Here is a 55,213-nt window from a genome sequence, read left to right as displayed (position 1 = left end):
CGTACCAGAGCCATGAGGCAAAGCCGTGTGAGGCGATGTCGATCAGGATCGCAAGTTCCGCTGCCTCGCTTCGCTTCGCAGGCCTGAGGGTCGCGCCAGCCGTCATCGTCAAAGCCCGAGCATCATCCGCACGACAGGCTCCAATCCTCTGCCGACCGCCCGGGTGTTCTCCGCGTCGAGGTGGACACCGTCGATCGGCGTCGTCCTGGCCACTGATCCGCCGTCGAAGAAGCCGCAGTCGAGCTCGTCGGCGAGATCGCGATAAAGCGGCGCCAGCATTGCGGATTGCTCGACCCCACCCGCGAACATGGCGGCAAAAGCGCTGTTGGCCGTTTCGCAGAGCGGCGGCGGCGAGACGATGAGGATTTCGGGCCCCTCCTCCGTTTCCGTCGGCCAGTCGTGCCTGCGCACCAGATTGACGAGGCGCTCGATACCCTTCACCGCACCGAAAGCGGTGCCGTGAATGATCGGCTTCATATCGTTCGAGCCGAGCATGAGGAGGATGAGATCGATCGGCGCGTGGGTGTGCAGGAGCGTCGGAAGGACACGCGCCCCGTTCCGGTCGCAATCGGCGAGATGGTCGTCATAGGCGGTCGTCCGCCCGTTCAGCCCTTCGGCGACGACATGCACATTCGAACCGAGCGCATTCTGCAGCACGCTCGGCCAGCGGTCCTCCAGCGCATGCCGGCCGGAACCACTTGCATCGTATCCCCAGGTCAGACTGTCACCGTAGCAAAGGACTGTCTTCATCTGCCTACTCGCTTTTCATGGGGAAAGGACCGGCTGGGAAGCCGGTCCGGATCGCATCAGACGAGCATGCCCATCGGGTTTTCGATGTAGCGCTTGAAGGCGGCGAGCAGTTCGGCGCCGAGCGCGCCATCGACGCAGCGATGGTCGGTCGAAAGCGTAACGGTCATCACATTGGCGATGACCATCTCCTTGTTCTTGACGACGACACGGTCCTCGCCGGCGCCGACCGCGAGGATCGTCGCGTGGGGCGGATTGACGACGGCGGCGAAGTCCTTGACGCCCATCATGCCCATATTCGAAACGGCCGTGGTGCCGCCCTGATATTCTTCCGGCTTCAGCTTGCGCTCCTTGGCTCGCTTGCCGAGATCCTTCATCTCGTTGGAGATCGCCGAGAGGCTTTTCAACTCCGCCTGGCGGACGATCGGCGTGATCAGGCCGCCGGGAATGGAAACAGCGACGCCGACGTCCGCGTGCTTGTGCTTGACCATGTTCTGATCGGTCCAGGACACATTCGCATCCGGAACGTCGCGCAATGCCAGAGCAAGCGCCTTGATCACCATGTCATTCACGGAAAGCTTGTAGACCGGCTTACCGTCCTTTTCAGGTGCTGCGGCATTCAGCTGGGCGCGCAGCGCCAGAAGCGCGTCGAGCTCGCAATCGACCGAAACATAGAAATGCGGGATCGTCTGCTTCGATTCGACAAGGCGTTTGGCGATCGTCTTGCGCATGCCGTCATGCGGCACGAGTTCGTAGGAGCCCGGCTCGAAGAGCTTGAGGACGGCATCCTCCGACATGCCCTTTGCGAGCGTCGCCGGGGCCGGAGCTGCTGCCGGCGCGGCGGCGGGCTTGGCTGCGCCGCCGGAAACGGCTGCCTCGACGTCCTTCTTGACGACGCGGCCATGCGGTCCGGAACCGGCGATCGCCGAAAGGTCGATGCCTGCCTCCTTAGCGATGCGGCGGGCCAGCGGCGACGAAAAGATCCGCTTGCCTTCGCCGTCGGCGGCGGGTGCAGGAGAAGCCGGAGCAGCAGCCTGCGGTGCCGGCGCTGCGGCCGGTGCCGTTTCGCCTGTTTCCTGCGGCTTCGGTGCCGGGGCTGCTCCCGCTGCACCGTTGCCGCCCTTGGCGGCAGTCGCGACGTCTTCGCCCTCGCCGGCGAGAACCGCGATCAGCGCATTGACCTTGACGCCTTCAGTGCCGGCGGGAACGACGATCTTGGCGACCGTGCCCTCGTCGACGGCTTCCACTTCCATCGTCGCCTTGTCGGTCTCGATCTCGGCGATCACATCGCCGGACTTGACCTTGTCGCCTTCCTTGACCAGCCATTTGGCCAGATTGCCTTCTTCCATGGTCGGAGAGAGGGCCGGCATGGTGATGTTGATTGGCATCGAACGACCCCCTTTATTTGTAGCAGACGGCTTTCACCGCATCGACGACTTCCGCGACATTCGGCAGAGCAAGCTTTTCAAGGTTGGCCGCATAAGGCATCGGCACGTCCTTGCCGGCGATCGTCAGGATCGGCGCATCGAGATAGTCGAAGGCCTGCTGCATGACGCGGGTGGCGATCTCGGTGCCGACGGAGGATTGAGGATAGCCTTCCTCGACGGTAACCAGGCGGCCGGTCTTCTTGACGGATTCGATGACGGTCGGCAGGTCCATCGGACGGATCGTGCGAAGGTCGATGATCTCGACGTCGATACCCTGCGCCTCGAGTTCCGCCGCGGCCTTGATCGCATAGGTCATGCCGATGCCGAAGGAGACGAGCGTCGCGTCCTTGCCGGCACGATGAATGCGGGCCTTACCGATCGGCAGCACGAAATCGTCGAGCTTCGGAACTTCGAATGACTGGCCGTAAAGGATCTCGTTTTCGAGGAAGATCACCGGGTTCGGATCGCGGATGGCTGCCTTGAGCAGCCCCTTCGCGTCTGCCGCCGTATAGGGCATGACGACCTTCAGGCCCGGAATGTGGCTGTACCAGGCGGCATAGCATTGGGAGTGCTGCGCGGCGACGCGGGCAGCAGCACCGCTCGGCCCGCGGAAGACGATCGGCGCGCCCATCTGGCCGCCGGACATATAGAGCGTCTTGGCGGCCGAGTTGATGATCTGGTCGATCGCCTGCATGGCGAAGTTGAAGGTCATGAACTCGACGATCGGGCGCAGACCCGTCATCGCCGCGCCGACGCCGACGCCGGCAAAGCCATGTTCGGTGATCGGCGTGTCGACCACGCGGCGCGCACCGAATTCCTGCAACAGGCCCTGCGTGACCTTGTAGGCGCCCTGGTATTCGGCGACCTCTTCGCCCATGACGAAGACGTCCTCATTGGCGCGCATCTCTTCGGCCATCGCGTCGCGAAGCGCTTCGCGGACGGTCATCGTCACCATTTCGGTTCCGGCCGGGATTGCCGCGTCGGAAGGAACCGCCTTGGGCTGCGCCGCGACTGGCGCCGCGGAAGCAGCCGGCGCTTCCGCCTCGGCCGGCTTCGGGGCTTCCGCTTTCGGGGCTTCGGCCTTCATGGAATCGATGTCGCTTGCGGCTTCGCCATCCTGCAACAGCACGGCGATCGGCGTGTTCACCTTCACACCCTCGGTGCCGGCTGCAATCAGCAGCTTGCCGATCGTGCCTTCGTCTACCGCTTCCACTTCCATCGTGGCCTTGTCGGTTTCGATTTCCGCGATGACGTCGCCGGAGGACACCTTGTCCCCCTCGTTCTTCAGCCACTTGGAGAGCGTGCCTTCCTCCATAGTCGGGGAAAGGGCAGGCATAAGGATTTCTACAGGCATATTTGTCCCTCCCCGGATCAAAGCAGGATATCGGTGTAGAGCTCGGAGACATCCGGCTCCGGATCAGACTGGGCGAAATCGGCACTGTCCGCCACGATGTCGCGAACCTCCTTGTCGATCTGCTTCAGTTCGTCCTCGGTGGCCCAGCCTTTATCCGTCAGACGGGCCTTCACCTGCTCGATCGGATCATGCTCCGAACGCATCTTCTGCACTTCGTCCTTCGAGCGATACTTCGCCGGATCGGACATCGAATGGCCGCGATAGCGGTAGGTCAGCATTTCGAGGATGATCGGGCCCTTGCCGGAACGGCAATGTTCGACCGCCTCGTCGGCAGCGGCCTTGACGGCGCGGACATCCATGCCGTCGACCTGATAGCCGGGAATGCCGAAGGAAGCGCCGCGCTGGGAGAAATCGGTCTGTGCCGATGCCCGCGACACGGAGGTACCCATGGCATAACGGTTGTTCTCGACGATGTAGATCACCGGCAGCTTCCAGAGAGCGGCCATGTTGAAGCTCTCATAGACCTGACCCTGGTTCGCCGCACCGTCGCCGAAATAGGCGAGGCTTACATTGTCGTTGCCGCGATACCTGTTGGCGAAAGCGAGGCCGGTCCCCAGCGAGACCTGCGCACCGACGATGCCGTGGCCCCCATAGAAGTGCTTCTCCTTGGAGAACATGTGCATCGAGCCGCCTTTCCCCTTGGAAAGGCCTCCACGGCGACCGGTGAGCTCCGCCATCACGCCGCGCGCACTCATGCCGCAGGCGAGCATGTGGCCATGGTCGCGATAGCCGGTGATGACCTGGTCGCCCTCTTTCAGCGCCAGCTGCATTCCGACAACGACGGCTTCCTGGCCGATATAGAGGTGACAGAAACCACCGATGAATCCCATGCCGTAAAGCTGGCCGGCCTTTTCCTCGAAACGCCGGATCAACAGCATTTCGCGGTAGGCCTTGAGATCGTCTTCCTTGGAGAATTCGGCGATCGTGCCGCCGGCAAAATCTTTCTTGGCCGGCTTGGCAGCGGTCTTGCGGCTGGAAACGGACGCGGATTTTCGCGGAGCCATTCGTTCCTCCCAATGGTTAGCCTTTGGCGGCTACCATAGGGAAAGAAAAGCGCGGCAGCAATGCTATATTTGCATGGCTATTATTCGCGTCAACGCATTGATATATAACGCGATTTTTAGATTAACCTATTTCAGGTTAATCCTCGGAATGGTGGAAAATAACGATCTCGTCGCTGCGCGACATGTTGAGCGCGAGGCGAGCCTTCTCATCCAGCATGTCTCTCTCGAGCGAACCGTCGCTCATCAGCTCGACTTCCTTTTCCAGGATTTTTCGCGTCTGAGTGAGCTCGTCCAGCCGTGCCTGCCGCTCGGCAATCTGACGGTCAAACTCCTTCGTCGCCTCCAGACCATAACCGCCATGGATCGAATGATAGCCGAAATAGGAAAGGAAGGCGACCGCCAGCAACGGCACCACCAATCGCCCCAGTCGCCGCTTCTTGTGATGCCGTGTCCACATCGCTCATGCCCTGAATTGAGTTGGCGCGGGCTGCAGGAGATACTGCAAACCATTGTCCCGCGCCCGCTCCAATACGCAGTACGAAGATGAAGACTAGCGTCGATTGATTAACCGACGGTTGACCATAAACAATTTGCGAATGGAAAGAGAACTCGGAGGACGGAGCGGTCGGCTCGCAAGCGGGGCGAAGGAGACTCGTAGCGCCGCCGCTTTTCCCTTCTCGCCGTCAAAGGGCCAGGGCTGCTCCTCTGGCGGGAACAGTTGCTACGGAGAGAAGCCGGCTGGTCAGGCCGCTTGTCGTCTCCCCCACAAGGGGGGAGAACCCGTGGCAGTTTCGGGGCATGCGACGGTCAAACCGTTTATCGTATGCCCCAGGCCAATCGTCCCGCGAGAGGATCAGATGCCCCCGCCTTTCAATCAACCGCGCAACACGGAGCGGCCGGCATATTGCGCCTGCGGGCCGAGCTGCTCTTCGATACGGATCAGCTGGTTGTACTTGGCGAGCCGGTCGGAACGTGCGAGCGAGCCGGTCTTGATCTGACCGCAATTGGTGGCGACCGCGAGGTCGGCAATCGTCGAGTCCTCGGTCTCGCCGGAGCGGTGCGACATCACGGCGGTGTAACGCGCCTTGTGGGCGGTCTCGACCGCGTCGAGCGTTTCCGAAAGCGACCCGATCTGGTTGACCTTGACGAGGATGGAGTTCGCGACGCCCATCTTGATGCCGTCGCGCAGGCGCGCAGAATTGGTGACGAACAGGTCGTCGCCGACGAGCTGGCACTTGTTGCCGACGAGGTCGGTCAAGGATTTCCAGCCGTCCCAATCGTCTTCAGCCATGCCGTCCTCTATCGAGATGATCGGATATTTGCCGGCGAGCTCGGCGAGATACTCGGCCATGGCGCCCGGCTCCAGCGTACGGCCCTCACCCTCGAGGACGTACTTGCCGTCCTTGAAGAATTCGGTCGAAGCGCAGTCGAGAGCGACATACATGTCCTCGCCCGGTTTGTAGCCGGCCTTCTCGATCGACTTCATGATGAAGTCCAGGGCTGCCGGCGCGGAAGCGAGGCCCGGCGCGAAGCCGCCTTCGTCGCCGACATTGGTGTTGTGGCCGTCCGCGGCAAGCTGCTTCTTCAGCGTGTGGAAGACTTCCGAACCCATACGGACGGCGTCCTTCAGGGTCTCGGCGCCGACGGGCATGATCATGAATTCCTGGAAGTCGATCGGATTGTCGGCGTGAGCGCCGCCATTGATGATGTTCATCATCGGAACGGGCAGAAGATGCGCATTCGGGCCGCCGACATAACGATAGAGCGGCAGGCCGGAGGCTTCCGCGGCGGCCTTGGCGACGGCGAGCGAAACGCCGAGAATCGCGTTGGCGCCGAGGCGCGACTTGTTCGGCGTGCCGTCGAGCTCGATCATGGTACGATCGATCTGAATCTGGTTTTCAGCGTCGAGGCCGCCGATCGCTTCGAATATCTCGCCGTTCACCGCATCGACGGCGCGTTCAACGCCCTTGCCGAGGTAACGCGTGCCGCCATCGCGCAGTTCGACGGCTTCATGCGCACCGGTGGAGGCGCCCGAGGGAACCGCCGCGCGACCGAAACTGCCATCCTCGAGATGGACATCGACCTCGACGGTCGGGTTGCCGCGGCTGTCGAGTATCTCTCGGCCGATGATGTCGATGATTGCAGTCATGATCTCTTCCCTTATGGACGATGATAATGGTCGGCCTGTCTTAATTCACGGCCCCGAAATTACAATGGCGCCGGGACCGCAAAATCCGGCCGCCGGCCCGCTTCATGAAAAATTCACGAAGCGGGACGCCGGGGCTCACGCTTTCGCAACGGCGTCGAAGGCCAGCAGCTTTTCAAGCAGCCGCGGCATGTCCTTCAGCGGCACCATGTTCGGACCGTCGGAAGGCGCGTTGTCGGGATCCTCGTGGGTCTCTACGAAGACACCGGCGACACCGACGGCGACGGCCGCGCGCGCCAATGTCTCGACGAACTCACGCTGGCCGCCCGTGGAGCCTCCCTGGCCGCCCGGCTGCTGCACGGAATGGGTCGCATCGAAGACCACCGGAGCGCCGAGTGCCGCCATGATCGGCAGCGAGCGCATGTCGGAGACCAGCGTATTATAGCCGAAGGAAGCGCCGCGCTCGCAGAGAAGCACGTTCGGGTTGCCGCTCTCGGTGAACTTGGCAAGGACGTTCTTCATGTCCCAAGGGGCGAGGAACTGGCCCTTCTTTACGTTGATCGCCCGCCCCGTTTTCGCGGCGGCGACGAGCAGATCCGTCTGCCGTGACAGAAAGGCCGGGATCTGCAGGATGTCGACGATCTCGGCCACGGCAGCGCATTGCTCTTCCGTGTGGATGTCGGTCAGGACCGGAAAGCCGAACTCCCGCTTGAGGTCTGCGAAGACCTCCATCGCCTTGTCGAGCCCGATGCCGCGCTTGCCGGCGAGCGAGGTGCGGTTCGCCTTGTCGAACGAAGATTTATAAACGAGTCCGAGCCCGAGCGATTTGCAGAGTTCGACGAGCTCCCCCGCAATCATGAAGGCGTGTTCGCGGCTCTCCATCTGGCACGGTCCGGCGATCAGTGTCAGCCGTTCCTTCTGCGAGAACACCACCTGGCCGGCACCTTCGCCGACGACGACTCTTGAATTGGTTTCCATCATCATCCTCCAAAGGCGAAGATTACACCCTGCCCCGGCGCTTCCGGAACGATGAGGCGTCCGCCCATTTCTGCGAATTCGATATCGTTCTGCGCAAACAGCGCCCGCGTGGCCTCCAGGTCGCTCACGTGGAAGACCACGGCGCGACCCCGCAAGCCGCGCTCTGCACCCTCGATTGAGCGACCGAAGAATGCCTGCACGCCGGCCGGGGTCAGGACGCTGATTTTGGCACTGCCTGACTGGATGTCCATGCCGAAGGAATGGGCCGAGACCTCGCGCTCGTCCACGGCTTCCTGCAGAAGATACTGGAAATCCGTCGGGTTCTGCTCCGAAAGCACGACCTCGGCAATGCCGAGCACGCCGTTTCCATGGCGGTGAAGCGAGCTGCTGTCGACCGGCAGCGCACGCAGGCGTTGACAGGCAAAAAGGAAAAAGTCCGGCGAACGCAGGTCCGCTGCAAAGGAAAGCCGAAACGAACCGAGCCCTTCGCGCCCGTCGGGCAGCCGCAAAGGCCGTGAGAATTCGAGCATTTCGCCGCCGGAGATGCCGCGGGAGCGGAACCGGATGTGATCTTCGGCAGCGTCCGGCGTCCCGAGCACGACGGCCGACAGACCCTCGGCCCCCTGGCGAAAGCGAAAAGCCTGGTCACGCGCCACGAAGGCGTTGCCTTCAAGCGCGGCTGCCTCGCATTCCTCCCGCGAAGCGACGGCGAGCGGCTCCAGATAGGTGTTATCCGAGAAGAAGACGCAGGCATTCGCGGTGCCGAACGGGTGGCGCGCCTCATCGGCAACCGTGAAGCCGAGCGCCGCCAGGCGCTGCCTCGTCCGCGCGAGATCGGCCACCGGCAGCACGAGATGATCGAGCGGGCGGGCGGTTCGCTTGGATTGGCTCATGGCGGATTCCCTGATGACCGGTTTGCCGCTGTTTGCAACTTTTGACCGCCGATTGCAAGCGCGGCGGCGGGCGCCCGGAACCGTGACCGGAAATGCGAACGGCCGCCTCTTGCAGGCGGCCGCAGAAGTGATTGCCCGTTCGGTGACCCGGCTACACGAGCCGGGACTGTTCGAGCGCTGCCTCGATGAAGCTCGAAAAGAGCGGGTGCGGATCGAGTGGACGCGACTTCAGTTCCGGATGGTACTGAACGCCGATGAACCAGGGATGGTCGGGATACTCGATCGTCTCCGGCAGAACGCCATCCGGGGACATGCCGGAGAAGACCAGGCCGCAGGATTCCAGGCGGCTCTTATAATCTACATTGACCTCGTAGCGGTGGCGATGACGCTCGGAAATATCGGGCGACCCATAGATCGCGGCGATCTTGGTGTCGGGCTTCAAGGCGGCGCGATAGGCGCCGAGGCGCATGGTGCCGCCGAGATCGCCCGCGGCGGACCGCTTCTCGAGTTCATTGCCCTTCACCCACTCGGTCATCAGGCCGACGACCGGCTCCTTGGTCGGGCCGAACTCCGTCGAGGACGCCTTTTCGATACCGGCGAGATTGCGCGCCGCTTCGACGACGGCCATCTGCATGCCGAAGCAGATGCCGAAATAGGGCACCTTACGCTCGCGGGCGAAGCGCGCCGCATTGATCTTGCCTTCCGAGCCGCGTTCGCCGAAGCCGCCCGGAACGAGAATACCGTGGACCTTTTCCAGATAGGGCGCCGGGTCCTCCTTTTCGAAGACCTCGGACTCGATCCACTCGAGCTTGACCTTGACGCGATTGGCGATGCCGCCATGGTAGAGCGCCTCGATCAGCGACTTATAGGCATCCTTCAGGCCGGTATATTTTCCGACGATCGCGATCGTCACCTCGCCTTCCGGGGTGCGGATCCGGTGCGCCACGTCTTCCCAGGCTTCCATGCGCGGCTTCGGCGCCGGCTCTATGCCGAAGGCGGCAAGCACTTCGTTGTCGAGCCCTTCCTTGTGATAGGCGATCGGCACGTCATAGATCGAAGCGACGTCGAGCGCCTGGATGACCGCGGACTGGCGGACATTGCAGAAGAGCGACAGCTTGCGGCGTTCCGCTTCCGGAATTTCGCGGTCGGCGCGCACGAGCAGGATATCCGGGTGAATGCCGAGCGCCTGCAGTTCTTTCACGGAGTGCTGGGTCGGCTTCGTCTTCAGCTCGCCCGCGGCCGGAATGTAGGGCATCAGCGTCAAATGGACATAGACGGCGGTGCCGCGCGGGAGGTCGTTGCCGAGTTGGCGGATCGCCTCCATGAAAGGCATCGCCTCGATATCGCCGACGGTGCCGCCGATTTCGCAGATAACGAAATCGTAGTCCTCATTGCCTTCGGTGACGAAGTTCTTGATTTCATTTGTGACGTGCGGAATCACCTGGACCGTCGCGCCGAGATAGTCGCCACGCCGCTCCTTGTCGATAATGTTCTTGTAGATCCGCCCCGTGGTGATGTTGTCGGTCTTGGTCGCCGAGCGGCCCGTGAAACGCTCGTAGTGCCCGAGATCGAGGTCCGTCTCCGCGCCGTCGTCGGTGACGAACACCTCGCCGTGCTGGGTGGGGCTCATGGTGCCCGGATCGACGTTCAGATAGGGATCGAGCTTGCGCAGCCTCACACGGTAGCCACGCGCCTGCAGCAACGCTCCAAGAGCGGCCGCAGCGATGCCTTTTCCGAGGGAGGAGACCACGCCGCCAGTGATGAATACATATCGCGCCATGGGAGTCACCGGATACCTTTTCACAAACGATTCCGCCACCGAAAAATTCATCTTTCAGAATTTTCCGTGCGGAAGGGCGGATTTCACACAAAACAAAACCGGCGGATGAAGCCATCCGCCGGCAGATCTTCTGATTTGCGGCCTTACTGACCGCTCGGAACTTGCGATCCCGTATTGCCGTTGGCGCCAGCAGCCGGGGCTGCGGGAGCCGGAGCGGCAGGCGCGGCACCTGCCGGGGCCTGAGGCGCGGCAGTACCACCTGCCGGTGCGGCATTGTTGGCGCCGTTGCCGTTGGCCGGAGTCTCGGTGTTTCCGCCGGCCGGTGCGGTCTGACCGCCACCGAGCGAATCGAGAACGCCGCCGCTCGAGCTCGTTCCCGGGATACGGTCGAGAATGTCGGTCGCCTGCGGCTCGTAGCGCGAAAGAATGCCCATCGCCAGCGCCAGGGCGAAGAAAAGGAAGGCCAGAATGGCGGTCGTTCGGGTCAGCGCATTGGCCGTGCCACGCGCAGACATGAAGCCCGAGCCCCCGCCGATCCCGAGACCGCCGCCTTCGGAACGCTGAATGAGAACGACGCCGATCAGGGCGACGACCACCATGAGATAGATGACGAGTAGTATGGTCTGCATCAGCTTCCAGTCCTGCCCTCTGCGGGGCATGCGAATCGAACGGCGCCGGCCTCACCGTGGGGCCGCGTCAAATTTGGCGCCTCTTTATACCAAGCCGCCAGCTATTCCAAGTCCCGCGGCAATCAGGCAGTCAATTCTTCATAGGCCCTGTAGATGGCGAGGAAATCATCCGCTTTCAAGCTCGCGCCGCCGATCAGGGCGCCGTCGACATTGGCAACGCCCATGAGTTCCTTCGCATTCGAGGGCTTGACGGAACCTCCATAGAGGATGCGCATCTTGCCGCCTTCCGCGCCGAAGCGCGAGACGAGCTCGCGGCGCATGAAGGCGTGCGCCTCCTCGACGTCGGACACGGTGGGCGTCAGGCCGGTGCCGATCGCCCACACGGGTTCGTAGGCGATCACCGTGTTTTCGGACGTCGCCTGATCCGGGAGGCTCCCGGCGAGCTGGCGCTTCAGGATGTCGAGCGTCCGGCCGGCCTTGCGCTCCTGTTCCGTCTCACCGACGCAAACGATCGCGACGATATCCGCGCCATGCGCGGCCTCGGCCTTGGCACGCACCAGTGCGTCACCTTCGCCATGATCGGTGCGCCGTTCGGAATGGCCGACGATCACATGAGTGCCGAAACAATCGGCGACCATTTCAGCCGAGACTTCGCCGGTATGGGCTCCCGACTGCTTCTGGTGGCAGTCCTGAGCCCCGATCATCAAAGGGCTGTCGTCGCAAAGCGCGGTCGCAACGTAAAGCAATGTGGCCGGCGGGCAGATCAGGGCGTCCACCCTCGCGGAAAGGTCGCCTTTGACGCCCTCGGCCATTGCCTTGATCTGATCGAGAGACGCGCGGGTTCCATTCATCTTCCAGTTGCCGGCGACGAGCGGGCGGATATCGGGCGTCATGGGGTCTCCTCCAGATCAGGTCTCTTCGTCTCGGCAAGCGGCGTAGCAAATCGCTCGCGTAAAAAAAAGGCACCAGCCGGATTATTCGGTGTCGACTCTCCGAGCACGGCGAATCCTCTCACCCCGTCCAGCGTTGCCGGCGCTCGAGCCAATGGGAAATCGTCCCGGCGAAAGCGAATAAAAACGACGCCGTGGGCGTCTAAGGCGGAGACGTTCTACCGCCGCGTAGACGTACGCACCGGGCGTCGGAGTCTGCCATGCTGCGCAACAGCGACAACGGTTTCGGAACGGTGACGATCGCCCTTCACTGGACGATCGCCGTTCTGATCCTCGGGCTTATCCTCGCCGGCATCGTCATGCGGCGCATCGAGATCGACCCGGCTTTGCAGTTCTCCCTTTACCAGTGGCACAAGTCGTTCGGCTTCACGGCCTTGGGACTGGCTGCGTTCCGGATGCTCTGGTGGCTCGTGGAAACCAGTCCGGCCGCCTCTCCGACCCTTGGCCCGATGGAGCACATGGCCGCGCGCGCCACGCATCTGTCGCTCATCGCGCTCGCACTCCTCGTGCCACTGTCCGGCTGGGCGGTCGTGTCGGTCTCCACGCTGGCGATCCCGAGCTTTTATTTCAACTTGATCGTCATTCCGCATCTGCCGCTCCCGAAATCCGGGGCTTCGGAAGCGTTCTGGGCCTTCGCCCATGCAACGCTCGCCTATGTGACGCTTGGCCTGGTCGCAATCCACGCGGCGGCAGCATTCTATCACCATCTCGGGCGGCGCGACTTGGTGCTCATCCGCATGCTTCGCTCCGGGCCGATGCCGCGCACCGGCAGCACCGTCAACACTTCTGAAAAGGACGACACCGTTGTCGAGAGGAAACGCATATGACCAGCCCAGGCAAGCAGTCCATGGCAGTGGCCCTGCCGCTTTCGCTTCTCGCCCTTGGCCTCGCAGGGACGCCGGTTGAGGGCGCAAAAGCGCCGGCACTTGCGAATGCTGCCGGGAACTACCGCATCGCGAGCTCCTCGAGTATTCAGTTCAGCGTCGGACAAGTGGGTGGCAGCGGCGGCATTGCCGGCAGCTTCACTAAATTCTCGGGCATATTCCGGATCGATGGCGATGACATCGGCCGATCCTCCGTGGAATTCACGCTTTTTCCGGAGAGCGTGAAGTCCACCGAGCGCCGGATCGAAGACTTCCTGCGCTCCAGCGCAGTGCTCGATGCGGCCAACCACAAGACCGTGACCTTCCACTCTACCGGCGTCAGCCAGACCGGCCCGGACACCGCAACGATCGAGGGCGTTCTGACCGCCCGCGGCAAGAGCCGCAAGGAGCGTTTCGACGTGAGGCTCACCGACTGGAACAGACGGTCGATTTCCTTCACGATCCGCGGCAGCATCCGCCGCTCGCCCTACGGCATGACCGTCGGGACGCCCATTTACTCCAATGTCGTGGACTTCGACATGAACATAAGGGGGCAGAAGCGCTAGGTTTGCCCAGGCGCCAAAGCCGTGCGCCGCCAGAAGTCCGAGACCATTGCCGGATCGCGCAGTGCCTCCAGTCTTTCCCAGGCGGGAAATGATGCTTCGAAAACGGCCGGGCTCATGCGGACGTCCTGGGACGGATTGACCGCACCGCCGGCCATAACGGCAATCTCGTCGAGAGCGTCGAGCAGCTTGACTGTGGCCTCGCCTTGATTGGCAAAGTCCATGGTCAGGGTGAAGCCCGGCCTCGCAAAGGAGAGAAGCCCCGGGGAGGCTATGTCACCGAAACGCTGCAGCTTCGTCGCTACGGACGCATGACCGGCACGGCGGGCTGTTTCAAGCAACCGCGCCGTCGTCTCCGGCGCGGTCGCGACGGGATAGACGCTTTGATGCTGGCAGAGGCCACGCCGCCCGTAGAGCCTGCGCCACCCGCCGATCGCGTCGAGAGGGTGAAAGTGGGAAGTCCACGTCTCCGTCGACACGGTCTCGCCACGGTCGCGCTTGCGAAAGCGGTATTCGTTCAGCAGTCTCAGCGTCACGCTGTTGAACAGACTGAAGGGCGGAGAAAAAGGCACGGCGAGCCTCGGCCCCTTCGGGACGTCAGGATATTCGCAAGCGCCGTCGGCGTGATCCGCGGCGAACAGCACGCCCCTCCCCATGCGCCGTCCCGTCGCGAGTTGGTCGAGCCAGGCTACGAAATACTCGTGTTCCTCTTCGGCTCGTTCGGCCAGCGTGAAATACCGATCGAGGCTGTCGAAGCGATGCACGTGCCGCTGGACATGCGGCGACGGCACCTTCATCAGCCGAAGCTCGACGTCGAGGATCAGCCCGGTCAGTCCCAGGCCGCCGATCGTCGCAGCGAAGAGCTCTGCATTCTCCTCGGGCGAGCAGACCAGGCGTTCGCCCGTCGAACGCAGCAGGGTCAGGCGCCGGACGTGATTGCCGAAGGAGCCACGCGCATGGTGATTTCCGCCGTGGACGTCGTTGGCGACGGCGCCGCCGACGGTGACGAGGCCCGTCGCCGGCGTCACGGGAAGAAAAAAGCGGTGCGGGACGGCGCGCGCGAGCAGGTCGGCAAGGATAACGCCGGCCTCGCAGCGAATGGTCCCGCTCCCCGGATCGAAAGACAGGATGCGGTTATGCCTCCTGCTTGCGATAAGGGTCCCAAGTTCATTGCGGCAAACGTCGCCATAGCTCAGGCCATTGCCCACGGGAAGAAACGCCATGGGGCCCACCGAGCTCATGCCGTCCTCGTAGTCATCGGGTGAAACGGTCGGTTGAGAGCGGTTTCCAAACCGCCCTGCGTTCTCGGAATCGTCCATCCTCATTGCCGCCGTCAACTCCACAACCGATCGCGTTAGTCTAGAGCGGGGTGAGGAAAAGTGTGTGCGGTTTTCCGCCCGCATCCCGCTCCAACTTCTTGGAATCGATCACGTTCATGTTTTTAGGTCGACCCGACCTAAAAACATCGTGATCTAGCGGTCGAGAATCCAGTTCAGCGCCTCTCGCCAGTCCGTCATCCTGATCGGCGTTCCATGCGAACCTGTTTCGAACAGGACGAAACGGGCAGGATAGTCCTTCGATCTGAGGCTGCGATAGAACGCGATCTGGGACTCGGCCGGATAAACGCTGTCGCGGCTGCCGTGGCTGAAGAATATCGGCAGCCGCGCCCCGTAGGCGGCACTTTTGCGAAAGTCGGGGTCGGCTGGACCGCCCATGATCATCATGCCGCCAAGGGCCGAGACGGTCGCCTCTTGGCGGGCTATGCCCCAGCAGATGAAGCTTCCCATGGAGGCACAGGAAAGGACCACCGGCCGGCCGCCGGAGCGCTCCGCGGCGAAGCGGATCAGAGCCGAAATATCCCCTATGCCCGCAGCATCGAAGGACCTGACGCTTGGAACATAATAGGTACCGCCATTGACGACAGCCAGATTTTTGAGGCGATTGAAATTGCCTCCGAATGAGAAATCATTGACACCGAGACGTCGGTCGCCGCCGCGACCATGGATGAAGATCACGGTGAATGCGGCGCCGCGATCGGGGCCGACGCGAGTGACGTCAAGCCCCCGCTCTCCCAGAGCGAGCCTCTCGTTCACCTGGACGCTCTTGACACCGAGCGACACGTAAGCGCGCTTCACCCGCCGCTCGGGTATCTGGTCGCGCTCGTTGATGTCGCGGAGCTCCTGGTAATCGACAACGCGGAAGTCGCCGCCATCCGCCTCGTGAAGCAGTTTGCTATAGCGAAACAGCGCATCCCTGTAGGGCTCAAGGGGTTCGGCCCTTGCGGAAACGGCAAGGCTCGCGAAAAGAAGCGCGCCGATCAGATGCCGTACGGAGAAAAGAATTGTGGACATGGACACCCGATCGGCTCCCTCGTTCGGCGCATGCCTTGCCACCGGCGCCTCGGCCAAGCAACACTGGCGCGGCAATTCTGGCTCATTAAAGGGTATTTCTTCCTCCGGGGCATCGAAATTCGCCTTTTGTTCGCTCTTCCGGCGAGACTCTGGCAGAATTCCGGTGATTCGCGCGACAAAGGATGGCGGCCGCGCCGCGGTCTTGCTATGGCCTAGCCGACACTTAGACAGGAACGATCTGAACGCTTCATGGACGACAGCAGCGACCTTTTTTCCGCTATGCCCCAACAGCCGAAGCCGGCGGATGCCGCGCCACGCAAGCCCGCGGCCCCCGTCGCCGGTAACGAAGCGCCGCGCCCCGCACCCAAGACGAGCGACGGGAGCGATTACGACGCTTCGGCAATCGAGGTGCTGGAAGGTCTGGAGCCGGTCCGGCGCCGTCCGGGCATGTATATCGGCGGGACCGACGAAAAGGCGCTGCATCATCTGTTCGCCGAAGTCATCGACAACTCGATGGACGAGGCGGTCGCGGGGCACGCCAACTTCATCGATGTGAGCCTGGACGCCGACGGCTACCTGACGGTGACCGACAACGGCCGCGGCATCCCGGTCGAGAACCACCCGAAATTTCCCGGCAAGTCGACGCTCGAAGTGGTGATGACGGTGCTGCATGCCGGCGGCAAATTCGACGGCAAGGCCTATGAGACCTCCGGCGGCCTGCACGGCGTCGGCGTTTCCGTGGTCAACGCACTGTCGGACGACCTTGAAGTCGAGGTTGCACGCAACCGCCGGCTCTACCGCCAGCGCTTCTCCCGCGGCATCGCGCAGGGCGGCCTCGAAGACCTGGGTGACGTACACAACCGGCGCGGCACCAGGGTCCGCTTCCACCCCGACCCGCAGATCTTCGGACCGCATGCCCGCTTCGAGCCGGCGCGACTTTTCCGAATGGCCCGCTCCAAGGCCTATCTCTTCGGCGGCGTCGAAATCCGCTGGTCCTGCGATCCGGCGCTCCTGCCGGAAGGTTCGGAAATCCCGGACAGGGCCGTGTTTCATTTTCCCGGCGGCCTCAAGGACTATCTGGCCGCCACGCTCGGCAAGGAATTCACCGTCACCCGCGAGATTTTTGCCGGCAAATCGGAAAAGTCTGGCGGCCACGGTTCGCTCGAATGGGCGGTCACCTGGTATGGCGGCGACCAGCAGATCCATTCCTACTGCAACACCATCCCGACACCCGAAGGGGGAACGCACGAGGCGGGCCTGCGCATTGCGCTGACGAAGGGGCTCAAGAACTACGCCGAGCTCACCCAGAACAAGCGCGCTGCGATCGTCACCACGGACGATGTCATGATCTCCGCGGCAGGCATGCTCTCGGTCTTCATTCGCGAGCCGGAATTCGTCGGTCAGACGAAGGACAAGCTGGCAACGGTGGAGGCGCAGCGGATCGTCGAAAACGCGCTTCGCGATCCTTTCGACCATTACCTCGCCGACAATCCGGCAGAGGCGGCCAAGCTTCTCGACTGGGTGGTGGAGCGCGCCGAAGAGCGCGTACGCCGGCGCAAGGAAAAGGAAGTCAGCCGCAAGACGGCGGTCCGCAAGCTGCGCCTGCCGGGCAAGCTCGCGGACTGCGCCCAGAATACGGCGGAAGGTGCCGAACTCTTCATCGTCGAAGGGGACTCGGCCGGCGGATCGGCCAAACAGGCGCGCAACCGCGCCAACCAGGCGATCCTGCCGCTGCGCGGCAAGATTCTCAACGTCGCCAGCGCCGGCCGGGAGAAGCTCGGTGCCAATCAGCAGATCGGCGATCTCGTCCAGGCACTCGGCTGCGGCACGCGCTCGAAGTATCGCGAAGAGGACCTGCGCTACGAGCGCATCATCATCATGACCGACGCCGACGTCGACGGTGCGCACATCGCATCTCTTCTGATCACCTTCTTCTACCAGGAAATGCCGGAGCTGATCCGCGGCGGCCATCTCTATCTCGCCGTGCCGCCGCTCTATCGCCTGAGCCAGGGGTCCAAGACGCTTTATGCCCGCGACGATGCGCATCGCGAAGAGCTGATGCGGACGGAGTTCAATGGCCGTGGCAAAGTCGAACTCGGGCGGTTCAAAGGCCTCGGCGAGATGCTGCCCGCGCAGCTCAAGGAAACCACGATGGACCCGGCCAAGCGGACGCTCCTCAAGGTCGAAATCGACGATGTCGACTTCGAGGGTACCCGCGATGCCGTCGACAGCCTGATGGGAACGAAAGCCGAGGCCCGCTTCCGTTTCATCCAGGAGCGCGCCGTCTTCGCGGACAACCTGGATATCTGAAACGCCTGATCGCCCTCACGCCTCCTGCCGAACCGGTTTTTCCATGAACAGGCTCAGCGGATCCGGCAGATAGGTGCCGAAGGGCGGGCGCTCCACGTAGCCGGATGCCCTGTACAGGCCGATCGCTTCCGGCTGATGGATGCCGGTCTCAAGACGGATCGCCGTCAGACCGAGCTTTGCCGCCTTGGCTTCAAGAGCCGATACGAGCAGCTTGCCAATCTTCAGCCCCCTCGCCTCCGGGTCGACGAACATGCGCTTGATCTCGGCCGTACCGTCGCCTGCTTCGACGAGGCCACAGCAGCCGACGATTTCGCCGTCACGTCGGGCGACGAAAAAGGATACGGTCGGCTGCTCCAACTGAGACAGATCGACCAGATGATTGCTTTCGGCCGGATAGAGCGATGCCGCATAGGCGTCGGACAATTCGAGCAGGCGGATGACGGCCGGCTGGCGCGGCGACTCTTCGGCGATGGTTACGGCGGTCATTTCAGTCTCTCCCCATGCACGATCGTAAGCTGGATGTGAGCTTCCAAAGGACATCCATTCGGTCCCGCCCCGGAAGCGCCCGGTTCCAACGCTCTAACGCCGAAGGACGCCGGGACCAATACGCCAAACGACGCAAGTTCGCAGCTATCACAATCAATCCGCGTAACGGGGAGAAACAATTTGTTTCGGGGCCTGCCGGCCTTTGCCCTTCTTTGGAAAGAATCGGACGGCCATAAACAGGGAGTCGCCATCATCTGAACGGAAGACGTGACCATGAAAGCCGCCCTGATCGTCATGACCATTCTCGGTTGCGACGACAACGTGACCCAATGCCATTACATCTCGACCGTGAACGGCGACTGGCCGTCGATCGTGCAGTGCGACGCGGAATCGCAAAAGGAACTGCCGCGGTTCTCCGACAGGAACTACCCGGTCGTGGTGGCCGTGTGCGAGAGCTCAGGGCCGGGCATGACGGCGGAAACCGAGCCGGTTCCGGAGATGAATGCAACGCTTCCGACCGAGCCGGGCCTGCAGCAAAACACACCCCCAGCGGCGGAAGGCGGAGAACCAACCTTGCCGAGGCGCGCTTTGGCATTGATCAGTGGCGCGGTACCCGACCGGGAGAAACTGAAGGCGATCGTCAGCGCACCGGTCCACTACGTCGAAGACGGCTATTCGTGGGTGGCGCGCCGATTCGGCAATTGAGGTAATCAAGTCCTCTTACGCGGCCTGGCGGGATTGCGACGCGTAGTTGCGCGCCCTCTGCCGCTGCTCGGCAAAAGCCAGCCGCTCCGCCAGTTCGGCGACGACGTGATATGCGCCGCGGCTTCGGCGGCGAAGGCGATTCGAAAGTCTGGCGGCCACGGAGGGCGAGACTCCATCGTGATCCACATCTGCCTCGCATTGGCAGAACAATACGGCCTCCGAAAACACTCCGCTTACTTCACGGCCAAGACCCGCAGTTTCGAGGAGAGCCCTGATCGAGTGGAACCGCCCGCCCGAAAGGATCGATCGGACACGCTTTTCCGGGACTCCGGACAGATCCACGATCGCCGCGGAAAAAAACTCCGTCCTGCCGCTGCAAAGCGCCGTTAACAGCAGAGCCGGCGTCAGGCGGCCGGCTCTGCGGAGACCGGCAACCATCCGCTGCAATTCCTCCCACGCGGAGGCCGAGGAAAGCGTCAGCGCTGCCGCATCGCAAGACTCCCGCACGACACGCTGCGCCCGCTCCTCGCCCACGACGGCGCGTACCAGGTCGGAGGCCGCAAGCGTCGCGCCGACTTTTTCGGCGAGGATCTGACGCGCGTCGCTCGGCAGATCATGACGCTCGAGCAACAGGCCACGGGCGGCCACGCTATCGCCAAGGCGGTCGGCTATTCGCCGCAACGAGCCCGGAGAAAGTCCGGCCCCCGGGTTTTCCAACAGAATGAGCACCTCTTCCTCGCCGCCAATCTCGGCGATCGCAGCCGCAACCGCGCATGAGACGGCGCTGCGGGAGGCGATCATCGCCCGCATCTCCGCGCCGCCCTCCGCCGTCATGTCGACAAGATCGTCGTCGTTCAAGACGGGAGAGCGGGAAATGGTGATGTAGGCGATCTCGGGCTGATCCTGCGCAAGCACCTTGATGATCGAGCGCGGTACAATCGGGCAATCGGCCAGCGCCTCGGCGAGAGATCGACGCACCTTGGGCGAAGGATCGTCGAGGAGAAAGGTCATGGCCATTTCGGCCGCCTGCCGATCGATGCCGTTCACAGCGGCTTCAGCATAGGCGCGACCAAGCGCACTGGCAGCACTGGCACGTTCGCTGGCTTTCGCCGTTTCCACCCAGCGAAGAAATGCTTGTATGATCACCTATGCCCCACTAGTCACCCGAGCAGCCCCATGCTCGAAACCTAGCGGGCAAAGGTTTAAGATTGGTTCACCATGTCTGTTAACGGCGCGATAACCACCCTACCGCTCCTGTATCTGCCGGCCGACGAACCGCCGCCTCCGAAGCAGATCCTGACCGCCGTTCAAGCGGTCGTGGTGACCGGCGGCCAAACTGGCCGGCCACTCTCGGACCTGCCTCGGCAGGATGCAGGCTGCCTGTTGCTCGCCCGAATCGGGACGAGCGGCGATCCCGGCGAAGACGAGCTTGCCGCTTTGATCGGCAACGGCTTCGATGGCATCGTTCTGTCCGGATGCCGCGGCCCCGCAGACATTCAGCGGCTCGATGTTCTGCTCAGGGTCGCCGAGGCGGCGGCCGGCAAGGCCGAGGGCCGAACGGTGATTCTTGCCGAATACGCGACGGCGCCGGAAAGCGTCCTGTCGCCGCATTCGCTGGCGGGTGCATCACCGCGCCTCTCGGCACTGATATTCGATGCTTCGGCCCTGGCGGAAGCGTGTGGTTGCAGGCGCGTCACCGAAACGGGCGATGTGCCGGCCGTCGTCCGGGCCGGCCGCGCGGCGGCGGTCCTGAGGGCTCACGAGGCCCGCATCGCGGCCTACGACATGCTGCCGGTCGACGCCGATGATGAGGCGGCCGTGCGACGCCTGTGGAAAAGCAGCGTAGAGAATGGCTTTTCCAGCGTTGCCATCCGCTCGCCGCAACAGATCGATCTTCTTGCCGCTGCAGGCGTTGCGCCCCAAGCCCAGACGGGATGAATCGATGACGACGGTCTCAGGTGATGACCTGAACCATCGTGATCTAGCGGACAGGCCGGATCATTTCGAAGACGTCGCCACCGTCGCAATAGTCCATGTAGCCGAGCCGGGCGAGCGGCTTCACGGTCGCCATATCGAATCGCCCGTCGCGAATGGCCTCCTCGCGGATGTGAATGCCGACCACTGCGCCGATGACGACATAGCTGTCGGAAGCCACGCCGTCGACGCCCTTGGGACGAAAGATATCCGTCATCCGGCATTCGAGCGCCGCGAAGGCCTCTCCCACGAAGGGAGCCTTCACGAGCGTTCCGTCGACGGGGGTCAGCCCGGCAATCTCGAACTCGCTTTCACCATGCGAGGCAGCCACCGAGGTGAGATTGACCGCCTCGCTCAGGTTGCGGCTGGCAAAGCTCGCGGTGAAATCCCCGGTCGCCTCGATATTGCGCACCGAATCCTTGTAGCCGCTCGAGGCGAACATCACGAGCTTCGGCCGGTCGCTGATGGCGTTGAAAAAGGAATAGGGGGCGAGATTCAGCGCCCCATCGGCCGCGCGCGTGCCGATCCAGCCGATCGGTCTCGGCGACACGATCGCCTTGAAGGGATCGTGCGGCAGGCCGTGTCCGTTTCCTGCGGTATCGTAGAACATCAGTCACCCTCCCCGACCCAGGTGACGATCTCCTTGAGTTCGGGCCTGGGGCGCTCCGTCGGCGGCACCATTGCAGTGCCGATGTGAATGAAGCCCGCAATCTTCTCGCCCGGCGCCACGCCGAGCAGCGGATAGGCCCGTTCCTCGAAGGCATACCACTCGGTCAGCCAGTTCGAGGCGTAACCGAGCGCATTTGCGGCCATCAGCAGATTGAGGCAAACGGCACCAGCCGACATCTGCTGCTCCCATTCCGGAATCTTGAAATGCGGCGCCGCCTTGCTGACCACGGCGACCACGACGGGCGCGCGCGTCAGCCGCGCCTCCTCGACCTTGATCATCTCTTCCGGCATTTCCGGCCTGGCGGCAAGCGCCATCTTCTTCAGTTCGGCGCTGATGCGCGCCCTCTCCTCGCCCCGATAGACAATGAAGCGCCACGGCGCCAATTTGCCATGATCCGGCACGCGCGAGGCGAGCTTCAGCATCTCCGCGACTTCCGCCTTGCTGGGTCCTGGCTCACCCATCTGAAAGGCCGGGATGGACCTGCGGGAGGCAAGATAGTCGACAAGCTTTATTTCGGTTTTCATATCGAGCGAATTCCACTAGTTTGCGGCCGGATCGGCAGCCACGAAAATGCCATACCGGCGTCCCAAGTGGAGTCACCCAGTCAAGAAGTCAACTGCTCTCATGCGTCTCCGTCATCGTATTTTCCTGAGAACCGTTCTGGCGATCACACTCGCCGGGACCGGTGCGGGACGCGCGCTTGCGGAGGATGCCACTGACGCCTTCAAGAGCTTTCCCTCGATCTCCGGCACGCACAAGATGCCGAAGCTTACCGGTTTCAGCCCGCTCATCACCGATCCGATGCAGGGCGGCCAACTGAAGGACGTGAAGCTCGAGGCGCTGCTGACGGATAATGGAAAGCCGGTCCAATCGGGCCTTACCTGGCGGGTCTTCAGCCCCATTCCGGGCAGCGACGGAAAGCTGCCGCTGCTCGCGACCTCCGAGGGCGGCTCCACCGCTTTCAATCTCGTGCCCGGCGAATATTTCGTCAATGTCGCCTTTGGCCGGGCGGGCGCGACCCGCAAGATTCGTGTGCCCGAAGACGGCCCGCTCGACAAACAGGTGCTCGTGCTCGACGCCGGGGGCGTCACGCTGAACGCCGTCTCCGGCAGCGATGTCCGCATCCCGCCGAACGAACTCAGCTTTTCGATCTTCTCTTCCGACGTGAGGGAGGATGGCGAGCGCGGCCTCGTGGTCGCCGACGTGAAGCCCGGTACGGTGGTCCAGCTCAATGCCGACACCTACCACGTCGTGTCGAACTACGGATCGGTGAATGCCGTCATCCGTGCCGACATCCAGATCGAAGCCGGCAAGCTGACCGAAGCGACGATCCAGCACCGCGCTGCGAAGCTGACCCTGAAACTCGTCTCGGAAGCCGGCGGCGAAGCCATTGCGGATACCGCCTGGTCGATTCTCACCTCCTCCGGCGACGTCGTCAGCGAGAGCGTCGGCGCCTTCCCGACCCTCGTTCTTGCCGAGGGCAGCTACACGGCGGTGGCGCGCAACAAGGACAAGATCTACCAGCGCGACTTCGCCGTGAAGGCCGGCGTCAACACTGATGTTGAAGTGCTGCTCAACGGCAGCGGCGAAGCCGACGAGGCCGCGGACGCGCAGGACTGAAGACGTAGCCCCACCCGGCCCCTCAACCGCCCGCCGGTACCTTCGCCCCATCAAGACGGGAGTAGGTGGCGGCAGCCGGATGAGCGCAACCGGGCGACAAGGGCCCCACAACAGTGCTCGCGAAATCCCACAGTTTCAGTTGCGGGCGTGCGCTCGAGCGTTTTGAAACGACGCACTTGCGCACGAAAACCGTTACACACTTCTCCTGGAATTGCTCCTGCGCTTTAGGTCCGGTGCCATGGCTTCGGCGGAGAGCGAAGCGACCGCCTCGTCCAGCGACATTGGCGTCTGCGCCTGAGAACCCAGGCGACGGATGTTGACCGAGCGCTCCTCCGCTTCGCGCTTGCCGCAGACGACGATCACCGGAACCTTCGTCACCGAATGCTCGCGGACCTTGTAGTTGATCTTCTCGTTGCGGAAATCGGTCTCGACCGTCAGCCCGGCATCACGCAAGCGTTCGGCGACTTCGCGGCCATAATCGTCCGCTTCCGACGTGATCGTTGCGACCACCACCTGCAGCGGCGATATCCACAGCGGCATGTGGCCGGCATAGTTCTCGAGCAGAATGCCGAGAAAACGCTCCATCGAACCGCAGATGGCGCGATGGATCATCACCGGCTGGCGCTTCTCGGATTCGCTGTCGATGTAAAAGGCGCCGAAACGCTCCGGCAGGTTGAAGTCGACCTGCGTTGTTCCGCACTGCCATTCGCGGCCGATCGCGTCCTTCAGCGTATACTCGAACTTCGGGCCGTAGAAGGCGCCCTCGCCCGGCAGGATGCCGGTCTTGATGCGGCCTTCGGACTGCGCCTCGATGGTCTGCAAGACTTCCGTCATCACGGCTTCGGCGCGATCCCAAAGCTCATCCGAGCCCACGCGCTTTTCCGGCCGCGTCGACAGCTTCACGACGATCTCCTTAAAGCCGAAGTCCTCATAGACGGAAAGGATCAGGTCGTTGATCTTCAGGCATTCGGCCGCCATCTGCTCGTCGGTGCAGAAGATGTGCGCATCGTCCTGCGTGAAGCCGCGGACGCGCATGAGGCCATGCAGCGCGCCGGAGGGTTCATAACGGTGGACTGCGCCGAATTCCGCCAGCCGAACAGGAAGTTCGCGGTAAGACTTCAGACCGTGCTTGAAGATCTGAATGTGTCCGGGGCAATTCATCGGCTTCAGCGCGAAGACGCGGTCATCGTCCGTATCGTCGCCGGCGACAGTCACCTTGAACATGTTGTCGCGATACCAGCCCCAGTGACCGGAGGTCTCCCACAGCGACTTGTCGAGAACCTGGGGAGCATTGACCTCCTGGTAATCGCCTTCGAGCCGGCGGCGCATATAGGCGACGAGACTCTGGAATATCCGCCAGCCCTTTCCATGCCAGAAGACCACGCCAGGCCCCTCCTCCTGGAAGTGGAAGAGGTCCATCTCGCGGCCGAGCCGGCGATGGTCGCGCTTCTCGGCTTCGGCGAGCACGTGCAGATACTGATCCAGTTCCTCCTGCGTGTGCCACGCAGTGCCGTAGATGCGCGTCAGCATCGGATTGTTGCTGTCGCCGCGCCAATAGGCGCCCGCCACCTTCATCAGCTTGAACGCCGTGCCGATCTGGCCTGTCGAGGCCATGTGCGGCCCGCGGCAGAGATCGAACCAGTCGCCCTGGTAATAGATCTTCAGGTCCTGGCCCTCGGGGATGGCGTCGACGAGTTCCACCTTGTAATTCTCGCCCTTGGCGGCAAAGACCTCCTTGGCCTTTTCGCGCGACCAGACCTCCTTGGTGAAGGGCCTGTTGCGGGCGATGATCTCCCGCATCTTCTTCTCAATGACGGGCAGGTCGTCCGGCGTGAAGGGTTCGTTCTTGGCGAAGTCGTAATAGAAGCCGTTGTCGATGACCGGACCGATGGTCACCTGCGTTCCCGGCCACAACTCCTGCACGGCTTCCGCCATGACATGGGCCGCGTCGTGGCGGATGAGCTCGAGCGCGCGCTTGTCGTCGCGCGTGACGATCTCGATCCTACCTTCCGTCACGGCATCCGAGAGATCGCGCAGTTCGCCGCTGATGGCGATCGCGACGGCCTTCTTGGCGAGAGACTTCGAGATCGATTCCGCGACATCGCGACCGGTCGTGCCGGCGGCGAATTCTCGAACGGAGCCATCAGGAAATGTAAGGGAAACAGAATGCGACATCATGATCTCCTATCCAGTCCCGCCAACGAATGCGGGTGGTATGGTTTGCCGGCCGGGCCGGTTCGCGGGCCTGATAAAGCTTTTTCACCGTGGAGTAAAGGCGCGGCGGCCGCTCAACCGGCAACCATTCCACGCAGTCGCCTCACCGTGTTCCAGTTGCGCACCGTCCCGATGCCGAGCCGTTTGGTCGTTAGCGCCCCGAGCAACTTCGATTCGCTCGCCCTGCCGGCAAAATCGACCCAGAGATCGCCGTCGACGATGGCCACGCGCTCGCCCCTGGAGCAATGGCCGAGCAGTTTTTCCCGCATGTCGGCTTCGAGAGGAGAGCGCATCACCCGCACGTGGACGCTCGCAGGATCCCTTTCGCTTTCGGCGAGAAATGGGTTGCCTGCCGCAAGTCTCGACCAGTCCTCCGCGGAACGAAGGATGATGTCGACGTGACGGCCGAAGGTCTTCTCGAAAGTCCCTTCGAGTTCGGCCTCCAATTCCGCGAGCGGCTTTGCTGGCGACTCGAACAGAAGATTGCCCGTGGCGACGAGCGTGCGCGGCGCCCTGTAGCCGAGCGCTTCGGCCATTGCCTTCAAGTCGGCCATAACGACGCGCCGGCCGCCGGCGAGAACGATGCTGTGCAGCAAGGCGACGTAAGCCTTCATTCGCCTCAAGCCCGCCAGAAATCGACAGCGCCCGCGGGTAGGCGCGCGAGCACGCGATCGAGCAGCATTTCGTCTATATTGCGCCGCAACGCCGCGGCTACGTCTGCGATCGCCGTTTCCGGAGAGACGTTGTGATTGCCGCGGAAGGCTTGCACCTCGCGCGTCATCGCCCGGCGTTCGCAGAAGGGCACGGTCGGCTCCTCCAGGTCCCAGTCGGCGACGAAGATCGCTCGAAGGACCGGCGGTAGCGCCTTGGCGAAAAGCAGGGCGCCGGAGATGTCGAGGCGACGGCGGAAAGTGTAAAGCACCGCCTGCACCATGGTATAGGCCTGATTGGTTGTCTGAAGAGCGGCGATATCGCGTGCGTCGACGATGAACCGGTCGAAATCCGCAGAGGCCTGGCGGTACTCCATCGGAATGGTCACGGCTCTCATGCGTCCTTTCGGCGTAATTGCCAGTAGCGCCATGGCGTGTACCAGCGCTGGCGCGGTGCGAGGCTTTCCGGCACCGGATCGAATCCGTGGGTTCCGCCCGGGCCGCAGCGGATGACCCGGAACAAGGTCAGCCACCCGCCGGCCCAGAGGCCGTATCGGGCGATCGCCTCGAAGGCGTACTCCGAACAGGTCGGCAAGTGCCGGCAGGAATTGCCGATGAAACTCGACAGCGTCAGTTGATAGGCGCGGATCAGGATCGTGCCGACGAGCCGCCCCGGCGTCTTGCGGAACGGCCCGGACCAATTGCGCCCTCCGGCGGCACCGGCATCGCCACGGGTGAATGCATGATCGGCATGGGGCTGAGGACACATGGCTCAGACGGCCGCGGCGAGGCGCCTCGCCTCGATCTGACCGATGGCATCGACGACGGCATCGAAAGTCAGCATCGTCGAGGCATGACGCGCCTTGTAGTCCTTGACCGGCCTCAGAAAGCGCATGTCTTCGAAACGATCCGATGGCCCCTCCCCATCGGCCTTCAGCATGGCCAGCATGTCCTCGCGGGCCTGCCGGATCTCGTCCGCATGGGCACCCACGACATGGCGCGCCATGATGGATGAGGACGCCTGGCCGAGCGCACAGGCCTTGACGTCATGGGCGAAGTCGATGACGACGTCGCCGTCCATCTTCAGCCAGATTCTCACCTTCGAGCCGCAAAGCTTGGAATGCGCGGCGGTTTCGGCGTCGGCATCGGTCAACATTCCGAGGCGCGGAATATTCCCTGCGAATTCGAGAATTCTGCTGTTGTAAATGTCGTCTATCATTTGGAAATCCGGTGGATTTTTCGCGGTTTCGGGCGTTCGGCGCATGATTTTCCCCAGGCGGCGGGAAAAAAGCAAGGCGTGGCGCATTCGGGCTCTTTTATCCATGTGGCACCATACTATATGCTATGTCGTGTTGGGGTGACAGTTCCGCAAGGGGATCAAATGTCGCCTGTTGTTTGGGAAACCGTGCCGGACGGTCGAGTGCACTGCTAAGCCGAGACCCGAAAGCCCCGGAGCCCGCCAACGGAACCCAAGCCTGCAGGGTTAGGCGTATGGCCAATGGCGAGTTGTCCGAAAAGATAAAACGTCAGCAATTTCGTATTGCTTGAAGGGGCCATATGGACGCCATAGTGAAGAATTTTCCTGTGCTCGACGACACAAGTCGTCCGACGCAGAAGGAAGCCGAAGAAGCCGTTCGCGTCTTGTTGCGCTGGGCAGGTGAAGATCCGGCACGAGAAGGCCTGAAGGACACGCCTTCGCGCGTCGCCAAGGCGTATCGGGAAATTTTCGGCGGCTACGATCTCGCGGCTGAAGACGTGCTCGGGCGAACCTTCGAGGAAGTCTCCGGCTACGACGATATCGTGCTGGAAAAGGACATCCCGTTCTATTCGCATTGCGAGCACCACATGGTGCCGATCATCGGCAAGGCTCATATCGCCTATCTGCCGAACGGCCGCGTGCTCGGCCTTTCCAAGATCGCCCGGGTCGTCGATATCTACGCCCGTCGTCTGCAGACGCAGGAAGCGATGACGGCGCAGATCGCCAAGGCCATCGACGAGACCCTCATGCCCCGGGGCGTGGCGGTGATGATCGAGGCCGAGCATCTGTGCATGGCGATGCGCGGCATCAAGAAGCAGGGCGCGACGACGCTGACGACCACCTTCACCGGTGCGTTCAAGAGCGAGCCGGCCGAACAGGTCCGTTTCATGACGATGCTCCGGGGCTTCAAGTAAGCTCGCCACCGCATGTTGAAAAGCATGCAGCAACCCCCAAGTGCTACAGCGACCTTGCGCGTCTGACCGAGACGCGCGGCGCTGCAGTGGAGCTCGGACTATGACGCTCACTTTTGCATCCCCTCCGCAGGACAAGGCCGAACTGGAAAGCGGCCCGGCCTTCACCCCGCGTTTCGACGAGAAGGGTCTGATCACGGTCGTCGTCACCGATGCCCGCGACGGCGAATTGCTGATGGTCGCGCACATGAATGCCGAAGCGCTGTCCCTCACGCTCGAAACCGGAATCGCGCATTACTACAGCCGCTCACGCGAACGCCTGTGGAAGAAGGGCGAAAGCTCGGGCAATTTGCAGACCGTCCGGGAAATACGAACCGATTGCGACCAGGATGCCGTGTGGTTGAAAGTCTCTGTGGCTGGCCACGATGCTACCTGCCATACCGGGCGCCGCTCGTGCTTCTATCGGACGGTCGGCGTCACCGATGGCGAAGCAAAAGTGGCGATCACCGACGACCACAGGCATTTCGATCCGGCGCAGATTTACGCCGGCAACTGAGCATCTGCATTTTCCTGGTTCACCTGAGTGATATATTCATCTTTTGGCAACCAAACGGGCATCTAATCATTAATCTTGTAAGTGGTTCCCGCGGTAACGGCGGAGTACCAAAATGTGTTGCAGGCTGTATCCAATGTTTATCGGGCGGGCCGCATTTGTAGCCGGTTCAGTGCTATATCTCGATCATGGTGTCAGACTTTCAGCGACCAAACGTGAAGCCGGCACCGGCATGTTTAGATGGCCGAATCGCTTCGGTTCCAGGAATATGCGGTAGTAGGGCTGCAGGGCCGTGTCGGAAGCTAATCTATTCGGCGGTGTCGGAGGTGCCGGATGCTGAACTGGACATTCACGCGTAACAGTCAGATCGCCGATCTTTCCGGCGCGAACGGGTCATCGATCACGACCACCCCTCCAGAACCACCCATTTCCCAGTCCGTGAAACCCAGGATCGCGCTGGCGCTCGGCGGCGGTGCTGCGCGAGGTTGGGCCCATATCGGTGTCCTGAAAGCCCTCGACGAGGAGGGCATCGAAGTCGGAATGATTGCGGGCACATCGATCGGCGCGCTGGTCGGCGGCTGTTATCTCGCCGGCAAGCTCGATGAATTGGAGGCTTTCGCCCGCTCGCTTACCGTGCGCCGTATTGCCGGCTTGCTCGATTTCGCGATCGGCGGCGGTGGCCTCTTTGGCGGTCTGCGGCTCACCAAGCGGATGCAGGAACATCTGCAGAACCTCAGTATCGAGGATCTCGACCGGCCCTTCGTGGCCGTCGCCACGGAAGTCTACAGCGGCCACGAGGTCTGGATCGAGAAAGGATCCCTGATTACCGCCATTCGCGCATCCTACGCCTTGCCTGGCATCTTCGAGCCCGTCAACGCCAACGGCCGGACGCTCATCGACGGCGCGCTGGTCAACCCCGTTCCCGTTTCGGTCTGCCGCGCACATGAGCAATTGCACGTCGTCGCCGTCAACCTGAACTACGACGTCTACGGCCGCTCGGCGGTCGTCAAGCACAGCGCCGGCATGGAAACGCCGGACGCGCCGGCGACGGAGACAAACCGTTTTTCGGCACGACTCGGCATGACCAGTGTGATGGTCCAGGCCTTCAACATCATTCAGGACCGCATTTCGCGCGCACGGCTGGCTGGCGATCCGCCGGATCTGTCGCTCCACCCGAAGCTGAACGATATCGGACTTTCGGAATTCCACCGCGCGGGCGAAGCGATCGAGCGCGGTTATCAGGAAGCCAAGATCAAGCTTTCGGAAATCCGGCGCATGCAGGAACCGCTGCCTCGTTGAAAGGCCGGGAGAACTTGCGGATCGGCCCAAGTGTTCCAAGGCCCGTTGAGATCCGGACACCCGGCGCCGCTTGTTTGATTTCTCCATTCCTGTGCTTGTCACAGGAGTCGAGTGGCGCACGGTCAGCCGTCACAAACTCAAAATGAATCTCAACAGGCCTTAGCCGGAGATATAGGCCTTGATCTGTTCGGCCTCGTTCTCGATGGCGCGGATGTGATATTTCACCACGTCTCCAATCGAAATAATGCCGGCCAGCCGGCCTTCCCGCTCCACGGGTAGATGACGCGCGCGAAATTTACTCATCATCTCCATCAGCGCGTCGACAGACATTTCTTCGCGACAGCAATAGACGTTCTGCCACATGACGGAAGAAACCGGCTTGTCGAGGCAGGCGGCACCATATCGGGCAATCGAGGCGACGATGTCGCGCTCCGTCATGATGCCCACGATATGCTCTTCCGGATCGACGACGACAACGGCTCCGATATGATTTTCATGCAGTAAAGTCGCGACCTGCTGCACCGTCACCTGCGCTGTGACCGTGACGACGTTGCTGCCTTTTTCATTGAGAATCGCTTTCACCGACATGCGCACATCTCCCGTTGCGACAAAACCGGGCCGACGGGAAGAGTTTCCGTCCGTGCCGGTCACTGCACTTTCCTCCGGTGGAAGGAAGACCGCGATGACAGTGCAAATGGCCGCAGGAAACCCGTACCCATTCCGGCGCCTGCGCAGCCCCTTGGCACTCCTCGAGCACAAAGCTACGCCGGCACCCGGCCTTTTCCGCGGTCGCCTCGAGCAATTCGGCGGCCGTGATGAATGGTGCTCCAGCGACTTCAGGAAATCAAGGCTTCTGCAGAAAGCCGTCCGCCTCTGCGGCGAAATCAGTCATCACGAAAAATTCCGCGGTTGACACAATCGATTGTCGCACCCTCGCCCGAAGCCGGTGGAAGCTTCTTTCCGGCTTGCAGTGCCTCACCTTTCCTGCCTTCGGGGATCGAAGAATGCGAACAGAAGGAAGCCGAAGAGGAAACCGCCGATATGCGCCTCCCAGGCCACGCTTCCTGCCCCTCCGATCGACAGAATGCCAAAGCCCACCAGCAAATTTGTCAGGAACCATATCCCGGTGAAGACGAGCACGGACCGGTTGGTGAGCGTCTCCGCAAACGACAGCCGCCGATTGAGATGGGCAAACTGGCGGCTGATGCGACCGCTCGGGGAAAATACGAACCGGGCCGCCGCCCCCATCAAGCCGGAAACGACACCCGAAGCCCCGATCACCACCGCCATCTCGCCCCAATGGAAGATGATGTGCAAGCCGACGGCGGCAGCCGCCGACAGGCACCAGAACAAGGCGAGCCTGGCCATCCCGATCCGTCTGACGACGGGTGCGCCGAACGCGACCATCCAGAAGACATTGAAGATGAGATGCTCCCAACTGCCGTGCAGGAAGGAATAGGTCACCGGGGTCCAGAGCCAGACCAGCCCCTGCTCACCGAGCGGCAGCGTGTAGCGCACCGGCAGAAAGGCAAAGTTGAGGATCAGTTCCTGGTCGATCTCGGCCGGCAGAACATAGGTCCTCAAGACATGGACCGCGATCAGGAACAAAAGGATGCCGGTCAGCCCCGGCGGAAGATTGAAGGCGGGCTCGCGACTGCGGACGCCGGTACTTTCGACATCGGTTTCCGGTGATGTTGCCGCCTGATCCCGTTCCATCGCTGCCTCTTCCCTTCGGTCGCTGCGGTTGCGCTCAGACGGCGGCGAACCGCCCACAGCAGCGCGCAAGGGATAAGCAAACAAAAAAACGCCGTCCAGTGAAAACTGAACGGCGTCACGCGCCGTTCCGCGCGTATCAGTCGATGTGCTGAAGGCAATCCTTCGTGAAGTGCTGCCGAATGAAATGGCAGCCGCCGGCGTCGAGCGCAATCGAAACCGGCCGTTAACCTTAATTTCGCGCTGGCACGAAAATCGCTCCATGCACTCAAGGAACACCCAATAGGCCGCCGGCTATCCCGATTCGGGACGGTCTGCGCCGCAACAACGACCGATCGGGCAAAAATGCGCAGCAGAACGACAATGGAACTGTTTCAATACTGGAACGAAGTTCGCGGCGACCGCGATCTCCCGCGCCGTGACGAAATCCAGCCCGCCGATATTCGTTCACTCCTGCCCAACATCTTCATCCTCCAGGCGGAGGCGGACGGCGGAATACACTTTCGTCTCGCGGGCACCCACATCTGCGGCCTGTTCGGCGACGAACTCCGCCACCGTCAATTCTCCGCCTTGTGGCTCGGCGGACAGCAGGAGGAGGCTGCCGGCATCGCCGTTGAGGTCGTGAAGCGATGCACGCCGATGCTTCTGACCGCGTCCGGCGCAACCGCAACCGGAGATCGGCTGGACGTGGAAGTTCTGCTCACCCCGCTCGCCTCTCCCGACGGTACGGGCGACCGCATACTCGGCGCGCTGTCGCCGCTGTCCCGTCCGATATGGCTGCACATGAAGCCATTGCAGCACCTTGTCCTCGACAGCCGGTGTGCCGCATTCCCCGCGTCTGAATGCTCCACTGCCGGTCTGACCGCCAGCCGCATCGATGCCCGCGATCGCCCCTTCCGCGTGACGCAGCACCTGCGCGTCTTCGAGGGTGGAAGAAGAAACTGAGCGAACCTTCTGTTAATCGGTGCGGTCTATACTTTCGCCTGCAAACTATATCCATCATAGAGTGATCATGTTCTCCTTCCAGCATGCGCAGAACAGCGCCCCGAAACCACATCAGGAAAGTGCGTTTCAGCGCGTTTCGGTCAATCTTTCGGGACGACTGATGCTTGCCAGTCACGAGGAGTATGACTGTACCGCCTTGGAGATGTCGCCGGGCGACGTTCTCTTAACCTCCCCCGCGCGTCCGCGCGGCGGGGAGCGTATCATTGCCTATGTCGACCATGTAGGTCGCCTCGAAGGCACCGTGTCACGCGTCGCGGACGATACGTTCGTGATTCAGCTCAATGCCACGGAGCGCAAGCGCGAGAAGCTTGCGGCACAGCTGACCTGGATCGCCAACAAACACGAACTCGGTCTGCCGGAAGACCGGCGCCATGACCGGCTTGCGCCCCGCAAGACATTGACGGAACTCACCGTCGATACCGGCGAGAGATACAGCTGTCGGATCATCGACCTCTCGCTTTCGGGCGCGGCGGTCGACATCGACACGCGGCCCGCCGTAGGATCGCCGGTCAGGCTGGGCAATATGAAGGGCAGGATCGTCCGTCATTTCCAGGAAGGCGTCGCCATCGAATTCTCCGGGGTACAGTCCCGCGAGGCACTGACCGAGTTTCTGTAAGCGCACCCGACGTAGCCCCGGAATAACGTCCGCAGAGGCGGCGATTGCTCGGCGGACCGCCTGGACCAGGCCTCTGCCCTCGCCAGTGCAAATCGGCTCTTCCGCGGCGGGCCGGCAACAGAAATAGCTTCTGGTAAACCGGGCGTTACTCTTCCCAGCGATCTGGCACTACTTCCCGATGGCTCCGATGGGTCATACCGTCACCGGCTGCATGGCTGGCGGGACGCGCAATCGCGGCAATGCCACATGCGCCGCGACTATGGTTTTTCATAATATTCAATGTCTTACCCGAACTTTCACCGTAGTAGCCCCCGGTGGGCGCCGACAAGCGGCATAAAAATCGATAAAATTTGAATCGAATTTTATTACAGTTCTCCTCAATTTTTATTCTTATGTTATTCGAGTTTGTTCTTGTTTTTACTTCCGATCTTCGCTGCCGGTAAAAAACTCTGTGCCAATGTCGAACCACAACGGGGAGACAATCATGCGCACAATCATCACCATGGCGATCGCTGCCGCAGCCCTAGCCACCGGCCTCATCACCGGGGCGGCTTACGCGGCGCCGGCGAACATGACGGTCGGCGGCGCGACCAACCCGCCGATCGGGCATTACGAGTTCTGCAAGGCCAATCCCTCCGAATGCCAGGCCATCGGCAAGGATCCTGGCCCGGCGGAGCTGACGCGCGAAAGCTGGAAGAAAATCCTCGAAATCAACTACGAGGTGAATCAGGCGATCGCTCCGATGACCGACATGGAAATCCACGGTGTCGAGGAAAACTGGTCCTACCCGGACGCCGTCGGGGACTGCGAGGATTACGTGCTGCTGAAGCGCCGCAAGCTGATCGAAAGCGGCTTCTCCCCCGCCGATCTTCTGATCACCGTCGTCCTGCAGCCGAATGGCGACGGTCATGCCGTCCTGACGGTTCGCACCGATCGCGGCGACTTCGTTCTCGACAACATGCGCAGCAAGGTGCTGCTCTGGTCGGACACGGAATATACCTACCTGAAGCGGCAGTCGTCGGACCATGCAGGCCGCTGGGTGAAACTGCAGGATGGTCGCGCTCTCGCCGTCGGCAGCGTCAGCGCGCAGTAAGGACAGGCGCAGGCCATGGCCTGCGCCTCCGATCGGCCCCCGTCGGCACCCCGCCCGCGCCCGGGCGGATTTTCCCGGGCGGCCGCCACGCTTCACCCAAAATTAACCAAGTTGGACGAGCCTTGGCCGCGAGCGAGTTCCGCGCGGCGAGGTCCATTGGCCTTCGAGTGGATAGAACGCGCCCCTGATCAGGTATCCTACGGCGCAGCCATGAACCCGCCCCACATTCCCGAACCGGAACTCCTGCCGCTCCTTTCATCCCGCTCCGTATACACAGTTGCCGCAGCCGTCGTGATCCTCCTTGCGCTGACGATCGCCCTCTCCTTTTCCGGGCGCTGGTTCGGTCGACATCTCGCCCAGGCCGGCCACACTGCGAGCCGCGAAACCTACGACATCTTTATCGGCCAGGACCATTTGCGCCTGCCCGCGAATGTCATTCGCTTCGAAAACCAACGCAACACGAGCATCGTCGAGCGCGTGGATCTCTATCTCACCTGGCCGGGGCTCGAAGGCTACAGCGAGGAGACGCGGCCATTGTTCGACGATGTCAGCCGGCCGGAAAATCTGATCTTCCTGCAGGTCGCGCAAAGTACGATGTCTCGCGACATGTCGGGGCGTCTCGCCCCCGTCTACCGCCATGTCCTGCAGCACGCGCCGCAGGCCGGCCCCGAGGGCCTCACTAGGTACGACGCAAAGCCGGATTCCAGCTATGCCGGCGAAGTCTTCTTCACCGCCGAGAGGGACGGGCGCCCTGCCTATGTGCTGCGCTGCGTGCTTCCCGAGAACCCCGCGGCATCGACCAGCGCCGATTGCCAGCGCGACGTTCACATGGGCAAGGACCTCATCGTTCTTTACCGTTTCTCCAGCAGGTTGCTGCCGCAGTGGCGTACCATCGAAGATTCGATAGAAACTTACATCAGCACACATCTCGTGCCGTGATTTTGACGAAGAGTCGTGATGCAGCCAATGCGCCGGCTAGAACGGGATGGGGGAGTACGCACGGAGTTTCCGGCCGAGCCTACCAAGACATCATGATCTAGTGCGGGCTGAAGGTGTCGATCCTGAACAAAACGACCGGTGGCGGGCAACCAATCGTTCATCATAAACCGATTGGTAACGCTATCCCGATACTGTCTCGGGAAAGGTCGTATCCGGAGACGGCGTCCGGACGGCACCCCTGATATGTGAATGAAGAGCAATACAGTGTCTCAATCCGTTTTTTTTGATCTCGCGAAACGCCCGTTCGGCGTCTTTTCAGAAGTTGTGGGGCGGATTTTTCTTGCCGGCCTGATCGCCGTGCTGACCTTTTCGGCGCCCGCCTTCGCGAATTCCAAGTATGCCGGCATCGTCGTAGACGCGAAAACCGGCAAGGTTCTTTACGGCGAAGACGCTGATCAATTACGCTACCCGGCTTCGCTGACGAAGATGATGACGCTGTATCTGACGTTCGAGGCGCTTGAAGCCGGACGGATCAGCAAAAGCACCCCTGTTCCCTTTTCCAAAAAGGCGTCGGCAGAGCCGCCGTCGAAGCTCGGTGTGCGCGCCGGCCGATCGATCACCGTCGAGCAGGCGATCCTGTCGCTGGTGACGCGCTCCGCCAATGATGCGGCAACGGCGCTTGGCGAGCTCCTGGGCGGTTCGGAGCAGCGCTTCGCCCGGATGATGACCAACAAGGCCCGCGCGCTCGGCATGACGCGCACCACCTATCGCAACGCCCATGGCCTGCCCAATTCCGAACAACGGACGACCGCCCGCGACCAGGCCCGCCTCGGTATCGCGCTCCGGCAGCATTTTCCGCAGTATTACGACTATTTCTCCACGCGCAGCTTCCGTTTCGGGAAGCAGACGATCGGCAACCACAACCGGTTGCTCGGCAACGTCCGCGGAGTAGACGGTATCAAGACCGGCTATACACGCGCATCCGGTTTCAATCTCGTGACCTCGGCCCAGCTCGACGGGCGCAGCATCGTGGCGGTCGTCATGGGCGGCACGTCCGGTGGCGCCCGCGATGCGCAGATGCGCAAGCTCGTCGCGAAATACATGCCTTCCGCATCGCGCCGCGGCAGCGGCAATCTGATCGCCGAGGTTCCGGCCGAACCCGTGACGACGGTAGCCGAAGCCGAAGTTCGGCCGGCAACCGCCGCGGCTGTCGCGTCGGCAGCGATGGACCTGCCGAATACCGGCCCGGTCCCGGATTTCCGCTACACAGGCGAAAGCGCCGGCAGCGTCGCAATGGCCTATGCATCGACGAAAGCGGCATCGGACAATCCCGTGCTTGCAGCCAAGATTGCGCCGAACACGCTCGATTCACAGAGCGCCAGACTTGCCCAGGAGCCGGAAGCCGCTGGCGACGTCGATACGCAAATCACCAATTCGGTCGCCACCGCTGAAACAGCACCTGCCGCGGCCGAAGCGCGCACCGAAGCCAATGTCGGCATGCAGGGCTGGGTCATCCAGATCGGCGCCACGCCCGACAAGACGCAGGCCATGACGCTGCTCGACAATGCCAAGGAAAAGGGCGGCAAGGCACTGCGTAACGCCACCCCCTTCACGGTCGCCTTCAGCAATGGCGGAGCTCAGCTCTACCGCGCACGCTTCGGCGGCTTCGACGACCAGGACAAGGCCGTCAACGCATGCAGGACATTGAAGAAGAAGGGCTTCGCTTGCTGGGCGAGCCAGCAGTAAGAGACGCCATCTACTGCATGTTTCCTTTGATCCAATCCGATCCAAGGACAAAGCATGCGGCAACCAAAGTGCTACAGCGACCTTTGCGCGGCTGAGACGCGCGGCGCTGCAGCGGCAGCCGGACGTTTTCCGGCTGTCCTCCTCGGATTAGTACAGCGTAACGAGGTCAGCATGGCAATGAACGAGAACGTCCCCGGCGACAGCCTGATTTCCGACCGGAAAGCAAGGTCTTCGCGCATCCGGCTGCATCCATTGCATGAGGCGGCCATGCGCATCGCCGACATCGGTCTGAACCGGTCCAAGGCAAAGACGCGCGACCTGGTGGGTATGCTCCTTACACACGGCGCGCGCGCTTGGCGTTCGACCCAGCCTCGGGCCGACATCCATCTGCATGTCGCGGCACCGGATCGTAGTCACCCTCTCAGAATGCGCCTGCAATAAACAACGAAGGCCAGCTTCCCCCTCGTGTCTGTGCGTGTCACAGTGATGAGAGCAGCGCCGCGTCTGGGGCGCGAGAGGCGTTCTTTCAGCCCAAGGACTTGGTCGGCTGGATCCCTGTGACGAGCACAGGGATCGGTTCAAGCAAGCGGCGGGTATCCTATCCCGAATCTCCACGCGCCTTAAAGCACCCAGGAGAAGCGCGTAGCGGTTAGCAAGCGCCTCTTCCCGCCCCCGCCTATAACAGCCCGAGTTCGGCAAGTTCACGCCGCAATTCGAGCGGCATCTCACCGCCATCGGCGAGCGAGGCAAGATCGCGCGGGGCTTCCTTCTCCTCGAGGTAGCGCCAGCCCTGAAAAGCCCGACGCGGCTGTGTTTCCGTCTCCATGACTTCCGGGCCGAGCAGGAGATTGCAGCGGCCGATGCCCTCGCCGTCGGTGAAGGTCTCGATGCCGATCAGCGGCTGTCGCGCCTGAACGTAACCCTTGATCACCCAATAGAGCGAACCGCCGGCGAGAAGCTCTTCCGCCCGCTTCGGGACCATCCGGGTCGTGTGGAAGGAGTGCGGCTGCTGCCCGGCTGCGATCGCCGCCAGGGCCCTGCGCGCTACCCATTCGCGCAGGTCCTCGATCGATTCGGCACCGACGCAGAGTTTGATGAGATGCAAAGCCATGGCAAATCTTGAACACCCGGCCGACGGCTGCGGTCAAGCCGTCCGGGCATATTCGTCCACAGCCCCATCGGCTTCAGACTTATCGCTCAGCACTCGACCACGTTGACCGCGAGACCCCCGGTCGATGTTTCCTTGTACTTCTCGTTCATGTCCGCGCCGGTCTGGCGCATCGTCTCGATACAGGCGTCGAGCGGCACGAAATGCTTGCCGTCACCCTTGAGTGCCAGCGAGGCGGCCGTAACCGCCTTGACGGCGCCGAGGGCATTGCGTTCGATGCACGGCACCTGAACGAGACCTGCGACCGGATCGCAGGTCATGCCGAGATGGTGCTCGAGCGCGATCTCGGCCGCATTCTCGATCTGCTCGGGCGTTCCGCCCATGACGGCAGCAAGACCCGCCGCGGCCATCGCCGACGCCGATCCGACTTCGCCCTGACAGCCCACCTCCGCGCCCGAAATCGAGGCGTTGTGCTTGATGATACCGCCGATCGCCGCTGCGGTCAGCAGGTAATCCCGGATGCCTTCCTGATCGGCATCGTCGTGGAAATGCAGATAGTAGCGGATCGTCGCCGGAACGACGCCGGCCGCGCCGTTGGTCGGCGAAGTCACCACCCGGCCGCCGGCAGCATTCTCCTCATTGATCGCCATCGCATAGACGCTCAACCAATCATTTGCGAGGAGAGGATTGGTCTTGTTGGAGCGCCATTCCTCCTGCAGCTTGTCGTGGATCGCCCGGGCGCGCCGGCGCACCTTCAGACCGCCCGGCATGATGCCGTCCTGGCTGAGGCCGCGGTCGATGCAACTGCTCATCGCCGTCCAGATGCGGTCGAGCCCGGCGTCGAGCTCGTCCCTCGACATGCTGCATTCCTCGTTCGCGCGCTTCATCTGGGCGATCGTCAGCCCGGAGCGCGCGGCCATGTCGAGCATCTGCTGAGCCGTGGCAAAGGGATAGGGCACCTTTACGCCGGCGGGCTTGTTCTTCTGGGCCCTCATCGCGTCCAGTTCCGTATCGGTCACCACGAAGCCGCCGCCGATCGAATAGTAGATGCGTTTCAGAAGCAGCCGCCCGTCCCGGTCGAAGGCGGAGAAGGACATGCCGTTGGCATGGCCCGGCAGCGGCGTCTTCTTGTCGAAGACCAGATCGGTTTTCGGCTGGAATATATAGCCCGGATGGCCCGGCGGGGTGATGCGGCCCGTACGCTCCACCTGCTCGATGATCCCGTCCATCCTGTCCGGCTCGACGAGATCCGGCCGCTCGCCCATCAGGCCGAGAATGACCGCCCTGCCCGTTCCATGGCCGATGCCTGTATGCGCCAGCGACCCATGGAGACTTACCTTAATGGCGCCGACAGCCGCGTGAGACGGTCGCGGCCATTCATCCGACAGGATGAGATCGAGAAACCTGTTGGCGGCCGACATCGGCCCCATCGTGTGTGAGCTCGATGGACCGATACCGATCTTGAAAACGTCGAAGACGGAAAGAAACATGAATTGCCTGCCCAGAGCCTGGCGCAACGTTGCAGCCGATGAGCTCCACATTTGCGTCGATGATAGGACCGAAGCCGACCGTTTTCCTGCTCGGGCGGTGTCGATCGTTCCTAATATAGGATCGAACCCTAAGCGATCCTATGCCGACCCGTCAGGCGACCGACCGACATCGGATTCTGTTGGTGCGACATGCCACTGAAGAACAGCGCATGTGATCGGCGATCGAGAGCGGTCAAAAAAAAGCGTTGCAGCCCGTGAACTGCAACGCCTGACATTTCAATCTGTCTTCAGAAGCCGCCGAAGAGATAGGCGAGAACGAGAACGCCCCCGAAACCCGCCACGGCGCGAACCGTCACGCCCCAGCACGACTTCTCTACTGTTTTGTCCATGATGTCTCCGAATACCGAAGCTCGGTAACCATTAAGTCGTGTGGCCGTCCAATAGCGAAGAATCTGTTAACGCGCAATGGTGAAATATGGCGAAATAGTGTCAAAGCGATGCGGGACAGCTTGGACGCGGACACAAAGCCGTGTGCAAGCGGTGGAATCCCCGGCGCGCCCGCTCGGTGCTGTCGCCTCGATTTCGCCGTGAATCTTAAGACAGGCCGGCATGCGTCCATCTTGCATTTTCGGATGGCCGTGCCAAAACACCGCTATGACCTCTGAAGATTACCTCGCGCTCGTCATCTTCGTGCTCCTCTGGGCCGGCTTCAGCTGGGCTTCCGACGGGGGGCGCGGCTTCGACCGCGTCAGCCTGACGCGTTTGATGAACGAGCACAGGGCGCGCTGGATCCGCAATTCGCTCAATCGCGATCTCAAGATGATCGACACGCAAATCATCGCCGGGCTGCAGGCCGGTACCGCTTTCTTCGCCTCGACGACGATCTTCGCGCTCGGCGGTTGTTTCGCATTGCTCGGCGCGACAGACCAAGTGCAGATGATCTTCAGCGACCTTCCGCAGATATTCCGAAGCGGGCGGACCGCCTTCGAACTGAAAGTCGGCGGACTGACCTGCCTCTTCGGCTATTCCTTCTTCAAGTTCGGTTGGTCATACCGGCTGTTCAACTATTGCTCGATCCTGATGGGCGGCATACCGATGACGGCGGACATGCAACGCGACCAGAAGGCGGCCGAGCGCGCCGCGGAGCGTGCGATCCGCATGAACATACTTGCGGCCAAGCACTTCAATGCGGGGCTCCGGGCGATCTTCCTGTCGATCGGCTATCTCGGCTGGTTCATCAGCCCCTATGTGTTCATGGTGCTTACCGCCCTCGTCATCTTCGTCCTCGCGCGCCGGCAGTTCTTCTCCGAAGCGCGCGCCGCGCTGATCGAGAATGCGCCATAGGCTGCAGCGATTGCACCCGGTCGGCGGTTTGCGGTAAGCAATCGAATGACTGGCGGCCCTCCTTTCAACATATTCGCGACGCGACTGAAATGAGACGCCCTCGTAGACCTCCAGCAGCAGAGCGACTCTTCGATGTCCGAACACAGCGCGACGACGACCCCTGAAGTGCAAATGCGCACGGAGGTGACCGGAACCCACCGGATGGTCCTCCTGGATGCGCTGCGCGGCCTGGCCCTCGTCGCCATGGCCCTCTATCACTTTGTGTGGGACCTCGAATTCTTCGGCTATGTCGCGGCCGGCACCGCCGGGACGGGCGGCTGGCGGATGTTTGCACGCTTGATTGCCAGCAGCTTCCTGTTTCTTGCCGGTTACAGCCTCGTGCTCGGCCAGTTCCCGAAACTCCGTCCGCGCGCTTTCGCCATACGTTTCGCGAAGATCGCCGGCGCAGCCGCGCTGATCAGCATCGGGACCTGGTTCGCCTTCCCCCAGTCGTTCATCTTCTTCGGGATTCTTCACGCCATTGCCGCGGCAAGCCTCGTCGGCCTCCTTTTTCTGAAATTGCCGGCCGCCGTTTCCTTTCTTGCAGCCGCCGCGGCCTTCGCGGCTCCCCTCTATCTGCGCTCCTCGTTTTTCGACATGCCGGCGCTCTGGTGGGTCGGCCTTTCGGAAGCGATCCCGCGCTCGAATGACTACGTTCCTCTGCTTCCGTGGGTTGCCCCTTTCCTGCTCGGCCTCGGCACCGCGAAGCTGCTCCACCCGCTATTTTCCGCCCGGCGCAGCCGAAGCGCCGGGGCCCGGAAGCTCCCGTGGATGACGCCTCTCGCCTTTGGCGGCCGTCACAGCCTTCTGATATATCTCATCCACCAGCCGCTGCTTATCGCGGCAGTCTATCTTTTCTCTCTCGCCGTTCCCGCCCCGACGCCGGATCCGGCACAGGTCTATCTGCTGAATTGCGAACGGGCATGCAGCAACGAAAATTCCGCGATCTCCTGCAGCGCCTTTTGCGGTTGCACACTCGCCGGCTTGAAGGAACAGAACCTGTTCGACGATCTGAACCTGGGCAAGATCGACGTGAGCACGGACGAACGCATTGCGCGAATCGCGGGTCAGTGCACAATGGATGCACAATCAGGAGAGGCACAGTCGGGGGACTAGGACATGAATGCCTTTCGTGCCAAGCCGCTGAAGTTTCCATGGCCGCCTCTGCTCTATGGCGCGGCCGTTCTGACCGCGCTGGCCCTGGGCCACCTTTTCCCGATTCCGGTGGCGCACGAGCACAGCTGGATCCTCTCGCTGGTGGGCTACGGCCTTGTCGTGCTGGCGATCACCATCGATCTCTGGGCCGTCAAAACCCTCCTTGACCGCCACACAGCCGTACTTCCGAACCGGTGCGCCACCTGCCTCGTTACCTGCGGCCCATTTCGTTTCAGCCGCAACCCGATCTATTTCAGCTACACGCTGGCGATGACCGGCCTCGGATTGGCGACGATCAACCCCTGGTTCTTCATCATGGCAATTGCGGCGGTCGGATTGACCACGCTTTTCGCGATCCGCAAGGAGGAGCGGCACCTGCTGTCGCGCTTCGGTTTCGAGTTCGAGCGATATTGCCGGCACACGAGCCGTTGGATTTGAGCGGAGATGGACGAGTCTGCCTAGGGCCTTGGGCTGGCTGGATTCCTGTGACGCACACAGGAATGAGGGGAGTTTTTGGGGCGCTACGACAGCGTTCGCGTATGCGAGCCGCCTTTCACTGGCTGCATCGGCGTACGAAACGAATACGCAGAAAATCAGGGATCGTCAGGTGCCGACGCCGATTTCGGCAAGGCGCGTGAGGCAGGCCTCTTCGACATTGTCGAGTTCGCTAAGTGTGTCTTCGATGTCCTTGCGCTTCTGCCGCAAGTCCTCGCGCTTCTCCTCGACGCGCTTGATCAAGAGCTGCAGCTGGCCCATCTCACCCGGCGGATCCTTGTAGACCTGAATGATCTCGCGAATTTCGGCAATGGTAAAGCCAATGCGCCGGCCACGCAGGATCTCCTTTATTAGGTGCCTGTCGGCGGGGCGGAACAGACGCGTGCGGCCACGACGCTCCGGATGAATCAGACCTTCATCCTCATAGAAGCGCAGTGTCCGGGTCGAGATGCCGAATTCCCGGGTCAGCTCGGTAATGCTATAATATTTGTTCACGCAGCCATTCCATCAAAGACGCGCCTTAACTATTGTTGACTTTGACGTAAAAGTCAAACACGGCGCCCCCGCGTGCGTCGCACCTCAGCTGATACTGAACCACCAAGTGGCAATGCCGAGAAAGCTGAAGAAGCCGGTTATGTCGGTGACGGTCGTCACGAAGACGGCGGAAGAGACCGCCGGGTCGGCACCGTATCTTTCGAGCAGAATCGGGATCAGGATGCCGGCGAGCGCGGCGGCCATCATGTTGACCAGCATCGCGGTCGCGATGATGCCGCCGAGGTCGGGATTCTGGAACCAAAGTCCCGCAACAAGCCCGATGAACGAACCGAAGATCACGCCGTTCAAAAGTCCGACGCCCGCCTCGCGGCGGATGATTCTCGGCGCGTTGTGAATATCGAGCCCCCGGGTTGCGAGCGCACGCACCGTCACGGTCATGGTTTGCGATCCGGCATTGCCGCCCATGCCTGCGACGATCGGCATCAGGACCGCAAGTGCGACGATCTGCTGGATCGTCGCATCGAACAGGCCGATGACCGAGGCAGAAACGCAAGCCGTCATCGAGTTGATGAAAAGCCAGGGAACGCGTGAGCGCGCGGCTTCCGCGACCGAGTCCGACAGTTCTTCGTCGCCGACGCCGCTCAGGCGCAGGAAATCCTCTTCCGCCTCTTCCTGGATCACGTCGACCACGTCGTCGATCGTCAGCACGCCGACGAGCCGGCCGTTTTCATCGACGACGGCGGCCGAGAGGAGGTCATACTGTTCAAAGAGTTGCGCCGCCTCCTCCTGGTCCATTTCCGCCGGCACGGAATGGCTTGTGTCACGCATGATCGCATCGATCTTTACCGAGCGCTTAGCGCGCAGCACCCGGTCCAGATCGACTGCCCCCAGCAGCTTGAAAGTCGGATCGATGACGAAGATCTGCGTGAAACTTTCGGGAAGGTCGTCGTCCTCGCGCATGTAATCGATCGTCTGGCCGACGGTCCAGAAAGGCGGCACCGCGACGAACTCGGTCTGCATGCGCCGCCCGGCGGTGCTCTCCGGATAATCGAGCGAGCGGCGCAGGCGGACGCGCTCGGTAAAGGGAAGCTTGGCGAGGATCTCGTCCTGATCCTCCTCGTCGAGATCCTCGAGAATGTAGACCGCGTCATCGGAATCCATCTCGCCGATCGCCTCGGCAATCTGCTCGTTCGGCAGATGTTCGACAATGTCGAGACGGATTCCTTCATCGACCTCGGTCAGCGCAGCCAGGTCGAAATCCTTGCCAAGCAGCAGAACCAGTGCGATACGCTGCTCCGGCTGAATCGCCTCGATCAGGTCGCCCAGTTCCGACGCATGGAGGCCGGCGACATGCTGGCGAAGGTAAATGATATCGCGATCCGCGATTGCGGCGCCGACATGCATCAGGAAATCGGAGCGTACCGAGCCGTCTTCAGCGTAGATGTCCGAGTCGCCGTGGACAGCGATTTCGTCGGAACCGCGGTCGTCGTCGCCGGTGCTGCTCATGGCCCCCTCCAGAGATTACCGCCGACCGAGCCCGCGCCGGAACGGCTCCTCTGCCCTGCTAGCGCAAAGCTCCGCCTCAGTCCACAGTCGAGACGAGATCGGCGATCCGCCTCGGAACATTTATCCAAGCTGTTGCAAAAACATAGGAAATGATGAAACGAATGTGACGATCCCACCGGGCGCCGGCCCGACCACTCACCCGAGCAGAGACATTTCTCATGGCTGTCCGACCGATCATACGCTTTCCAAGTGCGCTGCTGACGACGTCAGCCGAGCAGATCAGCCGGTTCGATGGCGCTCTCCGCCAGCTATCAGACGATCTCGTCGACACCATGCGCGCAGCCCCCGGCATAGGCATCACCGCGCCCCACATCGGCATTCTGCAGCGGCTGACCGCCATCGAAGTCGACCCGCAGATAGGACCGCGCAGCTTCGTCAACCCGGAAATCGTCTGGCAGTCGAGCGAGACGGTGCGCCACAGCGAAGGCAGTGTCTCGATGCCGGGTGTCACGGAAGAAGTGGAGCGGCCGGCGCGCGTGCGCGTCAGCTTTCAAACGCTGGACGGCGAGACCCGCGAGGAAGAAGCCGAGGGATTGATGGCGGTCTGCCTGCAGCATGAGATCGACCAGCTCAACGGTATCTTCTGGATTCGACGGCTTTCCAGACTGAAGCGCGAACGCGCCGTCAAGCGGTTCGAAAAATTTAACCGAGCCGAAGCTTTTCCCGGCACGCAATGATTGCGGCACCCCTTCGATCTGCCGTAAACCGTCTTCCGGTCGGCCATCGGCTCCAAACAGCAAGGCGAAGGACAATTGATGAACAAAATAGCCCTCATGCTTCTCTGCGTGGTTGCGCTTGCAGCCTGTACCGCAACCCCTCCCGACCTGGAGCCGCTTCCGGGAAGCCTCACCTATGGAGAAACTGCCTCCTCTCGGAAGACCCGTGCGGCCCCTGGGACCATGATCCAGAACCGGTTCCTTCATAAGGGCACCATGGTCTTCGAGACCTATGAGGTTCAACCCGACCATACATATAAGCTCGTTCGCCGTAGCGTCGCCGACTCCTGGCCGCCCGGCGACTGATCACGGAACATTGTCGGCCTCCGCTCCGTTCCCTACTGCATGTATCCTCGGATCCTAGCCGGTCCAAGGACGAAAAATGCAGCAATTCAAGGTGCTACACCGACCTTTCGCCTCTCTTGAGGCGCGGCGCTGTAGATAGCCAGTGGAGTCAAAGCGATGGCCAAATATCTTGACGAACGCGGCGATCCGGCCTCGGCAACGCACGGAGCGGATCGAGAGAATTTCACCGGTGAGGAAGCCAAGCAGGGTCGCACGGGCGTTCCGGTGCTTGGGGTCCTCGTCGGCGGACTGTTCCTCGCCCTCCTCGCCTGGGGCGCCGTCGAAATCTGGGGTGAAAGCACCGACAACGACCGCCTGACCGAAACCGAACAGGTCCAACCGGCGCCCTCGCCGGAGCAGACAGGCAGCGTCGGCACCGGACAGCCCGTCCCGACCGACCGGGACCCCACGGCACAGACCGGCACCGGCGGCCAGTCGCAGCAGGTTTCCCCGGACGGGACCGAGAAATAATCGCCGAGCCGACGGCCGGGCCAGTGCAGGCGCATCAGATCACTATGAGAGGCGGTATGCCGGCCGAACACCGCTCACACTCGGCCGGTCTCTCCTTTCCCGTATCTCTGTGCTGCTTCTTTGGTTTTCCTCATTCCTGTGCTCGTCACAGGAATCCAGCCAGACCAAGTCCTTGGGCTGAAAGAACGCTTCCCGCGCCGCAGACGCGGCGCTGCTGGATCCCTGTGACGAGCACAGGGATGAGGTGAAGAGTGGCGCACGGCCTTAGTCCGACAGCTCCTCCGTCGAGCACTCGTAGAGCGTCTCGCCGCTCTCCATATCGACGCCGGCGAGGCTCACCTCGTAGCCCCAAAGACGGCGGACGTGCCGCAGAGTGGCATCGCGGCTGTTCTCCTCCAGGAGCACTCCATTCTTCACATTGTGCTGCAATCGCAGGTGCCGGTCGCCCAACAAATCGACATCCATCACCTGGATGTCCGGCTGGCTGCTTCCGATGTCGTAGCTGCGGGCGAGAGCGCCGCGAATCGTTTCGTAGCCGCGCTCGTTATGGATGGATGCCACCTCGCAGAAATTGTCGTCCGCCTCGTCCGTCAGCAGGAACAGACGAAACTTGCGGATCAGCGCAGGACTGAGGAATTGCAGGATGAAGGACTCGTCACGGTGGTTCGCCCAGGCATCGAGAAGCGTCTCGCGCCAATTGCCGGTGCCGGCGATTTCGGGAAACCAATCGCGATCCTCCGCCGTCGGCTCGACGCAGATGCGTTCGATGTCCTGCATCATGGCAAATCCCAACGCATAGGGGTTGATCCCCGGAAAGCGGGGATCGTCGAAGCCCGGCTGGAAAACGACATTGGTATGACTCTGGAGAATCTCCAGCATCGCGCCTTCGCTTATTTTGCCCTGGTCGAAAAGGCTGTTCATGATGGTGTAGTGGACGAAAGTGGCGCATCCCTCGTTCATGACCTTCGTCTGTCGCTGCGGATAGAAGTACTGCGCGATCACGCGAACGATTCGCAGTATCTCCCGCTGCCAGGGCTCAAGGATGAGGCTGGTCTTCTCCAGGAAATAGAGCAGGTTCTCTTCCGGGAGGTTCAGCGATTTTTTCCGCTCGGAGAGCTCCCGTTCCAATTGCGTGGGATCGTTGTTCTCTCCCGCGGGCGGAAGCGTTCTCCACAGGTCGCTAAAGGTCTGCTCTTCATATTCCAGCCTCTCGCGCATCCGCTCCTGCTCTTTTTCGGTCGACAGGCGCGGGGGCCGTCTGTAGCGGAACACGCCCTGCTCCATGAGTGCATGGGCAGAGTCGAGGATCGCCTCGACCGCCGTCGTTCCGTGCCGTTCTTCGCATTTGCTGATGTATTTCTTCGCGAAGTCCATATAGCTGAGGATTGCGCTGGCGTCGGTCCACTGCCGGAAGAGGTAATTGTTCTTGAAAAAATGATTGTGGCCGAAGGCTGCATGTGCGGTCACCAGGGCCTGCATGGCCATGGTGTTCTCCTCCATCAAGTAGGTGATGCAGGGATTGGAGTTGATCACCAGCTCGTAAGCGAGGCCGCGCCGGCCCCTGCGATAGAGATGATCCTCGAAAACGAAGCGCTTCCCGAAAGACCAATGCTGGTACATGAGCGGCATGCCCACCGACGAGTAGGCATCCAGCATCTGCTCGGAGGAGATGATCTCGAGCTGATTGGGGTATACGTCGAGACCGAGATCGCCGAGCGCGATCTCCTCGATGGCATCGTAGGTGCGCGCCAGCGTCTCGAAATTCCAGTCGGAACTGTGGAACAGAAGGTTTGAGGCGGCGCCCTTTGACATCCCGGTCCCTTTTCACTTGCGCAATTGCATTTCCGGCTGCTTGCCGAAGAGTTTTCGGAAGACGGGGTAGATATCCGCCGGTTTCGCGATGCGGGTCATCTGAAAATTCGGCCATTCGCCGTCGACGGTGCGATAGGCCCGCCAGAGCGAAGTCCCGTTATCGGTAGTGCCGAAAATCTCCGTCTCTCGCTCATCGATAATCTCGACATAGGCGTAGTATTGGCAAAGTCCCATCAGTTCGTCGTGAAGAAGGGAAGCGCAGCGTTCGGAGTCGCCTGAGATATTCTCGCCGTCCGACGCCTGCGCGGCATAGATGTTCCATTCATGGGCAGGATAGCGCTCCCGGATGACGCGCAGCATCTCCTCCAGCGCGGTAGAAACGACCGTGCCGCCGCTCTGCTTGCTGTAGAAGAAGGTATTCTCGTCGACCTCGCCGGCCTCGTCGGTGTGCCGGATGAACACGATGTCGATCCGCTCGTAGCGCCGCTTGAGGAAGAGGTGCAGCAGCACGAAAAAACGCTTGGCGAGGTCCTTCTCCCGCTCCCCCATCGAAGCGGAGACATCCATGAGGCAGAACATGACCGCACTCGCATTGGGCAGCGGCTGCGGCTCGAACCGATTGAAGCGAATATCCACGGGATCGACATAGGGAATACGCCGGCGCCGGCGCTCGAGACCGTCGAGCTTCTGGCGCAGTTCCTCCAGGCGCTGCCGGTGCTTGATGCGTCCGCGCGGCTCCGTCTCCAGCCCGGCGATCTCGTCGGCAATCGCTTCGATTTCCCGGCGCGACGGCCGCCGCAATGCGATGCGGCGTCCGTAGCTGTTGCGCATGGTGCGGCCGACATTGATGTTCGTCGGGGAGCCGCTTGCGCTGAAGCCGGCCCGCCGTCGCTTGAAGGTAACCGATTCCTTCAGATTGAGCTTTACCATGTCGGGGAGTTCGAGGTCCTCGAAGAAGAGATCGAGCACCTCCTCGCGCGAAAGGACGAACTGAAACTCGTCTTCGCTCTGACCGGTGCCGGCTCCCGCATTGCCCGCACCGCCACCTGACCCCCTTTTGGGGATACGGTCTCCCGCCGCGAACTCCCGGTTGCCCGGCAGGACGTGGCGTCGCTCGCCGCTGTTGGAGTCCGGCTGGAAAGCCGGCTCGTTGACGCCGCGGGCGGGCATGGACACGTTCTGTTCGGCATCGACATCCGCGATCTTGCCCGACTTGACCCGCTCTTTGATGGTGCGCTTCAGTTCCTCTCGTGCCCGTTTCAGGAAGCGTTGCCTGTTACCGAGACTCTTATCCTTCGGATTGAGGCGACGGTCGATGAAATTCGGCATTAGCTAACCCCCGCATCCGCAGCCTCAACCCGCCTTGTTTACACGCATGTACCAGTCCACGAGACGCCGCACCTGCCGTTCGGTGTACCCACGCTCCTTCATGCGCTGTACGAATTCGACATGCTGCTTCTCTGTGGAGCTGTCCTTCTTCGACCCGAAGCTGATGACCGGCAACAGGTCTTCGACCTGACCGAACATGCGCTTCTCGATGACCTCGCGAAGTTTTTCATAGCTCGTCCAGGACGGGTTCTTGCCATGGTTCTTGGCCCGCGCCCGCAAGGTGAACTTGACCACCTCGTTGCGGAAGTCCTTCGGATTGGCGATGCCCGCCGGTTTTTCGATCTGAGACAGCTCGCTGTCGAGGATCTTGCGGTTGAGGATCTGCCCCGTATCGGGATCCTTGAAGTCCTGGTCCTCGAGCCAGGCATCGGCATAGGCGATATAGCGGTCGAACAGGTTCTGGCCGTATTCGCTGTAAGACTCGAGATAGGCCTTCTGGATCTCGTGACCGATGAATTCCGCATAACGCGTGGCGAGTTCCGACTTGATGAAGTCGAGATAGGCTGCCTCCGTTTCCTTCGCAAACTGCTCGCGCTTGATGGCCTGCTCCAGGATGTACATCAGATGTACGGGATCGGCCGCGACCTCCTTCGTGTCGTAATTGAAGGCCTCGGACAGGACCTTGAAGGCAAAGCGCGTGCTGACGCCCGTCATGCCTTCATCGACGCCGGCAGCGTCCCTATACTCCTGCACCGATCGTGCCTTCGGGTCGACATCCTTGAGGTTCTCGCCGTCATAGACGCGCATCTTGGTGTAGAGAGACGAGTTCTCGTGAGGAACGAGCCGGGTGGATACCGTGAAACGGCTCAGTATCTCCAACACCTCGGGTGCGCAGGGATTGCTGACCAGTTCGCTCTCGCGAAGAAGCTTTTCGTAGATCTGCTTCTCCTCGGTGACGCGCAGGCAATAGGGCACCTTGACCACCAGGATGCGGTCCAGGAACGCCTCGTTGTTGCGGTTGTTCTTGAACTGCAGCCATTCCGATTCGTTGGAGTGGGCGAGAATGGTGCCCTGAAACGGGAATGCGCCGAAGTTTTCCGTACCGTTGTAGCTGCCTTCCTGGGTCGCCGTCAGAAGAGGATGCAGGACCTTGATCGGCGCCTTGAACATTTCGACGAATTCGAGCAGCCCCTGCGTCGTGCGGTTCAGGCCGCCGCTGTAGGAGTAGGCATCCGGGTCGGCCTGGCTGTAGTTCTCGAGTTGGCGGATATCGACCTTGCCGACAAGCGAGGAGACATCCTGATTGTTCTCGTCGCCCGGCTCGGTCTTGGCGATGCCGATCTGACGCAGGCGCGACGGCATCAGCTTGACGACGCTGAACTTGGATATGTCGCCACCGACCTCGTCCAGCCGCTTGGCGGCCCAGGGAGAAATCAGGCCTGTCAGCCTCCTACGGGCGATGCCGTATTTGTCTTCCAGGAGATCGGCCATCCGTTCGGGATGGAACAGGCCGAGCGGCGATTCGAAAACCGGGCTGATCTTGCCGTCGACCATCAGGGTGTAGATCGGTCGCAGTTCCATCAGCTTCTTCAATCTTTCGGCGAGCGAAGACTTGCCGCCGCCGACCGGCCCCAGAAGATAAAGGATCTGCTTGCGCTCCTCGAGACCCTGCGCGGCATAGCGGAAGTAGCCGACGATCCGCTCGATCGTGTCTTCCATGCCGAAGAAGTCGGAGAAGGCCGGGTAGATTTTGATGGTTCGGTTTGCGAAGATCCGACCTAAACGCTCGTCAGCGCTGGTATCGACGAGAATCGGGTCTCCAATTGCGTCCACCATTCGTTCCTGAGCGGTGGCGTACATGCTTTTGTCATCGCGACATGCGAGGAGATATTCCTGTAGACTTATCTCTTCTTGCGCTGCACTCGTATAAATCTCCGAAAAGAGATCGAAGACGTCAGATTCACTCCTTTGCATCGTGCTCTCCCGCGGCGGGCCGCTTGGTTGAAACGGGCTCGCTGCCTTTCGGCATCTGCTTCAGGTGAACGGTTTTCCTAGCTTCAAAGTTCCTTCACGTAACCGACACTGAAACGGATACCGAAGCAGCAGCCAGCGACGAACATCCGCATATCAGTTCGGGACCGACCGATCGGCGCCTCATCAACGTTATGAGGCGCACTCCGCAAGACTCGTCGCTCTGTCACCCCATCATGCCGGCGCTTCTCGCGAATCCGTCATGACAAGCGAATCATAACTTGTCCCTGCTCATTCGCCGACTTTTTTTTTGCGATTCCACGAATTTAGCCATCAACAACATCGTGTAGAACGGTGATTTCGTGATCGGGCACCGCCATGTCGATGTCGTGGCGGGCGCTCCGCATCGGCACGGAGCAGAGACCTGGACGACGCTGTGGCCCGAGGCATGACGCCGAGCTGTTTTGCGCCGTAAATCCGAGAATAGTCCTCGCGTCCTACCGCGTCCAGCAACAACGTCGTGAAAGAGGATTAAAAATAAAAAAACCCACGGAACCATTTGGTTACGAGGGCTTCTTCATCTTAGATGGTGCGGTCGAGAAGACTCGAACTTCCACGGGTTGCCCCACAGCGACCTCAACGCTGCGCGTCTACCAATTCCGCCACGACCGCATCGTGGTAGGTGCCGATTGCGTCGGCGGGGCTGCATGTAGCAAAAGGATTCCGGGTGCACAAGTGCGTGACGACAGAAATTTGACGAGAAACAAAACTATTTCGATCGGCTCCCCGCGAACCACTGGAAACGCTGGACTCTTGCCGTCGGCGACCCCATGTACAGGCCGGAAAAAATCAGTATTCGCAAGGTTCCCATGCAACGCGAAGATCTTATCCAGAGCATGTTCGCTCCGCCGGATGCACCGCTGGTGCGGTGGCGCATCGCGCCTTCCCTCGTGGAATATCCAGAAGCCGTCGAGACGATGGAGCGCGAAGCCGCCGCGATCGCGGACGGCACCGCCGACGAGCTGGTCTGGCTGGTCGAGCACCCGCCGCTGTTCACCGCGGGAACCAGCGCCAACGCCGCCGACCTCGTGATGCCGGATATGCTCCCGGTTTTTGCCACCGGAAGAGGCGGCGAATACACCTATCACGGTCCCGGGCAGCGGGTGGTCTACGTCATGCTCGACTTGAAGCGCAGACGCCAGGACGTCCGCGGATTTGTCGCCGCACTCGAGAGCGTCATCATCGCCACGCTCGATTCCATGAACGTCAAGGGCGAACGCCGTGAAGATCGTGTCGGCGTCTGGGTGCGCCGCCCGGAAAAGCCGCCGCTCATGGACGGCACGATGGCGGAGGACAAGATAGCGGCAATCGGCATTCGCTTGCGCAAATGGGTGAGCTTTCACGGATTGTCGTTGAACGTCGATCCGGACCTTGAGCATTTCGGGGGCATCGTGCCTTGCGGCATTCGCGGCTATGGTGTCACCAGCCTCGTCGATCTCGGTCTGCCCGTCATGATGGCCGACGTCGATATAAGGCTGAGGGAGGCCTTCGAAAGGGTCTTCGGCCCGACCCGCATCGAGAACGAATAGCAGGGTCCCACGGCACGTTGCTCCGTTCGGGAAACGTCGGCAAAGCCGCTTTTAGCCGTCTTTTTGCCGCTTCACATTGCCCCATCCGCAAGGAAAAGCCTATAAGCTCCCCTCACCTTCGCCCCACCGCGGGCAGTCAGGGTGCCTCGGCACACGACAACGACAACAGGCGAAAGGAGCTACCATGCTGTTATCAACCGAGAATGCGATTGCACGTCTGCGTGAGACAGGAGACGGCGATACGCTGGGCGGTCGTATCTGGAGAGCGCGTGACGCGACGGGACTCTCTACGAAGGAGCTTGCCAGCAAGCTCGGTGTCCGCAGCGACACCATTTCCTCCTGGGAACGCGATCGCGCCGAGCCACGGGCCAATCGCCTGTTCATGCTGGCCGGCGTGCTTGGCGTGACGCCCGCCTGGCTGATGGCCGGTATCGGACGCGCACCGGATGATAACGCCGCAGATGCTTCGGGGGACGAACTTCGCAAGCAGCTGGATCTCGTAAAGAAGCTGCACGATCAAACCGCCGAGGCCATTTCGGCACTCGAGATGGAATTCGAACGCCTGAACCAGGACGTTCGGTGATCGGATAGGATTTTTCCTCTTGCCGGTGGCGACCGGCGCGATATGACGGTCGCCCCGCCTCGTTGTTCTTAGTTTGATGGAGTAGAGAAATGGACGTACGCGCCGCCGTGGCCCTGGAAGCCGGCAAGCCGCTGGAGGTCATGACCGTGCAGCTCGAAGGCCCTCGGGCCGGCGAGGTGCTGGTCGAGGTGAAGGCGACCGGCATCTGCCATACCGACGATTTCACGCTGTCGGGGGCCGATCCGGAGGGGCTGTTCCCGGCGATCCTCGGTCATGAGGGCGCCGGCATCGTCGTCGATGTCGGCCCGGGCGTCACCTCGGTGAAGAAGGGCGACCACGTCATCCCGCTCTATACGCCGGAATGCCGCTCCTGCCCCTCCTGCCTCAGCCGCAAGACCAATCTCTGCACCGCCATCCGCGCCACCCAGGGGCAAGGGCTGATGCCGGACGGCAGCTCGCGGTTCTCGATCAACGGCGACAAGGTCCACCACTATATGGGCTGCTCGACCTTTTCGAACTTCACCGTGCTGCCGGAGATCGCGCTCGCCAAGGTCAATCCGGACGCTCCCTTCGACAAGATCTGCTATATCGGCTGCGGCGTCACCACCGGCATCGGCGCGGTGATCAACACCGCCAAGGTCGAGATCGGCGCCACCGCCATCGTCTTCGGTCTCGGCGGCATCGGGCTCAACGTCATCCAGGGGCTTCGCCTTGCCGGCGCCGACATGATCATCGGCGTCGACCTCAACAACGACAAGAAGCCCTGGGGCGAAAAGTTCGGCATGACCCACTTCGTCAATCCGAAGGAGGTCGGCGACGACATCGTGCCCTATCTCGTCAACCTGACGAAGCGCGGTGCCGACCAGATCGGCGGCGCCGACTACACCTTCGACTGCACCGGCAACACCAAGGTCATGCGCCAGGCGCTCGAAGCCTCGCATCGCGGCTGGGGCAAGTCGGTGATCATCGGCGTCGCCGGCGCCGGCCAGGAGATTGCCACCAGGCCGTTCCAGCTCGTCACCGGCCGCACCTGGATGGGCACCGCCTTCGGCGGCGCGCGCGGGCGCACCGACGTGCCGAAGATCGTCGACTGGTACATGGAGGGCAAGATCGAGATCGATCCGATGATCACCCACACCATGCCGCTCGAGGACATCAACAAGGGGTTCGAGCTCATGCATTCCGGCGAGAGCATTCG

At 61.8% G+C, this 55,213-nt stretch carries 56 protein-coding genes and 1 tRNA gene (1 of these 57 cut by a window edge); 24 read left to right on the top strand and 33 right to left on the bottom strand.

All coding sequences use genetic code 11. The annotated features are described in order from the left end of the window. The 12 genes from ACTJKL_RS27565 to tpiA all read right to left on the bottom strand — a co-directional run. Window positions 1-106, bottom strand: partial view of a GNAT family N-acetyltransferase gene (locus tag ACTJKL_RS27565; RefSeq protein ID WP_411932902.1) — the beginning only. Its footprint begins 476 nt before the window's first position; 106 of the gene's 582 nt are visible here — the first part of the coding sequence; it begins with the start codon at window positions 104-106; its stop codon lies off the left edge, out of view. Window positions 107-108: 2 nt separating this feature from the next. Beyond that, window positions 109-750: an SGNH/GDSL hydrolase family protein gene (locus ACTJKL_RS27560; RefSeq protein ID WP_018097809.1), complete on the bottom strand. Its 642-nt coding sequence runs from the start codon at window positions 748-750 to the stop codon at window positions 109-111. A 56-nt stretch (window positions 751-806) separates the two neighbouring features. Then, a complete protein-coding gene (locus ACTJKL_RS27555) occupies window positions 807-2,135 on the bottom strand; it encodes a pyruvate dehydrogenase complex dihydrolipoamide acetyltransferase (protein WP_440854315.1) in 1,329 nt (442 codons plus the stop codon). A 13-nt stretch (window positions 2,136-2,148) separates the two neighbouring features. Then, on the bottom strand, window positions 2,149-3,528 hold the full coding sequence (locus ACTJKL_RS27550; protein WP_440854314.1) for a pyruvate dehydrogenase complex E1 component subunit beta: 1,380 nt from the start codon (window positions 3,526-3,528) through the stop codon (window positions 2,149-2,151). Window positions 3,529-3,545: 17 nt separating this feature from the next. Further along, window positions 3,546-4,592, bottom strand: coding sequence for a pyruvate dehydrogenase (acetyl-transferring) E1 component subunit alpha (gene pdhA / locus ACTJKL_RS27545; RefSeq protein ID WP_003535472.1), 1,047 nt, complete (start codon window positions 4,590-4,592; stop codon window positions 3,546-3,548). A gap of 136 nt (window positions 4,593-4,728) precedes the next feature. Beyond that, window positions 4,729-5,049, bottom strand: coding sequence for an FtsB family cell division protein (locus tag ACTJKL_RS27540; protein WP_018097812.1), 321 nt, complete (start codon window positions 5,047-5,049; stop codon window positions 4,729-4,731). Window positions 5,050-5,466: 417 nt separating this feature from the next. Next, window positions 5,467-6,741, bottom strand: a complete 1,275-nt coding sequence (gene eno / locus ACTJKL_RS27535) for a phosphopyruvate hydratase (RefSeq protein WP_010969226.1) — start codon at window positions 6,739-6,741, stop codon at window positions 5,467-5,469. Window positions 6,742-6,876: 135 nt separating this feature from the next. Then, window positions 6,877-7,719, bottom strand: a complete 843-nt coding sequence (gene kdsA / locus ACTJKL_RS27530; protein ID WP_198516847.1) for a 3-deoxy-8-phosphooctulonate synthase — start codon at window positions 7,717-7,719, stop codon at window positions 6,877-6,879. Beyond that, window positions 7,719-8,609 (bottom strand): VOC family protein, encoded by an 891-nt coding sequence (locus ACTJKL_RS27525; protein ID WP_379940942.1) that lies wholly within the window; start codon window positions 8,607-8,609, stop codon window positions 7,719-7,721. Before ACTJKL_RS27525 ends, kdsA begins: the two co-directional genes overlap by 1 nt. A gap of 151 nt (window positions 8,610-8,760) precedes the next feature. Next, window positions 8,761-10,398: a CTP synthase gene (pyrG, locus tag ACTJKL_RS27520; protein ID WP_275598119.1), complete on the bottom strand. Its 1,638-nt coding sequence runs from the start codon at window positions 10,396-10,398 to the stop codon at window positions 8,761-8,763. A gap of 134 nt (window positions 10,399-10,532) precedes the next feature. Then, window positions 10,533-11,018, bottom strand: a complete 486-nt coding sequence (gene secG / locus ACTJKL_RS27515) for a preprotein translocase subunit SecG (RefSeq protein ID WP_379940944.1) — start codon at window positions 11,016-11,018, stop codon at window positions 10,533-10,535. Between the two features lie 122 nt (window positions 11,019-11,140). Beyond that, window positions 11,141-11,911 (bottom strand): triose-phosphate isomerase, encoded by a 771-nt coding sequence (tpiA, locus tag ACTJKL_RS27510; RefSeq protein WP_100673945.1) that lies wholly within the window; start codon window positions 11,909-11,911, stop codon window positions 11,141-11,143. 257 nt (window positions 11,912-12,168) lie between these two features. On the opposite strand from tpiA, the gene ACTJKL_RS27505 reads away from it, so the two are divergent. Beyond that, entirely contained in the window at window positions 12,169-12,795 is a 627-nt protein-coding gene (locus tag ACTJKL_RS27505; RefSeq protein WP_275598040.1) for a cytochrome b, read from the top strand. Continuing rightward, window positions 12,792-13,397: a YceI family protein gene (locus ACTJKL_RS27500; protein ID WP_440854313.1), complete on the top strand. Its 606-nt coding sequence runs from the start codon at window positions 12,792-12,794 to the stop codon at window positions 13,395-13,397. Before ACTJKL_RS27505 ends, ACTJKL_RS27500 begins: the two co-directional genes overlap by 4 nt. Here ACTJKL_RS27500 and ACTJKL_RS27495 read toward each other — a convergent pair. Next, the gene (locus tag ACTJKL_RS27495; protein WP_411923275.1) at window positions 13,394-14,719 is read right to left on the bottom strand and encodes an FAD-binding oxidoreductase; all 1,326 of its coding nucleotides are present in this window, start codon (window positions 14,717-14,719) and stop codon (window positions 13,394-13,396) included. The genes ACTJKL_RS27500 and ACTJKL_RS27495 overlap by 4 nt on opposite strands. A 147-nt stretch (window positions 14,720-14,866) precedes the next feature. Then, window positions 14,867-15,802 (bottom strand): alpha/beta hydrolase, encoded by a 936-nt coding sequence (locus ACTJKL_RS27490; protein WP_440854312.1) that lies wholly within the window; start codon window positions 15,800-15,802, stop codon window positions 14,867-14,869. A gap of 192 nt (window positions 15,803-15,994) precedes the next feature. On the opposite strand from ACTJKL_RS27490, the gene parE reads away from it, so the two are divergent. Then, a complete protein-coding gene (parE, locus tag ACTJKL_RS27485) occupies window positions 15,995-18,055 on the top strand; it encodes a DNA topoisomerase IV subunit B (protein WP_018097823.1) in 2,061 nt (686 codons plus the stop codon). A 15-nt stretch (window positions 18,056-18,070) separates the two neighbouring features. Here parE and ACTJKL_RS27480 read toward each other — a convergent pair whose 3' ends face one another. Then, entirely contained in the window at window positions 18,071-18,541 is a 471-nt protein-coding gene (locus tag ACTJKL_RS27480) for a GNAT family N-acetyltransferase (protein ID WP_440854311.1), read from the bottom strand. Window positions 18,542-18,814: 273 nt separating this feature from the next. Between ACTJKL_RS27480 and ACTJKL_RS27475 the strand changes: the two genes are divergently transcribed. Beyond that, complete coding sequence (locus ACTJKL_RS27475) at window positions 18,815-19,246, top strand: hypothetical protein (RefSeq protein ID WP_100673950.1); 432 nt, start codon at window positions 18,815-18,817, stop codon at window positions 19,244-19,246. 15 nt (window positions 19,247-19,261) lie between these two features. Here the strand turns inward: ACTJKL_RS27475 and ACTJKL_RS27470 are convergent, their stop codons facing one another. Further along, on the bottom strand, window positions 19,262-20,392 hold the full coding sequence (locus tag ACTJKL_RS27470) for a DUF2336 domain-containing protein (protein WP_440854310.1): 1,131 nt from the start codon (window positions 20,390-20,392) through the stop codon (window positions 19,262-19,264). 72 nt (window positions 20,393-20,464) lie between these two features. On the opposite strand from ACTJKL_RS27470, the gene ACTJKL_RS27465 reads away from it, so the two are divergent. Then, window positions 20,465-21,184, top strand: a complete 720-nt coding sequence (locus ACTJKL_RS27465) for an aldolase/citrate lyase family protein (RefSeq protein ID WP_440854309.1) — start codon at window positions 20,465-20,467, stop codon at window positions 21,182-21,184. A 43-nt stretch (window positions 21,185-21,227) separates the two neighbouring features. On the opposite strand, the gene ACTJKL_RS27460 is transcribed toward ACTJKL_RS27465, so the two are convergent. Both ACTJKL_RS27460 and ACTJKL_RS27455 read right to left on the bottom strand, forming a co-directional pair. Next, window positions 21,228-21,830: a flavin reductase family protein gene (locus tag ACTJKL_RS27460; RefSeq protein ID WP_440854308.1), complete on the bottom strand. Its 603-nt coding sequence runs from the start codon at window positions 21,828-21,830 to the stop codon at window positions 21,228-21,230. Continuing rightward, window positions 21,830-22,414, bottom strand: coding sequence for a nitroreductase family protein (locus ACTJKL_RS27455; RefSeq protein WP_440854307.1), 585 nt, complete (start codon window positions 22,412-22,414; stop codon window positions 21,830-21,832). Before ACTJKL_RS27455 ends, ACTJKL_RS27460 begins: the two co-directional genes overlap by 1 nt. 100 nt (window positions 22,415-22,514) lie before the next feature. Between ACTJKL_RS27455 and ACTJKL_RS27450 the strand changes: the two genes are divergently transcribed. Next, a complete protein-coding gene (locus ACTJKL_RS27450) occupies window positions 22,515-23,510 on the top strand; it encodes an RgsD C-terminal domain-containing protein (RefSeq protein WP_440854306.1) in 996 nt (331 codons plus the stop codon). 192 nt (window positions 23,511-23,702) lie between these two features. Here ACTJKL_RS27450 and thrS read toward each other — a convergent pair whose 3' ends face one another. The 5 genes from thrS to ACTJKL_RS27425 all read right to left on the bottom strand — a co-directional run bounded on the left by thrS (window position 23,703) and on the right by ACTJKL_RS27425 (window position 27,593). After that, complete coding sequence (gene thrS, locus ACTJKL_RS27445; RefSeq protein ID WP_324763288.1) at window positions 23,703-25,685, bottom strand: threonine--tRNA ligase; 1,983 nt, start codon at window positions 25,683-25,685, stop codon at window positions 23,703-23,705. Between the two features lie 113 nt (window positions 25,686-25,798). Next, entirely contained in the window at window positions 25,799-26,338 is a 540-nt protein-coding gene (locus tag ACTJKL_RS27440; protein ID WP_440854305.1) for a DUF1697 domain-containing protein, read from the bottom strand. A gap of 5 nt (window positions 26,339-26,343) precedes the next feature. Next, a complete protein-coding gene (locus tag ACTJKL_RS27435) occupies window positions 26,344-26,772 on the bottom strand; it encodes a DUF2267 domain-containing protein (protein WP_018097833.1) in 429 nt (142 codons plus the stop codon). Then, entirely contained in the window at window positions 26,769-27,143 is a 375-nt protein-coding gene (yidD, locus tag ACTJKL_RS27430) for a membrane protein insertion efficiency factor YidD (protein WP_440854304.1), read from the bottom strand. Before yidD ends, ACTJKL_RS27435 begins: the two co-directional genes overlap by 4 nt. A 3-nt stretch (window positions 27,144-27,146) precedes the next feature. Continuing rightward, window positions 27,147-27,593 carry an iron-sulfur cluster assembly scaffold protein gene (locus tag ACTJKL_RS27425; protein WP_440854303.1) on the bottom strand — a complete coding sequence of 149 codons (447 nt, stop codon included), beginning with the start codon at window positions 27,591-27,593 and terminating at the stop codon, window positions 27,147-27,149. A 338-nt stretch (window positions 27,594-27,931) separates the two neighbouring features. Between ACTJKL_RS27425 and folE the strand changes: the two genes are divergently transcribed. The 3 genes from folE (at window position 27,932) to ACTJKL_RS27410 (ending at window position 30,395) form a co-directional block, all read left to right on the top strand. Further along, window positions 27,932-28,546, top strand: a complete 615-nt coding sequence (gene folE, locus ACTJKL_RS27420; protein WP_324763285.1) for a GTP cyclohydrolase I FolE — start codon at window positions 27,932-27,934, stop codon at window positions 28,544-28,546. A 100-nt stretch (window positions 28,547-28,646) separates the two neighbouring features. After that, on the top strand, window positions 28,647-29,099 hold the full coding sequence (gene hisI / locus ACTJKL_RS27415; RefSeq protein WP_018097836.1) for a phosphoribosyl-AMP cyclohydrolase: 453 nt from the start codon (window positions 28,647-28,649) through the stop codon (window positions 29,097-29,099). A 330-nt stretch (window positions 29,100-29,429) separates the two neighbouring features. After that, window positions 29,430-30,395 (top strand): patatin-like phospholipase family protein, encoded by a 966-nt coding sequence (locus tag ACTJKL_RS27410; protein WP_018097837.1) that lies wholly within the window; start codon window positions 29,430-29,432, stop codon window positions 30,393-30,395. Window positions 30,396-30,554: 159 nt separating this feature from the next. On the opposite strand, the gene ACTJKL_RS27405 is transcribed toward ACTJKL_RS27410, so the two are convergent. Next, complete coding sequence (locus ACTJKL_RS27405; RefSeq protein ID WP_018097838.1) at window positions 30,555-30,983, bottom strand: CBS domain-containing protein; 429 nt, start codon at window positions 30,981-30,983, stop codon at window positions 30,555-30,557. A gap of 387 nt (window positions 30,984-31,370) precedes the next feature. Beyond that, the gene (locus ACTJKL_RS27400) at window positions 31,371-32,111 is read right to left on the bottom strand and encodes a rhomboid family intramembrane serine protease (RefSeq protein WP_324763283.1); all 741 of its coding nucleotides are present in this window, start codon (window positions 32,109-32,111) and stop codon (window positions 31,371-31,373) included. A 360-nt stretch (window positions 32,112-32,471) separates the two neighbouring features. Between ACTJKL_RS27400 and ACTJKL_RS27395 the strand changes: the two genes are divergently transcribed. The 6 genes from ACTJKL_RS27395 to ACTJKL_RS27370 all read left to right on the top strand — a co-directional run bounded on the left by ACTJKL_RS27395 (window position 32,472) and on the right by ACTJKL_RS27370 (window position 37,948). Continuing rightward, a complete protein-coding gene (locus ACTJKL_RS27395) occupies window positions 32,472-33,053 on the top strand; it encodes a PAS domain-containing protein (RefSeq protein ID WP_234819298.1) in 582 nt (193 codons plus the stop codon). Between the two features lie 67 nt (window positions 33,054-33,120). After that, window positions 33,121-33,729, top strand: a complete 609-nt coding sequence (locus ACTJKL_RS27390) for a PilZ domain-containing protein (RefSeq protein ID WP_411923263.1) — start codon at window positions 33,121-33,123, stop codon at window positions 33,727-33,729. Between the two features lie 484 nt (window positions 33,730-34,213). Next, the gene (locus ACTJKL_RS27385; protein WP_275598055.1) at window positions 34,214-34,822 is read left to right on the top strand and encodes a transglutaminase-like cysteine peptidase; all 609 of its coding nucleotides are present in this window, start codon (window positions 34,214-34,216) and stop codon (window positions 34,820-34,822) included. Window positions 34,823-35,032: 210 nt separating this feature from the next. Continuing rightward, on the top strand, window positions 35,033-35,761 hold the full coding sequence (locus ACTJKL_RS27380) for a hypothetical protein (RefSeq protein ID WP_100673962.1): 729 nt from the start codon (window positions 35,033-35,035) through the stop codon (window positions 35,759-35,761). 249 nt (window positions 35,762-36,010) lie between these two features. Then, a complete protein-coding gene (locus ACTJKL_RS27375; RefSeq protein WP_440854302.1) occupies window positions 36,011-37,507 on the top strand; it encodes an SPOR domain-containing protein in 1,497 nt (498 codons plus the stop codon). Window positions 37,508-37,678: 171 nt separating this feature from the next. Continuing rightward, on the top strand, window positions 37,679-37,948 hold the full coding sequence (locus ACTJKL_RS27370; protein ID WP_440854301.1) for a hypothetical protein: 270 nt from the start codon (window positions 37,679-37,681) through the stop codon (window positions 37,946-37,948). 235 nt (window positions 37,949-38,183) lie between these two features. Here ACTJKL_RS27370 and ACTJKL_RS27365 read toward each other — a convergent pair whose 3' ends face one another. Together ACTJKL_RS27365 and ACTJKL_RS27360 are read right to left on the bottom strand one after the other, a co-directional pair. Further along, the gene (locus ACTJKL_RS27365; protein WP_324763281.1) at window positions 38,184-38,618 is read right to left on the bottom strand and encodes a DUF1489 family protein; all 435 of its coding nucleotides are present in this window, start codon (window positions 38,616-38,618) and stop codon (window positions 38,184-38,186) included. 86 nt (window positions 38,619-38,704) lie between these two features. Further along, a complete protein-coding gene (locus ACTJKL_RS27360) occupies window positions 38,705-40,105 on the bottom strand; it encodes an L-serine ammonia-lyase (RefSeq protein WP_018097846.1) in 1,401 nt (466 codons plus the stop codon). Between the two features lie 609 nt (window positions 40,106-40,714). Here ACTJKL_RS27360 and ACTJKL_RS27355 point away from each other — a divergent pair. The 3 genes from ACTJKL_RS27355 to ACTJKL_RS27345 all read left to right on the top strand — a co-directional run bounded on the left by ACTJKL_RS27355 (window position 40,715) and on the right by ACTJKL_RS27345 (window position 43,081). Beyond that, window positions 40,715-41,449 carry a DUF599 domain-containing protein gene (locus tag ACTJKL_RS27355; protein ID WP_198516849.1) on the top strand — a complete coding sequence of 245 codons (735 nt, stop codon included), beginning with the start codon at window positions 40,715-40,717 and terminating at the stop codon, window positions 41,447-41,449. Between the two features lie 132 nt (window positions 41,450-41,581). Beyond that, on the top strand, window positions 41,582-42,604 hold the full coding sequence (locus ACTJKL_RS27350) for a heparan-alpha-glucosaminide N-acetyltransferase (protein ID WP_440854300.1): 1,023 nt from the start codon (window positions 41,582-41,584) through the stop codon (window positions 42,602-42,604). Between the two features lie 3 nt (window positions 42,605-42,607). Further along, window positions 42,608-43,081, top strand: a complete 474-nt coding sequence (locus ACTJKL_RS27345; RefSeq protein ID WP_275598061.1) for a methyltransferase family protein — start codon at window positions 42,608-42,610, stop codon at window positions 43,079-43,081. A 165-nt stretch (window positions 43,082-43,246) separates the two neighbouring features. Here the strand turns inward: ACTJKL_RS27345 and ACTJKL_RS27340 are convergent, their stop codons facing one another. Both ACTJKL_RS27340 and mgtE read right to left on the bottom strand, forming a co-directional pair. Next, window positions 43,247-43,633 carry a MerR family transcriptional regulator gene (locus ACTJKL_RS27340; RefSeq protein WP_003536722.1) on the bottom strand — a complete coding sequence of 129 codons (387 nt, stop codon included), beginning with the start codon at window positions 43,631-43,633 and terminating at the stop codon, window positions 43,247-43,249. Window positions 43,634-43,717: 84 nt separating this feature from the next. Next, window positions 43,718-45,139: a magnesium transporter gene (mgtE, locus tag ACTJKL_RS27335; protein WP_100673970.1), complete on the bottom strand. Its 1,422-nt coding sequence runs from the start codon at window positions 45,137-45,139 to the stop codon at window positions 43,718-43,720. Window positions 45,140-45,357: 218 nt separating this feature from the next. Here mgtE and ACTJKL_RS27330 point away from each other — a divergent pair, with 218 nt between their 5' ends. The 3 genes from ACTJKL_RS27330 (at window position 45,358) to ACTJKL_RS27320 (ending at window position 46,731) form a co-directional block, all read left to right on the top strand. Continuing rightward, complete coding sequence (locus tag ACTJKL_RS27330) at window positions 45,358-45,876, top strand: peptide deformylase (protein ID WP_100673971.1); 519 nt, start codon at window positions 45,358-45,360, stop codon at window positions 45,874-45,876. 78 nt (window positions 45,877-45,954) lie between these two features. Further along, on the top strand, window positions 45,955-46,221 hold the full coding sequence (locus ACTJKL_RS27325) for a hypothetical protein (protein ID WP_275600019.1): 267 nt from the start codon (window positions 45,955-45,957) through the stop codon (window positions 46,219-46,221). A gap of 156 nt (window positions 46,222-46,377) precedes the next feature. Next, window positions 46,378-46,731: a hypothetical protein gene (locus ACTJKL_RS27320; RefSeq protein WP_324763276.1), complete on the top strand. Its 354-nt coding sequence runs from the start codon at window positions 46,378-46,380 to the stop codon at window positions 46,729-46,731. A 264-nt stretch (window positions 46,732-46,995) separates the two neighbouring features. On the opposite strand, the gene ACTJKL_RS27315 is transcribed toward ACTJKL_RS27320, so the two are convergent. The 4 genes from ACTJKL_RS27315 to ACTJKL_RS27300 all read right to left on the bottom strand — a co-directional run bounded on the left by ACTJKL_RS27315 (window position 46,996) and on the right by ACTJKL_RS27300 (window position 52,515). Continuing rightward, a complete protein-coding gene (locus ACTJKL_RS27315) occupies window positions 46,996-48,543 on the bottom strand; it encodes a SpoVR family protein (protein WP_100673974.1) in 1,548 nt (515 codons plus the stop codon). Between the two features lie 12 nt (window positions 48,544-48,555). Continuing rightward, window positions 48,556-49,872 (bottom strand): YeaH/YhbH family protein, encoded by a 1,317-nt coding sequence (locus ACTJKL_RS27310; RefSeq protein WP_018097853.1) that lies wholly within the window; start codon window positions 49,870-49,872, stop codon window positions 48,556-48,558. Window positions 49,873-49,896: 24 nt separating this feature from the next. After that, window positions 49,897-51,846, bottom strand: a complete 1,950-nt coding sequence (locus tag ACTJKL_RS27305) for a PrkA family serine protein kinase (protein WP_018097854.1) — start codon at window positions 51,844-51,846, stop codon at window positions 49,897-49,899. A 584-nt stretch (window positions 51,847-52,430) separates the two neighbouring features. Further along, window positions 52,431-52,515, bottom strand: a tRNA-Leu gene (locus ACTJKL_RS27300). A gap of 158 nt (window positions 52,516-52,673) precedes the next feature. Between ACTJKL_RS27300 and lipB the strand changes: the two genes are divergently transcribed. The 3 genes from lipB to ACTJKL_RS27285 form a co-directional block, all read left to right on the top strand. Then, window positions 52,674-53,432 carry a lipoyl(octanoyl) transferase LipB gene (gene lipB / locus ACTJKL_RS27295; RefSeq protein WP_440854299.1) on the top strand — a complete coding sequence of 253 codons (759 nt, stop codon included), beginning with the start codon at window positions 52,674-52,676 and terminating at the stop codon, window positions 53,430-53,432. 184 nt (window positions 53,433-53,616) lie between these two features. Further along, a complete protein-coding gene (locus ACTJKL_RS27290; RefSeq protein WP_018097856.1) occupies window positions 53,617-54,015 on the top strand; it encodes a helix-turn-helix domain-containing protein in 399 nt (132 codons plus the stop codon). Window positions 54,016-54,104: 89 nt separating this feature from the next. Then, window positions 54,105-55,213 (top strand): S-(hydroxymethyl)glutathione dehydrogenase/class III alcohol dehydrogenase (locus ACTJKL_RS27285; RefSeq protein WP_440854298.1); only part of this gene is annotated, 1,109 nt, incomplete at its 3' end.

It is taken from the genome of Sinorhizobium sp. 22678 (assembly GCF_052044265.1).
Taxonomy (GTDB): Bacteria; Pseudomonadota; Alphaproteobacteria; order Rhizobiales; family Rhizobiaceae; genus Sinorhizobium; species Sinorhizobium meliloti_A.
Note: the sequence above shows the minus strand (reverse complement) of the source record. Positions and strands in the feature narration are given on the sequence as shown.

Excerpts from the sequence above, each read along its gene's own strand:
- ACTJKL_RS27560 (WP_018097809.1), bottom strand. The coding sequence starts at position 750 with ATGAAGACAGTCCTTTGCTACGGTGACAGTCTGACCTGGGGATACGAT.
- ACTJKL_RS27555 (WP_440854315.1), bottom strand. The coding sequence starts at position 2,135 with ATGCCAATCAACATCACCATGCCGGCCCTCTCTCCGACCATGGAAGAA.
- ACTJKL_RS27550 (WP_440854314.1), bottom strand. The coding sequence starts at position 3,528 with ATGCCTGTAGAAATCCTTATGCCTGCCCTTTCCCCGACTATGGAGGAA.
- pdhA (WP_003535472.1), bottom strand. The coding sequence starts at position 4,592 with ATGGCTCCGCGAAAATCCGCGTCCGTTTCCAGCCGCAAGACCGCTGCC.
- ACTJKL_RS27540 (WP_018097812.1), bottom strand. The coding sequence starts at position 5,049 with ATGTGGACACGGCATCACAAGAAGCGGCGACTGGGGCGATTGGTGGTG.
- eno (WP_010969226.1), bottom strand. The coding sequence starts at position 6,741 with ATGACTGCAATCATCGACATCATCGGCCGAGAGATACTCGACAGCCGC.
- kdsA (WP_198516847.1), bottom strand. The coding sequence starts at position 7,719 with ATGATGGAAACCAATTCAAGAGTCGTCGTCGGCGAAGGTGCCGGCCAG.
- ACTJKL_RS27525 (WP_379940942.1), bottom strand. The coding sequence starts at position 8,609 with ATGAGCCAATCCAAGCGAACCGCCCGCCCGCTCGATCATCTCGTGCTG.
- secG (WP_379940944.1), bottom strand. The coding sequence starts at position 11,018 with ATGCAGACCATACTACTCGTCATCTATCTCATGGTGGTCGTCGCCCTG.
- tpiA (WP_100673945.1), bottom strand. The coding sequence starts at position 11,911 with ATGACGCCCGATATCCGCCCGCTCGTCGCCGGCAACTGGAAGATGAAT.
- ACTJKL_RS27505 (WP_275598040.1), top strand. The coding sequence starts at position 12,169 with ATGCTGCGCAACAGCGACAACGGTTTCGGAACGGTGACGATCGCCCTT.
- ACTJKL_RS27500 (WP_440854313.1), top strand. The coding sequence starts at position 12,792 with ATGACCAGCCCAGGCAAGCAGTCCATGGCAGTGGCCCTGCCGCTTTCG.
- ACTJKL_RS27495 (WP_411923275.1), bottom strand. The coding sequence starts at position 14,719 with ATGAGGATGGACGATTCCGAGAACGCAGGGCGGTTTGGAAACCGCTCT.
- parE (WP_018097823.1), top strand. The coding sequence starts at position 15,995 with ATGGACGACAGCAGCGACCTTTTTTCCGCTATGCCCCAACAGCCGAAG.
- ACTJKL_RS27480 (WP_440854311.1), bottom strand. The coding sequence starts at position 18,541 with ATGACCGCCGTAACCATCGCCGAAGAGTCGCCGCGCCAGCCGGCCGTC.
- ACTJKL_RS27475 (WP_100673950.1), top strand. The coding sequence starts at position 18,815 with ATGAAAGCCGCCCTGATCGTCATGACCATTCTCGGTTGCGACGACAAC.
- ACTJKL_RS27465 (WP_440854309.1), top strand. The coding sequence starts at position 20,465 with ATGTCTGTTAACGGCGCGATAACCACCCTACCGCTCCTGTATCTGCCG.
- ACTJKL_RS27460 (WP_440854308.1), bottom strand. The coding sequence starts at position 21,830 with ATGTTCTACGATACCGCAGGAAACGGACACGGCCTGCCGCACGATCCC.
- ACTJKL_RS27455 (WP_440854307.1), bottom strand. The coding sequence starts at position 22,414 with ATGAAAACCGAAATAAAGCTTGTCGACTATCTTGCCTCCCGCAGGTCC.
- ACTJKL_RS27450 (WP_440854306.1), top strand. The coding sequence starts at position 22,515 with ATGCGTCTCCGTCATCGTATTTTCCTGAGAACCGTTCTGGCGATCACA.
- thrS (WP_324763288.1), bottom strand. The coding sequence starts at position 25,685 with ATGTCGCATTCTGTTTCCCTTACATTTCCTGATGGCTCCGTTCGAGAA.
- ACTJKL_RS27440 (WP_440854305.1), bottom strand. The coding sequence starts at position 26,338 with ATGAAGGCTTACGTCGCCTTGCTGCACAGCATCGTTCTCGCCGGCGGC.
- ACTJKL_RS27435 (WP_018097833.1), bottom strand. The coding sequence starts at position 26,772 with ATGAGAGCCGTGACCATTCCGATGGAGTACCGCCAGGCCTCTGCGGAT.
- yidD (WP_440854304.1), bottom strand. The coding sequence starts at position 27,143 with ATGTGTCCTCAGCCCCATGCCGATCATGCATTCACCCGTGGCGATGCC.
- ACTJKL_RS27425 (WP_440854303.1), bottom strand. The coding sequence starts at position 27,593 with ATGATAGACGACATTTACAACAGCAGAATTCTCGAATTCGCAGGGAAT.
- folE (WP_324763285.1), top strand. The coding sequence starts at position 27,932 with ATGGACGCCATAGTGAAGAATTTTCCTGTGCTCGACGACACAAGTCGT.
- hisI (WP_018097836.1), top strand. The coding sequence starts at position 28,647 with ATGACGCTCACTTTTGCATCCCCTCCGCAGGACAAGGCCGAACTGGAA.
- ACTJKL_RS27410 (WP_018097837.1), top strand. The coding sequence starts at position 29,430 with ATGCTGAACTGGACATTCACGCGTAACAGTCAGATCGCCGATCTTTCC.
- ACTJKL_RS27405 (WP_018097838.1), bottom strand. The coding sequence starts at position 30,983 with ATGTCGGTGAAAGCGATTCTCAATGAAAAAGGCAGCAACGTCGTCACG.
- ACTJKL_RS27400 (WP_324763283.1), bottom strand. The coding sequence starts at position 32,111 with ATGGAACGGGATCAGGCGGCAACATCACCGGAAACCGATGTCGAAAGT.
- ACTJKL_RS27395 (WP_234819298.1), top strand. The coding sequence starts at position 32,472 with ATGGAACTGTTTCAATACTGGAACGAAGTTCGCGGCGACCGCGATCTC.
- ACTJKL_RS27390 (WP_411923263.1), top strand. The coding sequence starts at position 33,121 with ATGTTCTCCTTCCAGCATGCGCAGAACAGCGCCCCGAAACCACATCAG.
- ACTJKL_RS27385 (WP_275598055.1), top strand. The coding sequence starts at position 34,214 with ATGCGCACAATCATCACCATGGCGATCGCTGCCGCAGCCCTAGCCACC.
- ACTJKL_RS27380 (WP_100673962.1), top strand. The coding sequence starts at position 35,033 with ATGAACCCGCCCCACATTCCCGAACCGGAACTCCTGCCGCTCCTTTCA.
- ACTJKL_RS27375 (WP_440854302.1), top strand. The coding sequence starts at position 36,011 with ATGAAGAGCAATACAGTGTCTCAATCCGTTTTTTTTGATCTCGCGAAA.
- ACTJKL_RS27370 (WP_440854301.1), top strand. The coding sequence starts at position 37,679 with ATGGCAATGAACGAGAACGTCCCCGGCGACAGCCTGATTTCCGACCGG.
- ACTJKL_RS27365 (WP_324763281.1), bottom strand. The coding sequence starts at position 38,618 with ATGGCTTTGCATCTCATCAAACTCTGCGTCGGTGCCGAATCGATCGAG.
- ACTJKL_RS27360 (WP_018097846.1), bottom strand. The coding sequence starts at position 40,105 with ATGTTTCTTTCCGTCTTCGACGTTTTCAAGATCGGTATCGGTCCATCG.
- ACTJKL_RS27355 (WP_198516849.1), top strand. The coding sequence starts at position 40,715 with ATGCGTCCATCTTGCATTTTCGGATGGCCGTGCCAAAACACCGCTATG.
- ACTJKL_RS27350 (WP_440854300.1), top strand. The coding sequence starts at position 41,582 with ATGTCCGAACACAGCGCGACGACGACCCCTGAAGTGCAAATGCGCACG.
- ACTJKL_RS27345 (WP_275598061.1), top strand. The coding sequence starts at position 42,608 with ATGAATGCCTTTCGTGCCAAGCCGCTGAAGTTTCCATGGCCGCCTCTG.
- mgtE (WP_100673970.1), bottom strand. The coding sequence starts at position 45,139 with ATGAGCAGCACCGGCGACGACGACCGCGGTTCCGACGAAATCGCTGTC.
- ACTJKL_RS27330 (WP_100673971.1), top strand. The coding sequence starts at position 45,358 with ATGGCTGTCCGACCGATCATACGCTTTCCAAGTGCGCTGCTGACGACG.
- ACTJKL_RS27325 (WP_275600019.1), top strand. The coding sequence starts at position 45,955 with ATGAACAAAATAGCCCTCATGCTTCTCTGCGTGGTTGCGCTTGCAGCC.
- ACTJKL_RS27320 (WP_324763276.1), top strand. The coding sequence starts at position 46,378 with ATGGCCAAATATCTTGACGAACGCGGCGATCCGGCCTCGGCAACGCAC.
- ACTJKL_RS27315 (WP_100673974.1), bottom strand. The coding sequence starts at position 48,543 with ATGTCAAAGGGCGCCGCCTCAAACCTTCTGTTCCACAGTTCCGACTGG.
- ACTJKL_RS27310 (WP_018097853.1), bottom strand. The coding sequence starts at position 49,872 with ATGCCGAATTTCATCGACCGTCGCCTCAATCCGAAGGATAAGAGTCTC.
- ACTJKL_RS27305 (WP_018097854.1), bottom strand. The coding sequence starts at position 51,846 with ATGCAAAGGAGTGAATCTGACGTCTTCGATCTCTTTTCGGAGATTTAT.
- lipB (WP_440854299.1), top strand. The coding sequence starts at position 52,674 with ATGTACAGGCCGGAAAAAATCAGTATTCGCAAGGTTCCCATGCAACGC.
- ACTJKL_RS27290 (WP_018097856.1), top strand. The coding sequence starts at position 53,617 with ATGCTGTTATCAACCGAGAATGCGATTGCACGTCTGCGTGAGACAGGA.